The sequence below is a fragment of the Duganella levis genome (assembly GCF_009857605.1).
GTDB classification, from domain to species: Bacteria; Pseudomonadota; Gammaproteobacteria; order Burkholderiales; family Burkholderiaceae_D; genus Rugamonas; species Rugamonas levis.
On sequence record NZ_WWCT01000005.1, the window covers coordinates 55,598 to 112,900 of the forward strand.

The following is a 57,303-nucleotide window of genomic DNA, read 5'->3' on the forward strand; positions in this document are numbered from 1 at the left end:
ATTGAAGGACTTCGGCGACTTCCAGCCGGACAGCCCACCCGGCGCGGAAGAAGCCGGCGACCGCCAAGGTTCAACTGGCGGTGGCTGGAGCCGCGCCGGCCGCAACATCCACTTCGGCGTGCGCGAACACGCGATGGCGGCGATCAGCAACGGCCTTGCGGCACACGGCGGCACGCTGCCGTTCAACGCCACCTTCCTGGTGTTTGCCGACTATATGCGGCCGGCGATGCGTCTGTCGGCCATGATGGGATTGCAGGTGGTGTATGTGTTCACGCACGACAGCATCGCCCTTGGCGAAGACGGCGCCACGCACCAGCCGATCGAGCACCTTGCCAGCATGCGCGCCGTGCCCGGGCTGGTGGTGATCCGCCCGGCCGATGCCAACGAAACGGCTGCCGCGTGGCGCGTAGCGGTGCAATCGGCCGGCCAGCCGGTGGCGCTGGTGCTGACGCGCCAGCACCTTCCCACGCTGGACCGCGAGAAATTTGCGCCAGCCGACGGCCTGCAATGCGGCGCTTATGTATTGAGCGAAGCAGAAGGCGGCGACGCACAGATCGTGCTGATCGCCACCGGCTCGGAGGTGCATCTGGCGCTAGAGGCGCAAACCAAACTCCACGCGGACAATGTGCGCGCCCGCGTGGTGTCGATGCCGAGCTGGGAGCTGTTCGACCAGCAGCCGCAGGAATACCGCGACCAGGTGCTGCCACCGCAGCTGACCGCGCGCCTGTCGATTGAAGCCGGCGCCACGCAGGGCTGGCATCGCTATGTCGGCACGCGCGGCGACGTGCTGGGCATAGACCGTTTCGGCGCCTCGGCGCCGGGTGAACGCGTGCTGCGCGAGTATGGCTTCAGCGTGGAGAACGTGTGCCTGCTGGCTCACGCCGTCCTCGCCCGCAACGCCTGAATCACGTGATCGACGGAAGGCGGCCAAGCCGCCTTCCATCAAGCCTTGCTCTTCTCTTCGATAACGTCCATCAGCTTTTTCCACGACTTGCTGAACGACTCCGCGCCTTCGGTTTGCAACTGCGCGGCCAACGCATCGACGTCAATCCCGGCGTCGGCAAACTGCTTCAGCACTTTCTCCGCGTCGCCACCTTCCGGCGGCATACTGCCATTCACCACACCATGATCGACAAACGCCAGCAGTGTCTTCTCCGGCACGGTATTGATGGTGTTAGGCGCCGTCAGCGACTCCACGTACAAAATATCAGACGCCGCCGGATCCTTGGTACCAGTGCTAGCCCACAGCAAACGCTGCGCCAAAGCACCCGCCTCCGCCAGCTTGCGCCAACGCTGCGACGCAAGCAACTCACGATACGCAGCATAAGTCTGCCGCGCCACGGCGATCCCCAGCTTGTTCTTCAGCTCCTCCGGCACCTTGTCCTTGACGCCAGCATCCCAGCGACTGACAAACAGCGACGCTACCGACGCCACCTTCGGATCCAGCCCCGCATCAACGCGCCGCTCTATGCCGCGCAGATACGCCTCGGCAGCCGTCAGATACTGCTCGCGCGAAAACAGCAACGTCACATTAACCGGAATGCCTGCAAAAATCGCCTCCTCAATCGTCTTCACACCTTCTGCCGTGCCGGGAATCTTGATGAAGGCGTTCGGCCGCTGCAAGCGTTCATGCAAAGTGCGCGCCTCGCGCAGCGTGCCCTCAGCATCATGCACCAGCAGCGGCGACACTTCCATCGACACCCAGCCGTCGATGCCATGAGAGGCCTCGTGCATCGGCCGGAACAGATCGGCGGCCTGCTGTAAATCTTCGAGCGCCAGTTCGAGGAACAGCGGTTCTCCCTTCCCGCCGGCCGCGCTTTTGGTGCGGATTGCTTCATCGTAGAAATCGGCTCCCTGGATGGCCGCCTCGAAGATGCTCGGATTCGACGTCAAACCGCTGATCTCATACTCGTCGATATACTTCTTCAGCGTGCCGCTGGTCAGCAGGCCTCGCGTGATATTGTCCAGCCACAGGCCTTGGCCCAGCTGGCGTAAATGTAGTGCAGGATTCATGACACAGTCTCCTTTTGAAGGCCGGTAAAAGCCGGCAAGTCATAGCCCAGCAAATCGCCGATGCGATCGACCGCCAGATCCGGCGTCGTGTAACCGGCGACATCGTCGGCAAACGCGTAGTGGCCCTGACGCGGAAAAACGGTGGTAAGCCGGTCGGCCCAGCCCTTCTTCATCGCGGCCAGAATACGTACCTTATCGTCGATCATCACATAGTGGCGCGCGGGATAAGCCACCTCGATCTGCTCCAGCATGGTCTCCTTGTGGATGTAGATCAGCACATTGCCCTCCACCGCATCCCACAAGCCCGAATACTCCACTTTGCGCGGCTGGAACACCACGTCGCCATCCGACAGGATCACGACCTTGCCCCACTGGCGCAGGTGCTTGATGACGTCCAGCGCGCCGGGATACAGGCGGTCGGCAAAGCGGTAGTTCATCAGCCACCCCGCCATCAGCAACAGCTTGGGATCGTTCATGGCGTCGATGCGATAGCGCTGCAACGCGCCGAGGTAATCGGCATAACCGAGTTGCGCAAAAAGCTCCGTGTAAATGCTCCAGTAGCGATCGCGCGCCTCGGCGCCGAACTCCTTTTCCAGATGCTCGCGCAAATCGCTCTGGACACGGTCGTTGTCCATCAGCGTGTTGTCGCAATCAACCAGAAACACGATATCGTCAGCCATTACGCGGTTCCTGACTTATGCGGTTTCTCGGCGTGACCGCCAAAGCCGGCACGCATCGCCGACAGCACCTTGCCGGCGAATTCCGCATTGCCGCGCGAGCTGAATCGCTCGAACAGCGCGTTGCTCAACACCGGCACCGGCACGCCTTCGTCGATGGCGGCGGCGATGGTCCAGCGGCCTTCGCCGGAATCGGACACGCGGCCGGCATAGGCTTCCAGATGCGGATCCTGAAGCAGCGCGTCGGCCGTCAGGTCCAGCAGCCAGGAGCTGATCACGCTACCGCGTCGCCATAGTTCGCTGATCTCGCCCAGATCCAGATCGTACTGGTAGTGCTCCGGGTGGCGCAGTGGCGTGGTCTCGGCATCGACTTCCTGTTCCTGCTTTCCGATATTCGCGTGGCGCAGGATGTTCAGCCCTTCCGCATACGCGGCCATAATGCCGTACTCAATGCCGTTGTGGACCATCTTGACGAAGTGGCCGGCACCATTCGGGCCGCAATGCAGGAAGCCCTGTTCTGCGCTGCTGCCAGGCTTGTCGCGGCCGGGCGTGGGCGTGGCCGCATCGTGGCCCGGCGCCAGCGTGGAGAAAATGGGCTCCAGATGCTTGACCACTTCCGGCTCGCCGCCGATCATCAGGCAGTAGCCGCGCGTCAGGCCGTGCGTGCCGCCGCTGGTGCCGACGTCGACGTAGTGCAGCTTCTGTTCCTTCAGCTGCGCGCTGCGGCGAATATCGTCGTGGTAGTGCGAATTACCGCCGTCGATAATGATGTCACCCGGCGATAGCAGCGGCTTCAAAATATCCAGCGTGGAGTCGACCGCGCCGGCCGGCACCATCAGCCACAGCACGCGCGGCGTTTCCAGCTTGGATACCAGGTCCTCCAGCGACGAAGCGCCGGTGACGCCGTCACGCAGCACCGCGTTGACGGTCTCCGCGTGGCGCGCGTAAGCGACACTGTGGTGACCCGCCGCCGCCAGGCGCCATACCATATTGGCGCCCATGCGCCCCAGTCCTATCATTCCGATCTGCATAAAGATCCTTCGCGTTGTACAGGTTCGATGGGCGAGCAGGACTCAAGCCTGCACGCGCTAACGCCAGCTTAGGCTTCGGTAAAAATGAATTCGGTTAGATGGAGCACATAGCGGCGCCACCAGACTAGCAGATTTGTTTCTGGATTGTGTCAGCGAGGAAGTCGTCGAAGGCCGACAGCAGGCGCGCGACGTCTTGAGCGGTGGTAGACGGACAGACCAGCAGCATATTGTGGAATGGCGTAATCAACAGTCCGCGATTGAGCAGGTAGAGGTGAATTGCCTGTTCCAGTTCGAAATCCATGACGGCGTGCGCTTCGCTGCCGTTACGCGGCGGCTGGTCGGTGAACTGGAATTCAGTGCGGGCGCCGATTTGCGTGACGCACCATGGCAGGCCGTGGCGCGCGATCACATCGCGCAGTCCTTGCGCCAGCTGCGCCGCCAGCGCGAACATATGATGGTAAGCCGGCTCTGTCATCACCTGTTCCAGATTGGCGCGCATCGCGGCCATGGCGAACATATTGGCGCTCAACGTGGTACCGATGCCCGAATGGCCGGGCGGCGCGCTGCGCTTGGCTTGCTCCACGCGGCGCGCCAGTTCCTCCGTAAAGCCATACGCAGCGCAGGGAATGCCGCCGCCGATTGGCTTGCCGATCACCAGCGCGTCCGGCATCATGCCATGCGCGCGGACGTAGCCTCCGGGGCCGCTGCTGATGGTGTGGGTTTCATCAATCACCAGCAGCGCGCCATGGCGCTTGATCAGCTGCTGCGCAGCCTCCCAGTAATCCGGCTGCGGCAGCACCATGCCGACGTTGGTCATCACCGGTTCCGCCAGCAAACAGGCGATATCGCCTTGTTGCAAAGCCGCCTCCAGCGCCGGCAGGTCGTTGAACTCCACCACCACCGTGTGATCCGTCAGCGCGTGCACTTGACCGAGCAGGCTGTCGCGCTGCGTCGGCACGCCGTCAACCAGATCGACAAAGACATCATCCACCGTGCCGTGATAACAGCCATTGAAGACCAGCACCTTGCTGCGTCCCGTCGCCGCGCGCAGCCAGCGCAGCACGAAGCGGTTGGCGTCCGACGCGGATAAGGCGAACTGCCAGCATGGCAGACCAAAGCGCCGCGCCAATTCGGCCGCCACCGGTCCGGCGTCTTCAGATGGCAGCATGGCGGTGTAGCCGCGCTTCGCCTGGCGCGCGATGGCCTGCGCCACCGGCTGCGGCGCGTGGCCGAACATGGCGCCGGTATCGCCCAGGCAGAAGTCCACGTACTCGTGGCCATCCGCATCGCGGAAGCGCGCACCACTGGCTTCACGCACCGTCAACGGGAATGGCGTGGACCAGTCATTCATCCAGTGCATCGGCACGCCAAACAGCAAATTTTTTCCAGCCTCCGCCGCCAGCCGCGCCGACTCGGGATTGCGCGCGATGTAGCTGTCGCGCTCCGCCGCAACCAACGCCTGCATGCGCTGCCGGTTCACACCCGCGCTCATACCAGCAGCATCAGATGCTCGCGCTCCCACGAGCTGATAACGCGGCTGTAGGTGGCGAACTCCAGTTCCTTCACCTCGCAGAACGCCTGCACAAACAGCTCGCCCAGCATTTCGCCCAACGGTTTGCATTCGCGCAGCCGCACGATGGCATCTTCCAGATTGCGCGGCAACTGGTCGTGCACCTGTTCCGCGCTGCCCGACGTTGGCGCAGAAGGTTTGAGACCTTGCGTCATGCCGAGATAACCGCAGGCCAGCGTGGCCGCCATCGCCAGATATGGATTCACATCCACGCCCGGCACGCGATTTTCCACGCGGCGGTTGAGCGGCGCGGAATTCGGCACGCGAATGCCGCAGGTGCGGTTGTCATAGCCCCAGTGCACATTGGTCGGCGCCGACATGAAGCGCGACAGGCGGCGATACGAATTCACATGCGGCGCAAACAGCAGCGTGGCCGGCGCGATGTACGTCTCCAGCCCCGCGATATAGTGGAAGAACAAATCGCTGGCATCGCCATTCTTGCGCGAAAAGATATTTTCGCCAGTGGTCGTATCCAGCACGCTCTGATGGATGTGCATAGCGCTGCCCGGCTCCGTTTCCATCGGTTTGGCCATGAAGGTGGCAAAGATCCCATGCCGCAGCGCCGTCTCGCGCACCGCGCGCTTGAACAGGAACACGCGGTCGGCCAGCTCCAGCGCCTCGCCATGCGTGAAGTTGATTTCCATCTGCCCCGCGCCGGCTTCGTGGATCAGGGTCTCCACGCCCAGGTCATGCTGCTTGCAGAAGGTCGATAGCTCCAGAAAAAAGGGATCGAAGTCGTTGACCGCATCGATGGAATACGACTGCCGGCCGGACTCTATTTTCCCACTGCGGCCCAGCGGTGGCGCCAGCGGCTCGTGCGGATTGCTGCTGCGGGCAACCAGATAGAACTCCATCTCCGGTGCCACCACCGGCTGCCAACCCTGCTCCTCATACATTCGCAGCACCTTGCGCAGCACGGCACGCGGCGACAGGCCGACCGGCGTGCCGTCGAAATCCTGGCAATCGTGAATCACCAGCGCGACGTTTTCAGCCGCCCACGGCACCTGCCGCAACGTGGCCAGATCGGGCACACAGATCATATCGGGATCGGTGGCGCCGACATACGGCAGGTTGTTGGGCTGCTCGCCGTTGACGGTATTCAGCAGGACGCTCTTGGGCAGACGCATCTCGCCTTCGTTGAGGAACAAGTCCTTGGGCAGGATTTTGCCGCGCGCGATGCCGGTCATATCCGCGATCACGCATTCCACCTCGTGGATATTGCGTTCGCGGAGGAAGTCTCTCATGGCCTGGCTCATCGTCGCTCTCCTGCTCAGAAGCGGTTCAGGTAGCGCGCGGTTTCCCATGCGCTGACGTGTTGACTGTATTCGATCCACTCGGCGCTTTTCAGCGCGCAGAATTCGCTGACGATGGTGCTGCCCAGCGCTTCGGCCAGCACGGTGTCCGCCTTCAGCGCGGCAGCGGCATCGCCCAGGTTTTGCGGCAGCATACGCAAGCCAAGCGTGGCTCGCTCAGCATCGCCCATCTCGTACACGTCCTGGTTGACCGGATCGCCCGCGTCCAACGCCCGTTCGATGCCGTCCAGGCCCGCCGCAATCACGCCGGCCAGCGCAAGGTAAGGATTGGCCGCACTATCCGGCAACCGCCATTCGATCCGCTGATGCACGGTGCGCGCCACCACCGTGCGGTTATTGTCGCCGTAGCCGATAAACGCCGGCGCCCAGCTGGTGCCGGACTGCGACTGCCCGCACATCAGACGCTTGTACGAATTGACGGTTGGCGCGCACAGCGCAGTCAACGCTGGTGCGTGGTGCAGCAAGCCGGCGAGGAAGTGATACGCCAGCGGCGACAAGCCCAATGCACGGCCGCCCGGTTCCGCGTGATCGGCCGGACCGTGCGCAAACAGGGCGTTGCCATCGGAATCCGCCAGCGACAGATGAAAATGAAGTCCGCTGCCAGGCCGATCGGCAAACGGCTTGGGCATCATCGAGAACAGCATGCCCTCTTCCTCCGCGATGTGGTGTGCGGCCATCTTGAACAGCATGAAGTTATCCGCCGCGCGCAGCGCATCGGCGTGGTGGTAGTTGACCTCGAACTGCCCGGTGGCGTCTTCGTGGTCGATCTGATAGACACCCAGGCCGCATTCGTTCAGCGAAGTGGTAAGCTTGTCGAGGAAGGACCGGCGGCGCAGCAGGCTTTTCGTATCGTAGGATGGCTTCTCCAGCGCGTCGCTGGTTTCGGCGTCGTAACCGTTCGGGCCTTTTTGCAGCAGGAAGAATTCCGGCTCCAGGCCGGCGTTCAAGGTCCAGCCACGGGCCGCCAGCCGCGCCACCTGATGGCGTAGCACCTGGCGCGGACAGGCATCGAACGGCTTGCCGGCAACGTGACCATCCAGCACCACGCGCGCATAGCCTGGCATCCAAGGCATCGGCTGCAACGTGGTCAAATCGGCGCGGCCATAATATTCCGAACGCGGCCCGTTGCGCGGCAAGCCAGTGCCCCAGATCGACGCCCCGGAAAAGCCGGCGCCCGGCGACACGACATCGCCCAGATGCGCCAGCGGCACCAGCTTGCCCTTGGCCGCGCCGTGTATGTCGGTGAACTGCGCGAAGACGTAGCGCACGCCCTGCGCGCGCAGTTCCTCTATCCGATCTGTATCCATGTGGTTTTCAGTTCCGTGTATTTGTCGAATGCATGCAGCGACTTGTCGCGGCCATTGCCGGACTGCTTGTAGCCGCCGAACGGCACGGTGATGTCATCGCCGTCATACTGGTTGACGTGCACGGTTCCGGCGCGCAGCGCGCGCGCGGTCTGGATTGCCTTGCTCAGGTCCGACGTCCACACGGCGGCATGCAGGCCGTATGGCGTGGCGTTGGCCTGCCGCACCGCATCCTGCACGTCGGTAAAGCTCAGCACCGACAGCACCGGCCCGAAGATTTCCTCGCGCGCGATCACCATGCTGCTATCTACCTGATCGAACAGCGTTGGCTCGATGTAGTAGCCGCCCGTATCAGTGCGAGCCTGCTTGCCGCCCGTGAGCAGCCGTGCGCCACCTGCGTGGCCGGCTTCGATGTAGCCCATCACCGTCTTCAGCTGCGTAGCATCGACAATCGCGCCCATGACCGTATTCTCGTCCAGCGGATCGCCTGGCTGGTAAGCGGGCATCTTGGCCAGCGCCTTCTCCAGGAAGCGTTCCTTGATCGACTCTTCGACGAACAAACGCGAAGGCGCATTGCAGCTCTCGCCCTGGTTGAAGAAGATAGAGCCGATGGCCGCGTCTACCGCCGCATCCAGGTCCGGACAATCGGCGCAGACGATGTTGGCCGACTTGCCGCCCAATTCAGTCCACGCCCGCTTCAGGTTCGACTGTCCCGCCATCTGCATGATCTGTTTTCCCACGCGCGTGGAGCCGGTGAAGCCGATGCAGTCCACGTCCATGTGCAGCGCCAGCGCGGCGCCGGCTTCCGCGCCAAAGCCCGGCAGCACATTGAACACGCCCGACGGCACGCCTGCTTCCAGCGCCAACTCCGCCAGCCGCAGCGCCGTCAGCGGCGACTTCTCGGACGGCTTGAGCACCACGCTATTCCCTGCCGCCAGCGCCGGCGCGATCTTCCACGACGCCATCAGCATCGGATAATTCCACGGCACGATGGCCGCCACCACGCCGACCGGCTCACGCGTAATCAGCGCCAGACTATTGGCCGCCGTCGGCGCAATTTCGTCGTAGACCTTGTCGATTGCTTCGCCATACCAGCGGATGCAATTGGCCGCGCCGCCCACGTCCACCGACTGGCTGTACTTGATCGGCTTGCCCATATCGAGCGTCTCCAGCAGCGCCAGTTCTTCGACGTTCTGCTGCATCAGGTCCGCAAAGCGGATCAGCACCCGCTTGCGCTGCGCCGGCGACTTGCCGGCCCAGCGGCGATCGTCGAACGCCGCGCGCGCTGCTGCCACGGCGATGTCCACATCCACGCCATCGCAACGCGCCACCATGCCCAGCGTGCGGCCATCGATGGGCGACAGGTTCTCGAACTGCTGTCCCGATTTCGCCCACACCCGCTCACCGCCGATGAAGGCACGGCCATCCGCTTGCAGCGCGGCCGCCTTGTCATGCCATTTACCCATTGTCGTCTCCTTAGAGCCAGCCGCGTTCCTTTACATCGGCATACGTCAGATCGAGGCAGTGACGGATCAGCGCCAGCATCTCATCGATCTGCGCCTTGGTCAGCACCAGCGGCGGCGCGATGATCATGCGGTCGCCGACGGCGCGCATGATCATCCCGTTATTGAACATATAGCCGCGGCACACCATGCCCACAGCCAGCGATTCGTCGAAGGCCACGTTGTCGTGCACCGTAGTGCCCTTGCTGCGCACCAGATTCAAGCCGGCGACAAAGCCGCAGCTATCGGCATAGCCCACCAGTGGATGATCCGCCAGCGCCGCAAAGCCCTTCTTCAAATAAGGGCCAGTATCATCGGCCACGCGCTCGATCAGTTTTTCATCTTCAATGATGCGGATGTTTTCCAGCGCCGCCGCGCAAGCCACCGGATGGCCGGAGTACGTGAAGCCGTGATTGAACTCGCCGCCCTGCTCAATCAGCACCTTGGCCACGCGGTCGCCCACCAGCACGCCGCCCAGCGGCACATAGCCCGACGTCACGCCCTTGGCGAAAGTGATCAGGTCCGGCTTGATGCCAAACAGCTCGGACGCAAACCAGCGGCCCAGCCGCCCGAAGCCGCAGATCACTTCATCAGCAATCAGCAGGATGCCGTACTTGTCGCAGATGCGCTGGATCTCCGGCCAGTAGGTGGCCGGCGGAATGATCACGCCACCCGCACCCTGTATCGGCTCACCGATAAACGCCGCCACCTTGTCCGGCCCCACTTCCAGTATCTTCTTCTCCAGCCAGGACGCCGCCTCGATGCCGAATTCGTCCTCCGTCATGCCCTTGCCGGATTCCAGATAACTCGGCTGGCCGATATGCACGATGCCCGGTATCGGCAAGCCGCCCTGCTCGTGCATACCCGACATCCCGCCCAGCGACGCACCGGCCATGGTGCTGCCGTGGTAGGCGTTATGGCGGCTGATGATGGTGTGGCGCTCCTTGTGTCCCAATACATCCCAGTAGCGGCGCACCATGCGCACATTGGTGTCGTTGCCTTCCGAGCCGGAGCCAGTGAAGTACACATGACTGAACTGCGGCGGCGAAATCTGCGCCAGCTTGGTGGCCAGCTGCACCGCCGGCACATTGGTGGTGTTGAAGAAGCTGTTATAGAAAGGCAGCGTCTCCATCTGCTGGTACACGGCTTTCGAAATGCTGGTTCGGCCATAGCCCACGTTCACGCACCACAGGCCAGACATGCCGTCGATGATCTTGTTGCCCTCCGAATCCCACAGGTAGATGCCGTCGCCGCGCACCATCACGCGCGCGCCTTTTTCGCCGAGCGCCTTGTGGTCGGTGAAGGGATGCATATAGTGTGCCGCATCCAGCTTCTGGATTTCGGCGGTATTGTAGTCGCTCATATGGCCTCCGGTTAAACGTGCAGCAGCAGGTGCTCGCGCTCCCACGGGCTGATGACGGTCATGAATTCCTGATGTTCCAGATCCTTGATGGCGGCGTAGACATCGATGAAGCGTTCACCCAGCACGCTGCGCAATCGGTCTTCGCCACGCAGCAGTTGCAGCGCTTCCGGCAGGCCTTGCGGCAGCTCGACTTTCAGGTCGTAGGCGCTGTCGGTGGTCATCGGCGTCGGGTCCAGCTGGTCGACCATGCCGAGGTAGCCGCACGCCAGCGTGACCGCCAGCGCCAAGTATGGATTGGCGTCGGCGCCGATGATGCGGTTCTCCACGCGGCGATCCTGCACACCGGATTCCGGCACGCGGAAGCCCACGGTGCGGTTGTCCATGCCCCACTGGATATTGATCGGTGCAGCCGTGTGGCGGACGATGCGGCGGTAGGAATTCACATACGGCGCCACGATCGCCATCGCCGACGGCATATAGCGTTGCAGGCCGCCGATGTAATGCTTGAACAGCGGCGAGGCCGAGCCATCTTCCGCACTGAAGATATTCTTGCCAGTGTTGGCATCCACCACGCTCTGGTGCACATGCATCGCCGATCCGGGTTCGCCGGCCATCGGCTTGGCCATGAAGGTGGCGTACATATCGTGCTTGAGCGCCGCCTCGCGCAAGGTGCGCTTGAAGAAGAATACCTTGTCCGCAAGACCCAGCGGCTCGCCGTGAAGGAAGTTGATCTCCATCTGGCCGGCGCCGATTTCGTGAATCAGCGTGTCCACATCGAGGCCCATCAAATCGCAGTAATCGTAGATATCTTCAAACAGCGGATCGAATTCGTTGACGGCGTCGATGCTGTAGACCTGGCGGCTGGTCTCGGCGCGGCCGCTGCGGCCGATTGGCGGCTTCAATGGCAGGTCCGGATCGCTGTTTTTGGCGGTCAGGTAGAACTCCAGTTCCGGCGCCACCACTGGCTTCCAGCCTTTGTCCGCATACAGTTTGAGCACGCGGCGCAGCACGGAGCGCGGCGCGAAATCGACCAGGCGGCCATCGGCGAAATAGCAGTCATGGATCACCTGCGCGGTAGGATCGGTAGCCCACGGCACCATGGTGATGGTGGTCGGATCGGCCTTGAGGACCATATCGCGGTCGGTGCTGGAGATGGCGCGGTCGTAGCCCGCGTCTTCGGTTGGATAATTGCCGGTGACGGTCATGCCCAGCACCGCTTCCGGAATGCGCATGCCGCGCTCCTGGGTGAATTTTCCGCGCGGGAGAATCTTCCCACGCGCCACGCCGGTCAGGTCGGGCACCAGGCATTCAATTTCTGTGACCCGCTTCTCGTTGAGCCACAGGTCCATGTCGGTATAGCTAAAGTTTTCGCGAATTGCCATTTGCTTCTCTCGTTATAGTTATCGGGTGGCCTTGTAGGCGCGGCAGGCGTCGCCAAAGGCTCTGAATAATTTGACGGAGTCCGGATTATCGGAAAAGCGCCACTCTGGATGCCACTGTACCGCGAGCGTAAATCCCTTGGCGTCCGCTACGCGATACGCTTCCACCAGGCCGTCGTCGGCATGCGCCTCCACCGCCAGGCCAGACGCCAATTGGTTGATGCCCTGGCCGTGCAGCGAATTGACCATGATCTCGCTGGCGCCGTTGAGGATCTGCGCCATGCGTCCTCCGGGGTCTAGCAGCACGCGGTGCGACGGCGCGTATTGCTGGTCCAGCGTATCGTCCTTGCGTTCGCGATGGTCGGCCATGCCGGGTACCGCATGCACCGCCTGATGCAGCGATCCGCCCAGGGCCACGTTCACTTCCTGGAAGCCGCGGCAGATCGCCAGCAGTGGTATGCCGCGCTTGATGGCGGCGCGTATCAGCGGCAGCGTCGTGGCGTCGCGCGCTGCATCCAGCGGCAGCGATGGGTCGAGCACCGCTTCTCCATACAGGGCGGCGTCGATATTGGAGGGAGAGCCGGTCAGCATTACGCCGTCGGCCAGCGCCAGCAACGCTTCAAAGTCGGTGGCCGCGCCGAGCGCCGGCACGATCAGCGGCGTGCAGCGCGCACCGTCTGCCACGGCGGCCACGTACTTGAGCTGCGCGGTGTGATAAGCATGAGCGCCAATCCGGTTGACGCACGCGGGAACCAAAACGACAGGGCTACGCATAGAAGCTTTCATCTATCTGATTTAATTAAATGATATGCCTATTTTGGTATTATTGTGAGCGCCACTTTTTGATATTTGATAGAACCACTTTTTGATGTCCCCAACTTCCGACCTGCTGGCCGCCGCACTGGCGCAATCCGGCTTTCATCCCCGTCTTCCTCAGCAGCGCAGGTTGTACGAAGCCGCCAAGGCAGCGATCCACCAGCAGCGCCTTGGCGCCGGCGGCAAACTGCCGTCCAGCCGTGATCTGGCGCGGGATCTGGGCATGGCGCGCAATACGGTGATCGCCGCGTTTGAGCAGCTGGCGGCGGAAGGCTATGTGGTCAGCTCGCGCGGCAGCGGCACGTATGTGGCGGATTTGCAGGCGCATAGCGCGTCGATGCGTGGTGTTGGGGCGACGCCACAGGGCCGCTCAACAGCGCCGGCGGCCACGCCCAGCGCGCGCCTGTCGCGGCGCGGGCAGGAACTGACCAGCTACGCGGCCGGCCCGCAGTTCGAGATCCAGCCGTTTGCGCCGGGAGATCCTGACTTCTCGTCATTTCCCTTCAAGCTGTGGCAGCGGCTACAAAACCGCGTGTGGCGCGAGGCGCGCAACGACCTGCTGGACTACGGCCAGTCCGGCGGCCACCTGCCGCTGCGCCAGGCCATCACCGAATACCTGCGCATATCGCGCTCCGTCAAAGTGGAAGTGGAACAGGTGATGATCACCGCCGGCACGCAGCAATCGCTGGACCTGTGCGCCCAGTTGCTGGCCGATGTCGGCGACACCGCCTGGATTGAAGACCCGTGCTACTGGGGCGCGCGCCGCGTATTCCAGGCGCGTGAACTGAAGCTGCGGCCCATCACCGTCGATAGCGACGGCATCGCCATCGCCGCCGCCGACCTGGCCACCAAGCCACGCCTGATCTACGTCACGCCATCGCACCAATACCCAACCGGCGCGGTGATGAGTCTCGCCCGTCGCCGCGAACTATTGGATGTCGCGGTACGCAAGGACGCGTGGATATTGGAGGATGACTACGACAGCGAATTCCGCTACACCGGCCGTCCGCTGGCCGCGCTGCAAGGCCTGGATCACGACGACCGCGTGCTTTACATGGGTACCTTCTCCAAGGTGCTCTACCCCGGCATCAAGGTCGGCTACCTGGTGGTGCCGCCGGCGCTGATCCCGGCCTTCCGCAGCGCGCTGTACGACTTGCAGCGTCCCGGCCAACTGACGGTGCAGGCCACGCTGGCGGACTTCATCACGCTCGGCCACTTCACCGCCCACGTGCGCAAGATCCGCCAGACTTACGGCGCGCGGCGCGAACTGCTGCGCCACATGCTGGCGCAAAAGCTGCCGCGCAGCGTCACCATCTCGCGCGAGGAATCGGGCCTGCATCTGGTGATCGAACTGCCGGACCAGGTGGACGACATGGCGCTGGCGCAGCAGGCGGCGATGCAAGGCATTTCGGTCAAGGCGCTATCGACGTATTACCTCAAGCCGCCGATACGGCGCGGCCTACTGGTCGGCTACGCCTACTGCACGCCAGAGCAGATCACCGACTACGGCCGCCTGCTTGGGACCATCATCGCGGCGGAGGCGGCGGCATGAAGAATATGCCGTGGCGCGATTTTATCGCCTTGGTCGCCAGCATCGGCGTGGTCGGCCTTGGCCTGGGCGCGACGATTCCGCTCACCGCGCTGACGCTGGACCAGCGCGGCGCCGGCATGGACGTCATCGGCATCATCACCGCCATCAGCGCGGTCGGCATCCTGGCGGCGGCGCCGTTTGTCTCGCGCTGGGTGGCCGGGCATGGCCCGCGCGGCTGCATGATAGTCGCGATCCTGCTGGCGGCTCTATCTACCGCATTAATGGAAACCACCGACAACCTGCTGGCCTGGGGCTTGCTGCGCTTTGTGTTCGGCGCTTGCATGGGCGTGCTGTTCACCATCGGCGAAGCGTGGGTGAACAACCTGGCGCCTTCGAATTCACGCGGCAAGGTGGTGGCGATCTACACCACCGCCTTCACGCTGTTCCAGCTGATCGGCCCTGCGCTGGTGGCGGCACTGGCGGGCAAGGTCGCACTGCCGTTTGCGTCCTGCGGCGCGCTGTTCCTGCTTGCGCTGCCCGGCATGCTGCTGATCGATGGCGGCGCGCACGGCCACGAGGATGAAGCGCCGGTGGCCTGGCAGCGCATCCTGCCGCGCATGTGGATGATCGCCATCGGCGCAGCCTTCTTCGCCATGTTCGACACGGTGGCACTTAGCCTGCTGCCGGTGTACGCCATGCGCCACGGCATAGCGACCGAACTGGCGGTGCTGTCGGCAACGGTGGTGCTGGTGGGCGACACCGCGCTGCAATTCGCCTTCGGCTGGCTGGCCGACCATGTGGGACGGCGCAAGGTGCACGTGGGCTGTGGCGTGGCGGTGTGCGTGCTGCTGCCGATACTGCCGTTTGCGGCGGGCACGTCATGGCTGTGGTGGACGGTGCTGCTGGTGCTGGGCGCGGTGGCTGGCGCGATCTACATGCTGTCGCTGGTGGCGTGTGGTGAACGGTTTGAAGGCCAGTCGCTGGTCGCGGCCAGCGCGGTGGTCAACGCCAGCTGGGGCATCACCAGCGCCGGTGGACCTTTGGTGACGGGAGTCTTAATGCAAACGGCCGGCGTGAATGCACTGCCGGCCGTTCTATGGGTAGGCGCCGCGATCTTCATCGCCAGCGCATTTTTGGACAGGACCGGGGACAGGAATTAACCTTTGGCCGCTGCCGCCAGCTGCTTCGAACGCAGGCGTTCGGCGCGGGCGATGTACAGGCTGGAGGCAATGACGCCGATCGATACCACCAGAATAGTCAGCGCCGCCACCGCATTCACGCGCGGATCGAGGCCAAGGCGCGCGCGCGAGAAGATCACGATCGGCATGGTCGATGAGCCAGGGCCGGACAGGAAAGCCGACAGCACCACGTCATCCAGCGACAGCGTAAACGTCAGCAGCCACGCGGAACCCAGGGCCTGCTTGATGTTCGGCAGCGTCACCAGGAAGAACACCTGGAACGGGCGGCAGCCCAGATCCATCGCCGCTTCTTCCAGCGACTTGTTCATCTCCTGCAAACGCGATTGCACCACCACCGTCGCATAGGCCATGCCCAGCAAGGTGTGGCCCAGCCAGATCGTCACCAGTCCGCGCTCCGGGAAGCCGAACATCTTCTGCACCGACACCAGCATCAGCAGCAGCGACAGGCCGATGATCACCTCCGGCATCACCAGCGGCGCGCTCACCATGCCGGTGAATAGCGTGCGGCCCTTGAAGCGCTGGTAGCGGTCCAGCACAAACGCAGCAAAGGTGCCAAGGATGACCGAGCCGCAGGCCGTAAGCAGCGCAATGCGCAGCGACAGCCCGAAGCCGCTGATGATCTCCGTGTCGCTGGCGAGCGCCGCATACCATTGCAGCGAGAAGCCGCTCCACACCATATCCTGGCGCGAGCTGTTAAACGAAAACACCACCAGCACCACGATGGGGATATACAGGAACAGGTAGCCCATCGACAGCCAGCCACGCCCGAACCAACGATGCAGGAACTGGGTCATTTGCGCGCCTCCTGGTCTGCCTTGTATTTATTGAAGATCGCCATCGGCACCAGAATGAACAGGATCACCACCACCGTCACGGCGGACGCCAGCGGCCAATCGTTATTGGTAAAGAATTCGTCCCACAGCTGGCGGCCAATCATCAGCGTCTCCGGGCCGCCCAGCAGCTCGGGAATCACGTACTCGCCCACCGCTGGGATGAACACCAGCATGGTGCCGGCAATGATGCCGGACTTCGACAGCGGCACGGTGATGCGCCAGAAGGTCTGCCATGGCGTCGCGCCCAGGTCGGCCGCCGCTTCCAGGAAGCGCACGTCCATCTTCACCAGGTTGGCGTACAGCGGCAGGATCATGAATGGCAGATACGCGTACACCATGCCGATGATCAGCGAGAACTGGGTGTTCATCAGGTGCAGCGGCTCCGAGATGACGCCGAGATTCAGCAGGAAGCTGTTGAGTATCCCGTTGTTGGCCAGGATGCCCTTCCACGCGTAGATGCGCAGCAGGAAGGAGGTCCAGAACGGCATCATCACCAGCATCAGCAGCACCGGACGCGCGGCCGGCTTGGCGCGCGCCATGAAGTAGGCGAACGGATAGCCGATGAAGAGGCACAGCGCCGCCGTGATCGCGGCGAACTTGAGCGAGTTCAGATACGTCAGCGCATACAGCTCGTCCTGCGCGATGAACAGGTAGTTGGCGATCTTGATCTTCAGCGTCAGCACGCCGTCAGCCATTGTCATCAGGGTGCCGAACGGGCTGCCGTCGCCGCTGTCCAGATCCGCGAAGCTGATGCGCAGCACGATCAGGAACGGAATCAGGAAAGCAAAGGTCAGGTACAGGAACGGCACGGCGATCACCGTCGCGCGTCCCGGATTCTTGAACAGGTTCTTGAGGTAGTTCATGCCCATCTGCCTTAGCTGGTCAGCACGACGACGTCGGCGCCGTCCCACCATGCGTAGACGCGCTGGTCGCGCTTGAGCGCCGCATCGTCATGGCGCGCCGCGTTGGTGCGCGAGACCTTCACCACCATGCCGCCGTCCAGCGTGATGTGGTAGCTGGTTTCGTTACCGAAGTAGGAAACGCCGGTGATCACGCCCTGCACGCAGTTGTAGCCATGTTCGGCCGCCGTGGCACGCTGCTCCAGCGTCGGCGCCTCGGCCTGCACGGCGATCTTTTCCGGCCGCACGGCGACCGAGACCGGCATTCCCATGGTGCCGGTAATGCCGTGGGTGATGTAATGCTTGCCCTCCGGCGTATCGATAATCACGTGGTCCGGCTCATCTTCCGTCACGCTGCCGTTGAACAGATTGACGCTGCCGATAAAGTCGGCGACGAAGCGGCAGTTCGGCGTTTCGTAAATATCGGCCGGCGCGCCGACCTGCAGGATGCGGCCCGCGCTCATGACGGCGATGCGGGTGGCCATGCTCATGGCTTCGTCCTGGTCGTGGGTGACCATCACGCAGGTCACGCCCACTTCCTCGATGATGCTGACCAGTTCCATCTGCGTGCGTTCGCGCAGCTTCTTATCCAGCGCGCCAAGCGGCTCGTCCAGCAGCAGCAACTGCGGACGCTTGGCCAGCGACCGCGCCAGCGCCACGCGCTGCTGCTGTCCGCCGGACAGCTGGTGCGGCTTGCGTTTGGCGTAATCAGTCAATTGGACCAGCGCCAGCATCTTCTCGACGCGCGCGGCGATTTCGTCCTTCGGCAGGCCGTCGCGGCGCAGGCCGAAGGCGATGTTGTCCCATACCGACAGGTGCGGGAACAGCGCGTACGACTGGAACATCATATTGATCGGGCGCTGGTACGGCGGCACGCTGACGATGTCCTGGCCCGCCAGCGTGATGCTGCCGGTGGTCGGCGTTTCAAAGCCGGCCAGCATGCGCAACAGGGTGGACTTGCCGCAGCCCGAGCTGCCCAGCAGTGCGAAGATTTCGCCCTTGTTGATCGCCACCGATACGTCATTGACGGCACGGACGCCATCGAATTCCTTAACCAGGTTGCGGATCAGGAGGAAAGGTTCAGCAGCTCGCTCTATGGTCATGTTATTAAAAGGGTAAAATAATATTTGCCAAACCGGTGATTATAAAGGTAGTGATCAAACGTGGAGCAACAAGTGTTCCCGCTCCCACGGCGAGATCACCGTCATGAATTCCTGATGTTCCAGCTCCTTGATGGCCGCGTAGACATCGATGAAGCGCTCGCCCAGTACTTCGCGCAGCCGGTCTTCCCGGTGCAACAGCTGCAGCGCCTCCGGCAGGCCTTGCGGCAGTTCGTAGAAGTGGTCGTAGGCGCTGCCGGTGTACATCGGCGTCGGCTCCAGCTGGTCGACCAGGCCAAGATAGCCGCAGGCCAGCGTCACGGCCATGGCCAGATAAGGATTAGCATCGGCGCCGATGATGCGGTTCTCGACCCGCCGCTGCTCGACGCCAGAAATCGGAATGCGGAAACCCACGGTGCGGTTGTCCATGCCCCACTGGACGTTGATCGGCGCCGCCGTGTGGCGCACGATGCGCCGGTACGAATTGACATACGGTGCCAGGATCGCCATCGCCGACGGCGTATAGCGCTGCAAGCCGCCGATGTAGTGGCGGAACTGCGGCGACGGCGAGCCATCCGCGAGACTGAAGATATTGCGGCCGGTGGCGGCGTCACTCACGCTCTGGTGCACATGCATCGCCGATCCGGGTTCGCCAGCCATCGGCTTGGCCATGAAGGTGGCGTACATATGGTGCTTCAGCGCCGCTTCGCGCAAGGTGCGCTTGAAGTAGAACACGTTGTCGGCCAGCGCCATGGCGTCGCCGTGCTGGAAGTTGAGACCCATCTGGCCGGCGCCGGTTTCGTGGATCAGCGTATCGACGTCGAGATTCATCAGCGCGCAGTAGTCGTAGATATCCTCGAACAGCGGATCGAATTCGTTGACGGCGTCAATGCTGTAGACCTGGCGCGTGGTTTCGGCGCGGCCGCTTCGGCCCACCGGCGCGCGCAACGGCAGGTCGGGATCGATGTTCTTCTCGGTGAGGTAGAACTCCAGCTCCGGCCCCACCACCGGCTTCCAGCCCTTGTCCGCATACAGTTTAAGCACGCGGCGCAGCACGGAGCGCGGCGCGAAATCCACCAGCGTGCCGTCGGCGAAGTAGCAATCGTGGATCACCTGCGCGGTAGGGTCGATGGCCCAGGGGACGGTGGTGATGCTGCCGGGGTCCGCGCGCAGGATCATGTCGCGGTCGGTGTTGGAGATGGCGCGGTCATAGGCCGCGTTCTCGGTCGGGTAGTTGCCGGTGACGGTCATGCCCAGCACCGCCTCGGGAATCCGCATGCCGCGGTCCTGCGTGAATTTGGCGCGCGGCAGGATCTTCCCGCGCGCTACACCCGTCAAGTCGGGCACCAGGCATTCAATTTCGGTGACCCGGTTATCGTTGAGCCACTGGTCCATATCAGCATCGGAGAAGTTTTCACGGATAGACATGCGCGCACTCCATTTTGCTGTCGACAGGTCTAGCTTACCATAATCACAACCTTATTTCTTCTGCCTCCACGCGTGTCTGCACCAGGATCTTCTTGATCTCCGGGACGCAGGAACCGCAATTGCCGCCGGCTTTCAGGCAAGCCGTCACTTCCGGCACGGTCTTCAGGTCTTTCTCGATGATGGCATTGCAGATGGTGTTGCGGCCGACGCCGAAGCATGAGCACACGGTGGGCCCGGTATCCGCCCCCTTCTCCACCGGCATGCCGACCAGCAGGCCGACACGATCGATCTCGCTGAGCTGCTCCTTGGCGAACAGGCTGGCCAGCCACGCGCGCGACGGCATGTCCTGGCGCGGCGACAGGAAGATACACTGCGCGATGCGGTCGTCCACCACGTGCACTGCGCGGTACACGCCGGCGGTCTTGTCTTCGTATTCCAGCCAGTCGGCATCCAGATCCTCCACGCCCAGCAGCGCGCGCGCCCATGCGGCATGGTCCTTGATGGTGTTGCGGCCGGCCAGCTCGTAGCGCGCAAACTCGCGGCCCTGGATGCGGGTCCAGTGGGCGATGCTGTCGAGGTTCACCTCATCGCGGCTCAGGATGAAGCCATGCCAGTTGACGCGGAACTGCTCGACGCGCACCGGCGTGTGCTTGAATTCAGGCTCGCCGGACACCGGATCGACCACCGGATTGACTACAGCACCCACGCGCGCATCGGATGCGGTCTGGCCGCTCCAGTGGATCGGAATGAACACGCTGCCGCGCGGGATGCCGCCACCATGCTGCACCCGCGCCACCATCGCGCCCCATTCGGACGTCACGCGCGCCAGTTCGCCCTCTTTCACGCCGCTGAGCAGCGCATCTTGCGGATGCATGTCGACGAAAGATTCGGCAATGTGATCGGCCAGCGTGGCGGATTTGCCGGTGCGGGTCATGGTATGCCACTGGTCGCGCACGCGGCCGGTGTTAAGCGACAGCGGATAGTCTTCGCTGACGGCGTGGCGCGGCAGGCGCGGCGCAGTGGCGATGAAGCGCGCCTTGCCGTCGGCATGGGCGAACACGCCATCCTTGAACAGGCGGACTTCCGTCTGCAACTCACCGGCGGCGTTGCGGCGAACCGGCCACTGCACCGGTTCCAGGTCATCGTACTCGCGCTGATTGAGGCCGGCCAGGCCGGACATATCGAACGCGCGCGGCACGTCGCCGATGGCGTTGCGGAAGCCGCTCAGGCGCGCATGTTCATCGAACACGCCGTGCTGGCCGCAGAAATCGAAACCGGTGTAGCCCATGCGCTGCGCGAACAGCGACAGGATCTGCCAGTCCGGCAGCGCCTCGCCCGGCGCTTGCAGAAAGGCGCGCTGGCGCGAAATGCGGCGCTCGGAGTTGGTGACGGTGCCGTCCTTCTCGCCCCAGCCCAGTGCCGGCAGCAGCACGTCGGCGTAGGCGGTGGTGTCGGTGTCCTGCATGATGTCGGACGAGATCACCAGTTCGCACTTATCCAGCGCGCGGCGCACCTGGTCGGCATCCGGCATGCTGACCACGGGATTGGTGGCGATCACCCACACCGACTTGACCTTGCCCTCTTCAATCGCCTTGAACAGGTCCACCGCTTTCAAGCCGCCCTTGTCGGCGATGGCCGGCGATTCCCAGAAGGTCTGCACCACGTCGCGGTGCTCGGCGCGTTCCAGGTCCATGTGCGCGGCCAGCATATTGGCCAGGCCGCCCACTTCGCGGCCACCCATGGCGTTGGGCTGGCCGGTGATCGAGAACGGTCCCATGCCCGGCTTGCCGATACGGCCGCCGATCAGGTGGCAGTTGATGATGGCGTTGGCCTTGTCGGTGCCGGCCGACGACTGATTGACGCCCATCGAGTAAGCGGTGATGGTCTTGGCGGTGGCGGCAAACAGTTCGTAGAACTCCAGCAGCAGCGGCAGTTCGATGCGGCAGATTTTCGCCACCACGGCGGGATCGGCGCAATCGGCGTTGGCCACGTCCAGCGCGGCGTCGAAGCCGTTGGTATGCTCGCCGATGAAGCGCGGATCGACCGCGCCGATGCGCGACAGATAACTCAGCAAGCCATTGAACAGCCACACATCGGTGCCCGCCTTGACCGGCAGGTGCAGGTCGGCCAGCTCGCAGGTGGCAGTGCGGCGCGGATCGATCACCACCAGCTTCATCTCGGGCCGCGCTTCCTTGGCCTTCAGGATGCGCTGGAACAGGATCGGATGGCACCACGCGGTGTTGGACCCCACCAGCACCACCATGTCGGCCAGTTCCAGGTCGTCGTAGCAGACCGGTACCAGGTCTTCGCCGAACGCGCGCTTATAGCCCGCCACGGCGGACGACATGCACAGGCGCGAGTTGGTGTCGATGTTGGCGCTGCCGACGTAACCCTTCATCAGCTTATTGGCGACGTAGTAGTCTTCCGTCAGCAGTTGGCCGGAGACGTACAGCGCCACCGCATCCGGCCCATGCTCGGCGATGATGTCCTTCCACGCATCGGCGACTTTGCCCAGTGCGTCGTCCCACGACACGCGCCGCAGGCCATCGGCCTCGCGCACCTGTGGGTACAGCAGACGGCCTTCCAGCCCGACAGTCTCGCCCAGCGTGGAACCTTTCACGCACAGGCGCCCCTTGTTCGCCGGGTGCAGCTTGTCGCCGGCGATAGCGAACGTGCCATCGTCCCGGGGTGTGGCCTGCACGCCGCAGCCCACGCCGCAGTATGCGCAAGTAGTACGGATGGCCAAATGGTCGGTGGACAGGTTCAAAGCGATTCCTTCAGGCGGCCCGGCTGGACAAGGCTTCGCCAAATAACAGGGTTTGACGGATAGGCGTGATATCGCTGCGGTTCTGGATCAGGTTGAAATACCACGGACCGTCCTTGACGTCGCCATACAGCACGGCGCCGGTGACGCGGCCGTCCTTGATCACAAGCCGCTTGTAAACGCCGCGGCGCGCATCGCGCAGTACCAGGTCTTCGCTGCCTTCGCCGCCGATAAAATCACCCACCGAATACAGATCGACGCCAGTCACCTTCAGGCGCGTCGGCGAGGTTTTCTGCACATAGCGGCGCACGCCGGCGCCGGCCAGATGCGCGCCACAGACGCGGGCCTGGTCCCAGATCGGCGCCACCAGGCCGAAGGTGGCGCTGCGGTGCTGCACGCATTCGCCAACGGCATAGACGCGCGGGTCGTAGGTTTGCAGCGTATCGTCCACCACGATGGCGCGTTCGCAGTGCAGGCCCGCCGCCTTGGCCAGTTCGATATTCGGACGCACGCCGGCGGTCATCACCACCAGGTCCGCCGGGATCTCGGAGCCGTCCTTGAAGCGTACACCGGTCACGCGGTCCGGGCCGAGAATCGAGTCGGTCTGCGCACCCATCATGAATTTCAGGCCCTTCGCTTCCAGCGCTTTTTGCAACAGCGAGGCAGCGGGTTTGTCGAGCTGCTGGTTCATCAGCGCGTCGGTCACGTGGACCACGGTCACGTTCATGCCCTGGCGTTGCAGGCCGTTGGCCGCTTCCAGCCCAAGCAGGCCGCCGCCGATCACCACCGCGTTGCGATGATTGCGCGCCATGGCCAGCATGTTCTCCACGTCCTGGATATCGCGGAAGGCCAGCACACCGTTCAGCTGGTGGCCCGGCACCGGAATGATGAAGGGCTTGGAGCCGGTGGCGATCAGCAGGCGGTCGTAGCGCACTTCCAGCCCGGACTTGGCGCGCACGATGCGCTGGCGGCGGTCGATATGCTCGACCGGATCGCCGGCATGCAGCGTAATCCCATGCTGCACATACCACTCGCGGGTGTTGAGCATGATGTCTTCCATGCTCTTCTCGCCCGCCAGCACCGGCGACAGCAGGATGCGGTTGTAGTTACCATGCGGCTCGGCGCCGAACACGGTGATGTCGTACATATCCGGCGCCAACTTGTACAGCTCCTCGACCGTGCGCATGCCGGCCATGCCGTTGCCGATGACGACCAGTGCGGGTTTCACAGGCCGACCCAGACTTTGCCGTCGGCGATACGGGCAGGATAGGTGCCCACCGAATGCTCCGGCGCTTCCACGCACTCGCCGGTTTGCAGGTCGAAGTGCTGCTTGTAGATCGGCGAGGCGACCACGATACGCTCGCCCAGCGAACCGACCAGGCCACGCGACAGCACCGACGCTTCCGAATTCGGATCATAGTTATCGATGGCGAACACGCGCGGGCCGCCATCGTCGACGTGGAACACGGCGACCTGCGCGTCGTTCAGCAACGCGCACACGCCGGTGTTGGGGACGATGTCGTCCAGGTTGCAGACGGCGATCCAGTTATCGGTTTGAATATCACGATGCATTATCTTCTCCTCAAACGACTGCGATAGGGATCACGCGCTTGCGCTCTTCCACGGTGGCCGGACGAATCTGGCCGCGCTCCTGCATGAACAACACGTTCTCGTCGCCCTTGTCGCTGTTGACGAAGTGGCGGAAGCGTTTGCGGGTCTCAGGATTTTCCACGGCCTCTTTCCACTCGCACGCGTAGGTATTGACTACGTGCTGCATGTCGGCTTCCAGTTCGGCGCCGATGCCCAGCTTGTCCTGCACCACCACCTGCTTCAGGTAATCCAGGCCGCCCTCCAGATTCTCGCGCCAGGTGCTGGTGCGTTGCAGGCGGTCGCCGGTGCGGCTGTAGAACATCAGGAAGCGGTCGATGTATTTGATCAGCGTTTCCTTGTCCAGTTCCGTCGCCAGTAGCTCGGCGTGGCGCGGCTTCATGCCGCCGTTGCCGGCCACGTAAAGGTTCCAGCCTTTTTCGGTGGCGATGATGCCGACGTCCTTGCCCTGCGCTTCCGCGCATTCGCGGGTGCAGCCGGACACGCCGAACTTGATCTTGTGCGGCGTGCGCAAACCCTTGTAGCGGTTTTCCAGTTCAATCGCCAGGCCGATGGAATCATCGACGCCGTAACGGCACCAGGTCGAACCGACGCAGGACTTCACCGTGCGCAGCGACTTGCCGTAGGCGTGGCCGGACTCGAAGCCGGCAGCGATCAGTTCTTCCCAGATCAGCGGCAGCTGCTCGACGCGTGCGCCAAACAGGTCGACCCGTGCACCGCCGGTGATCTTGGTGTACAGGCCATACTTCTTGGCCACCATGCCGACTGCGATCAGGCCATCGGCGGTCACTTCACCGGCCGGCATGCGCGGCACCACCGAGTAGGTGCCGTCCTTCTGGATATTGCCGAGGAAGTAGTCGTTGGTGTCCTGCAAGCTGGCGTGTTCCTTCTTCAGCACGAAGTCGTTGTACACCGTGGCCAGGATGCTGGCCGCCAGCGGTTTGCAAACGTCGCAACCCAGGCCTTTGCCATGCTTGTGCAGCAGGTCGTTGAAGGTCTTGACCTGGCCGACTTTAATCAGGTGGAACAGCTCCTGGCGCGAGTAGGCAAAGTGTTCGCACACATGGTTGTTCACTTCCATGCCCTGCTTCTTCATCTCGGCCTTCATCACCTGCGTCACCAGCGGCACGCAGCCGCCGCACGCGGTGCCGGCGGTGGTGCAGGATTTCAGCGCGCCGATGGTGGTGGCGCCGTCGGCCACGGCAGCGCACAGCTGGCCCTTGGAGATGTTATTGCAGGAGCAGATCTGCGCGCTGTCCGGCAGCGCGTCCACGCCCAGCGCCGGCCTGGCCGCGCCGTCCGACTGCGGCAGGATCAGGAACTCCGGCGACTCCGGCAGCTCGATCTTGTTCAACATCATTTGCAGCAGCGTGCCGTATTCGGCGGCGTCGCCCACCATCACGCCGCCCAGCAGGTACTTGCCGCAGCTGGACACCACGATCTTCTTGTAGATCTGCTTGCGCTCATCGATGAACTGATACGAGTGGCTGCCCTCTTCCTTGCCGTGCGGGTCGCCGATCGAGGCCACGTCCACGCCCATCAGCTTCAACTTGGTGCTCATGTCGGCTCCGGCGAATTCCGCCGCTTCGCCCAGCATATGCTTGGCAGCGACGCGCGCCATCTCGTAGCCCGGCGCCACCAGGCCGAAGATCAAGCCGCCCCACAGCGCGCATTCGCCAATCGCGTAGACGTCAGGATCGGAAGTGACGCAGTTGTTATTGATCTCGATGCCGCCGCGCGGACCGATTGCCAGGCCGGCTTCCTTGGCCAGCATATCGCGTGGACGGATACCGGCCGAGAACACGATCATGTCCACGTCCAGATGGCCGCCATCGGCGAACTCCATGCGGTGCGTGCCGTCGACGCCATCGACAATGGCGGTGGTGTTCTTGCCCGTGTGGACAGTCACGCCCAGCTCTTCGATTTTACGGCGCAGCACACGGCCGCCGTGATCGTCCACCTGCACCGCCATCAGGCGCGGCGAGAATTCCACGACGTGCGTTTCAAGCTTCATATCGCGCAAGGCTTTCGCGCATTCGAGGCCCAGCAGGCCGCCGCCGATCACCACGCCGGTCCTGGCGCGCTGGCCGCATTCCAGCATCGCTTCCAGGTCTTCGATGGTGCGGTAGACGAAGCAGTCCTTGCGCTCCTTGCCCGGCAGCGGCGGTACGAACGGGAATGAGCCGGTGGCGATCACCAGTTTGTCGTAGGCTAGAACCTCGCCCTGGGCGGTGGTGACGGTTTTGCCTTCGGTGTCGATGGCGGTGGCGCGGGTGTTCAGTCGCAGCACCATGTCGTCGCGTTCAAAGAAGCCGGGCTTCACCAGCGACAGGTCATCCGCCGATTTACCGGAGAAAAATTCGGAAAGGTGCACACGGTCGTAGGCGGCGCGCGGCTCTTCGCACAACACCGTCACCTGCAAGTTGGCGGCGCCACTGGTGGCCAGGCTTTCCAGGAATTTGTGGCCAACCATGCCATGGCCGATAACGATAATTTTCATGATGCGATTCCTTTAAGCGGTAGCGACGGCGGTTTCTTGTACGGTGGCGCTGCTGAAGCGCGCAGCTAGTGCACACAGGGCGGAGATGGCGACCAGCACGCCCAGGATGCTCAGGGTCTGCTGCACGTCGCCGGTGCCTTTCATCAGGAAGCCGGCAGCGACCGCACCGACATTGCCGCCTGCGCCGATGATGCCGGCCACGCCGCCGAGGGCGCGCTTGTCGATGAACGGCACCACGGCGTAGGTCGCGCCGCAAGCCATGTGGGTGAACAGGCCAAAGAACAGCATCGCCGCCACTGCCAGCATGGGGTTGCCGGCGTGAGCGAACATCAGCAGGCCGGCGCCTTCGCCCAGCATCAGCACGAACAGCAACGTGACGCGGTTATTCAGGTTGCCGCCGGCGGCGAATTTGTCCGACACCCAGCCGCCCAGCGCGCGGGCGAACAGCGCCAGCAAGCCAAAGCTGCCGGCCGCCATGCCAGCTTGCGCCAGCGTCAGTTGGAAGTGGTCGACGTAGTAGATAGCGGCGATGTTGTGGATGAAGATCTCGATGCCGAAGCAGGCGCCATAGGTGATGAACAGCAGCCATACGCGGTAGTTAGACGCGGCCAGCTTGAACGAGTCCCAGCCGCCTTTCTTTCCGCCCTCAATGGTGACGCCGGCGGCGCGCAGCTCGCTGAAGTTCCCTTGCGGGCAGTCCTGCGTGTAGCGGTAGTAGACAAAGGCCATGACGATCATCAGTACGCCCGGCACGATCAGCGCGGCGCGCCAGCCGAAGCCTTCGCTCACGCCCAGCATGACCATGGCCGTCATCAACAGCGGCATGGCTGCTTGCGCGACGCCGCCGCCAGCATTACCCCAGCCTGCGGCGGCCGCATTAGCGGTGCCCACCACCTTCGGCGCGAACATCACCGAGGTATGGTACTGCGTGATGACGAAGCTGGCGCCGGCCGCGCCGATGGCGAGGCGGAAGAACAAAAAGCTCTCGTAGCTCTGCGCGAAAGCGACACCGATCACCGGGATGGAACCCAGCAGCAGCAAGCCGGTATAGGCTTTGCGCGGGCCGAAGTGGTCGCACAGCGGGCCGACGATCAGCCGCACAAGGATGGTGACGGCAACGGCGGCGATATTGATATTGGCGATCTGCCCTGGCGTCAGGCCGAATTCCCCTTTAATCACCGGCATCAGCGGCGCGCAGGCAAACCACGCGAAGAAGCAGACGAAGAACGCCATCCAGGTCAAGTGGAACGCCCGCATCTGAGGCGTTGAAAACGAAAAGAGCTTGATGCTGGTAGCTTTGCTGGCCATGTTTTATCCCGTTCAGAAAACAAAAAGGCGTCCGCGCAACCGGGCCTCAAAGACCGGGTTGGGCGGACGCCGTTGTCCTGCCAGTCCGTCCTTGGACCAGCTATGTATTCATGTACTTCAGGGAGATCGCCGTTGATCCCTTGCGCTTACAGTCGCAAGAGTCGTGCCAGAGGCTGGAGGCCGCATCTACAGAGGGAATGCGTGTACGGAGGATGAGGGCCGCCATGGGGCGGCGCTATGTTGCGGTGCACCGCGCACACTATCGGTGCGCATTCACGGTGCGTGCTTCAGATGTCGGGGACGGGGTTGGCGCCGCTGACCAGGTCATATTCCTTGCCATTGAAGTGGTAGCGGGCGCTGGTCTTGGTGTTGCTCTTGACGTGTTCAACGAAATCGCCGTTTTTCTCTTCCGTCACCGTGTACCGTTTGTCGCCGAAGTTAACCACGATATCGTTATATCCGCTCTGCTGCGCTTCGGCGGCGAAGCTGATAGCCCCGGCCACATTCCAGCATTCGTCCACGGCCGGCCCGCAAGCGCCTTCGTTGGTGGAAGCTTCGTTGAAGCCGCCGAGACTACGCACATTGGCGCCCAGTTCAAAAATATCGGCGTGGGTGATGGCATAGCCTTGCCACACGCCGCCATTGGAAACAATGAATCCCAGCTTGCCCGGCGCCAGCGTCACCCATTTCACGCTGCCGATAAAGCCTTCCGACCCCAGTGCCGCGACACTTTGTTGGCGCTGCCGCACCACCCAATGGTCACCTTCGCGCTGCAACAGGTAGACATTCAACACGCCGGAGTCGGCATGGCTCGCCATGTTCGAGCCATCGTCGGCAGCGACTGCACCGTTGACAATCAGGACGACGCGACCATCGGGCAGCTGCGTGTTGGCGACGGATGTCATCACATGGGGAATCTCGCTGCCATCGACAACCAGGGTGGCGAGGGCTTTCTTGTCCGCCGCCTTGTAGGCATCGCCAAACACGGCCTGCATCAGCTCTGCGCTGTTGATTTTGGCAGCGGCAGGCGGCTGCGGCGCGACCGGCGCTGCGGGCTTGGGCGGTTCGACAGGCTTTTCCTCACGATTGCAAGCGGCCAGGCCTGCGGCCACAAACAAGGTCAATACGAGATTTTTCATCGGGGTGGTGATTTTGCAAATAGATCAACATTGTCACATAAATCCCCGAAACAGATGCGCAAACGTGCGGCTGACTGTCAGCACCTCGCTGCTGCCTTTGACAAGAACGTTGAGACGTTCGTTTTCGGCTCGCTCGACCGCTGCGATGGCATGGGCGTTGACGATGGTGCCACGGTGGATTTGCCAGAACAGCTCCGGGTCCAGCCCTTCCAGCAGGTCTTTCAAGGCCACGCGGATCACTGCTTCGCCGTCCGCCAGCACCACGCGGGTGTATTTCGTGTCCGATTGCAGGAACAGCACGTCGCTGACATTAATCAGGCGAATCTGCCTGCCAACGCTGGCCTTCAGCCATTTGAGGCGCTGCGGCGCGGGCCGGGCGAGTTCATTCAGCACCGGCGCCAGCGCCAGCGCAGCGGGAGCCTGCACGCGATGCCGCAGGCGGTCTACCGTGCGCTCCAGCGCCGTCAACTCCACTGGCTTGAGCAGATAGTCCACCGCGCCGCGCTGGAAGGCTTCAAGCGCGTGCTGGTCATAGGCCGTTACAAACACGATGTGGGAGCGCTCGGCGATGCGGCGCGCCACTTCCAGTCCGGTCAGGCCCGGCATCTGGATGTCGAGGAAGACCACATCCGGCGTGTGTTCAAGCCATGCGTCCCAGGCGTCGTTACCGTTTTCCGCCACCGAGACGACGCGTCCCTGCGGCCAGGCCTGCGCCAGTTGTGCCAGCAGCCGTTCACGCATGAGCGGCTCGTCTTCGGCAATCAGAATGGATGGTTTATCGTTCATGGGGAAGATAGAGTCGGGCGACCACGCCGCCTGACGTATTCTCTTCGATCGTCAGGCGCGCATTGTCGCCATAGGTCAGCGCCAGCCGGTCATGGATATGTTGCAGGCCGACGCCCTGCCCGACCGTCTCGCCGAAGCCGGCGCCGGTGTCGGCCACCTTCACCACCACGTGGTGCTCCTGCTTTTCGGCGGTGATGTCGATGCGTCCACCGGCCGGCTGGCGCTCTATCCCGTGCTTGACGGCGTTTTCCACCAGCGTTAGCAGCAGTGCGGTCGGCAGTGGGAAGTCCGCCAGTTCGGGTGGATAGTGGATGGCGAACTGCAGGCGCTGGCCCAACCGCACCTGCATGATGCGCAGGTAGGCGTCGCAGATCGCACTGTCGTCGGCGATGCTGATGGTGTCGGCGCGCAGACTGGTCATGGTCGCGCGCAGGAAGGTGATCAGCTGCGCGGTCAGGTCGGCGGCCAGCGGCGCCTTGTCCTCTGCCAGTTGCTGGACGGCGCCGAGGGTATTGAACAGGAAGTGCGGCTCGATTTGCGCCTTCATCAGGCGCAGTTCCGCTTCCAGTTGCTGGCGGTTGGCTCGTTCGCGCTCCAGGTTCAGGCGGTCGCCGGTCAGCAGGATGGCCGACTTCATGATGTGGCTTTGCGCCAGCAGCAATGCCATCAGCGACAGGCCAACCATTACGCCTAGCGGGATATTCCACTGCACTTCCGGCGGCGCCGGTTCGTCGGCGTGGATGCCGGCACTGAAGCCGTTGACGAAGTCCTGCGCGGCGTCGGCGCAGATGATGATCAGGTAGCCGATGACGGCGCCGAGCAGCAGCATCACGGCGAGGCGCGCGACCGGCCGCGCAGCGTTGGAAGGATCACGGTCCGGCAACGGAACGCCGAACAACCAGCAGGCAGCGTTAAACAGTTTCGGTTTCATGGCGAACGTAGTTTTTGTTGATCACATGCGAAGCCTACGCCCCGCAACGCGGCCTGACAGCATACATGAGACGAACGACGGTTTGGTATCCACCAACGACGATTGCGCGCTATACTTAGTTGCCAAATACTTAAATGGATGTTGGATGGATCAGCCGGACTACAGCAAATACTCGGAACCAGAACTCCGCCAGATTCGCAAACATATCGACGCCGACCGCTACCCGGAACGCGTCGCAGAAATCGAAGCCCGCCTCGCCACACTGGCCGCCGCGCCGCGCGAGATTCCTGCCATTGAAGAAGGACCGGCGCTGCCGGCCACTGTCGCCGGCGTTTGGCGCCGCATCGGCGCCTTCCTCATCGATTCGCTGATACTCGCCCTGATTGGCGCGATTATCGGCGCCTGCCTGCGCGACCAGTTGATGGCGCTTGGACTGTGGGGCCGCATCGTGGGATTTGTCATCGCCACCTGCTACTTCGGCGTACCGCAAAGCCGTATCGGCGGCGGCCAGTCGCTGGGCATGAGAATCCTTGGACTGCGGGTTATCCGGCCCGACGGCGCGGCGCTGGGCCTGGGCGCCTCGCTCCTGCGCGCTGCCATTTTCTGCCTGGCCTATTTCCTGAGTAACTTGCCTGCCGCCTTCACCTCGCTCAATGAATGGATCGCTTCCGGCTTATCGATGCTGCTATTCGGCGTGACCTTCTGCGTGTTCTATCTTCTGCTCTTCAATCGCAGGACGCGGCAATCGCTGCACGACCTGGCCGTGGGCGCGTTCGTCGTCCGAACGACACGTGGGCCGCTGGCGCTGCCGGCAGCGCATATCTGGCGTGGCCATGCCGCCGTCGTCGCGGCATCGCTGGCGGCCTTCTGCGCAGCGGGCGTGTGGATGGCGCGACCAGGGGCAACCGACACTGCGCTCGGCGGCATGCTGCGTGTTCAGCACGTGGTGATGGAACTCCCCGGCGTGACCGGCGCCACCGTCATGGTCAGCGCCAACCTGGGTGACGGCGGCGGCTTCAATCTCCTCAACATCAATGCCATCGTCGACACTTCAACACCGGACCGCGAAGCACTGGCAAGGCGCATCGCCAAACTCGCGCTGGAAAACTACGCCAATGCCAAGCAAATGAAAACTGTTACCGTGACACTCACTTCCGGCTTCGACATCGGCATTGCGAAGTTCTGGCAAAGCCAAAACTACACCCATACGCCGCAGGAGTGGCGCGTGGCGGGACTGCCGTGATGCGCCGCCGCCTCCTGGCAGCCGGCGCCGCACTGCTGGCCACCTCCACCTCAGCTTTTTCCGCGCGCGTGCTGGATGAAGCGCCAATCACCATCGATGGCCAGCCGCGCCGCTACTATCATCTTCACGATACAGAGGCCGCCAGCAAGGCCACGCCGATACTGCTGATCAGCGGTTCGGGATGCAAGGACTTCGGCAGCCGCGTGCCGTTCTTCTTCGAGCGCTATCCGGCGCCGGTGGATGTCTACTTCCTGGAGAAGACCGGCATCAATAAAGGCGATAACAGCGAGACCTGCTCCGTCGCTTACAACTCGATGGATTATCTGGAACGCCGCGTCAGCGATAACCTGGCCTTCATCGACAGCCTGCCCGCGCTGAAGGCACTGCCTGCGCGCAGCCTGGCAGTGTTGGGCTTTTCGGAAGGCGGCACAGTGGCGCCGCTGGTGGCCTTGCGCAGTCCGAAAATCGGCTGGCTTGCAACCGGAGGCAGCGGCGGCCTGCCGCAAAGCGAAGGCTTTCTGATCTTTGCCGATCGCGGTGTGGCGCCGTATGCGAATCCGCTTTCGCGCGCACTGTTCCTGAAAACCTTCGCTGCCATTAAGGCCGATCCGGACAGCCTGGAAAAAGAATTCATGGGTCACGCCTACCTTTACTGGAGTTCGCACCTGTTCTACGATCCGCTGCCCACCTATCGCCAGCTGGACATTCCGATCACCGCGGCGATGGGCGAGAAGGACGAGAGTGAAGCGATCGAATCCGGCCGCGCCTTGCGCGACGACTTTGCCAAACATCCGGACAAGGACTTCACCTTCATCGAATACCCCAACGCCAGCCACACGCTACAAGCGCCGGACCAGCCGCACCTGCAAGACTATGTCGCCAGCCTGGCCGCTTGGTTCAAGCGGCAGCGGCCAGCGCCGCGTTGACCATTTCGTCGATCTCGCCGGTGATGTTGGACAGCACGCCGGCCACCACGGAGAACTCCTTGCCGGCCTGTCCTGCGCGCGCCGCCACAATGCGCGCGTTGAACGCCACCATGCGCGCCTGGCGGTTGATGGTTTCGATATCCGTAATCACGCCGCGCAGTTGCTTGCGCACCTGCCGCGCATTCTGCTTGGCCTGTTCTTCATAGATGCCGGTGATCGCATTCAGGATCGCCAGCGTCGGCGTGGTGATGCGCACCAGTTCCGCCAGCAGTTCCGCCGCCTGCGATGATTCCTGTGCAATCGCCTTCAAGGTGCGTTCACCCAGATCGGCAAAGGCGACGATCTGCTTGTCGCCATCCATCTTGCCGAAGTAAGCCTCGCGCAGCTCCGGGCAGAACACGCCCGGCAAGCCGTCCGCATCGCTCAGCAGCGACTTGTGCGCGCCGCGAAACAGCGACAATGCTTCCCGCGCCGTTGCGTCACTGCCCTCCTGCCCCTGCGACGCCAGCAACGCATACAGCACGATGCGCTGTGACGTGAAGCGGCGCCGCCCGGACAGGTTGATCAAGGCACTGAATACCTCACCACTCAACGCTTTGCTGGCGACGCTCTCCATCATGCGGCTTCCTTCGCAGGATGCGCCTGTTTGCGATACAGGAATTCCAACACCGCGGTGCGGTATTCCATGTACTTCGCATCCGCCGCCAGGGCCACGCGGTCGCGCGGACGATCCAGCTGCACGTTGACGATTTCGCCGATGGTGGCGGCCGGGCCGTTGGTCATCATGACGATGCGGTCGGACAGCAACACCGCCTCATCAACATCGTGGGTCACCATCACCACGGTGGACTTGGTGGCGGCGACGATCTTCAGCAGCTCGTCCTGCAAGTGCGCGCGGGTCAGCGCATCCAGCGCGCCGAACGGTTCGTCCATCAGCAGCACTTTCGGTTCCATCGCCAGCGCGCGGGCGATGCCGACGCGCTGCTTCATGCCGCCCGAGATTTCATGCGGCCGCTTGGTCTCGGCATGCGTCAGGCCCACCAGCGCCAGTGCAGCCATGGTGCGTTCGCGCAGCTGCGCTTTCGATTCCGCCTTGCCAAACACCCGTTCCACGCCGAGATACACATTCTCATAGCACGTCAGCCATGGCAACAGCGAGTGATTCTGGAACACCACCGAACGCTCCGGCGACGGCCCGGCGATTTCGCGGTTGGCGCACAACAGTACGCCGTCACTCGGTTGCAGCAGGCCGGCGATCAGGTTGAGCAAGGTCGACTTCCCACAGCCCGAGTGGCCGATCAGCGTAATGAATTCGCCCTTGGCCACTTTGAGGTCGATCTCGCGCAACGCATGGAACACGCCCTTCCTGGTGTGGAAAACCATCTCCACGCCTTCGATATCGATGAATCGTGATTCGTCCATGATCGCGCTCCTTAGTTGGATACTTGTTCGTAGGTGAAGGCACGGGCCAGCGCCATCAGCGCCTGCTCCAGCAGCAGCCCCACCAGGCCAATCGATACGATGGCGATAATGATGTGCGGGACATTCAGGTTGTTCCACTCGTCCCACAGCCAGAAGCCGATGCCCACGCCGCCGGTCAGCATTTCGGCCGCGACGATCACCAGCCACGCGGTGCCGATCGACAGCCGCACGCCGGTCAGAATGTATGGCAGCGCCGATGGCAGCAGGATCTTGGTCAGCACCTTCCACTCCGACAGGTTGAGCACCCTCGCCACGTTCATGTAATCCTGCGGCACGCGCTGCACGCCGACGGCGGTGTTGATGATCATCGGCCAGATCGAGCAGATGAAGATCGACCAGATCGCCGCCGGGTTAGCGGATTTGAACACCAGCAGCCCAATCGGCAACCACGCCAGCGGCGACACCGGTTTCAGCAAACTGATAATCGGTCCGAACATGCTGCCGACGAATTGCACGCGGCCGATCAGGAAGCCGAGCGGAATGCCGACCAGCGCCGCCAGGCCGAAGCCCACGCCCACGCGCTGCAAGGACGCCAGCAGGTTCCAGCCGATGCCCTGGTCATTCGGGCTAGTGCGGTAGAACGGATCGGAGAACAGCTTGACCGCTTCCGCCAGCGTGGCGGCCGGCGTCGGGAAGGTGGCGTTGTTCACGGTGATCAGCTGCCATACGGCGACCAGCAAGGCCGCCCCCACCAGCGGCGCGACGATTTTCATGACGATGGCGGAGACCTGCCGGCGCGCGCGCGCCGTGCCGTTGGCGGCCAGCGGGCGACGTGGACGGCGGGCGGGCGCGGCAGCGGTGGCATCGGCGGTAGCAACGGCCGCAACTGCAGGCGCCGGGTTATCCGGTTCTAGCATAGCGTTCATCAGATGCTCCTGTTATCAGGCTTTGATCTTGAACGAGGCGGCGAACGCTTTCGGGTTCTTGCCGTCCCACACTGAACCGTCCATCAGTTTCGAGGTACGCAGAGGGCTCTTAGGTACAGGCGTTTTGGTCATGGTGGCCGCATCCTTGTACAAGTCGATCTGGTTGACCGAGGTCGCCACGGCCAGGTAATCCGGATCGTCCTTCAGCAGGCCCCAGCGGCGGTGCTGCGTCATAAACCACATGCCGTCCGACAGGTACGGGAAGTTGACCGCGCCGTCGTTGTAGAACTTCATGTGATTCGGATCGTCCCAGGTCTTGCCCAGGCCATTCTGGTAACGGCCCATGATGCGCTGGTCGATCGCATCCTTGCTGGTGTTGACGTAGGATTTATCGGCGATCACCTCGGCCATCTTGTTCTTGTTGGCCAGCGACGCATCGATCCATTTGCCTGCATCCAGAATCGCCGCCATCATGGCGCGGCAGGTGTTCGGATACTTCTTGGCGAATTCCAGCGTGGAGCCCAGCACCTTCTCCGGGTGGTCCTTCCAGATATCCTGCGTGGTGGTGGCGGTGATGCCCACGCCGTCCATGATGGCGCGATGGCCCCACGGTTCGCCGACGCAGAAGCCGTCCATATTCCCGACCCGCATATTGGCCACCATCTGCGGCGGCGGTACGGTGATGACCTTGGCGTCCTTCATCGGATTGATGCCGTTGGCGGCCAGCCAGTAGTACAGCCACATGGCGTGGGTGCCGGTCGGGAAGGTCTGCGCGAAGGTGTACTCGCGCTTATCGGTCTGCATCAGCTTTGCCAGCGATGGACCATCGACGCCGCCCTTATCGGCGATTTTCTTCGATAGCGTGATCGCCTGGCCGTTGTTATTGAGGCCCATCAGCACCGCCATGTCCTTCTTCTGGCCGCCGATACCCATCTGCACGCCGTAAAGGAGACCATACAGAACATGGGCTGCATCCAGATCGCCATTCGACAGCTTGTCGCGCACGCCGGCCCACGAGGCCTCTTTACTCAGCACGAATTTGACGCCGTATTTTTTATCGAAGCCCAGCACCGACGCCATCACCACGGAGGCGCAATCGGTCAGCGGAATGAAGCCGATCTTGACTTCTTCTTTCTCCGGCTTGTCCGACCCTGCGGCCCATACGCCCCCCGTTGCCAATCCCAACATGCTTCCTCCCGCTACCAGACCTGCACCATGAATAATTTTCCTGCGTGTGACGTCGACCTCGACGTCGTTTGCTGCGAGCTCAGTATGCTTCATGGCTATCCCTTCTGGTAGTCGTCTATAACTATTGGGCCAAAAAAAACGCCTACCCTCACGAACGAATTCATGATCTGGTAGACGTCATTGTCTGGTGGGCCCTACCGCCGTTGGCAAGGCACATCGTGCGCAGCATTGCGCTTACTTACAGCAATGCAATGTCCGTGCCAGCGGGGCTACAGAGGGGGAAGAGGAATAGACGGGCAAAAAAAATGCACCGAAAATGCGCGCTGCATCATTTTGGGGGGCATTTTTAGCCCAAGAGATCTTCGACGTCGAGGATGCGCTGCGCCACTTCGGACAGCTTGAGGTTTTTGCTCATGGCCATGGAGCGCAGCTTCTGATAGGCCTGCTCCTCGGTGAAGCGCTGGCGCTCCATCAGCAGGCCCTTGGCCTTTTCGATGACTTTGCGCTCGGCCAGCTTGCTCTTGGTATCGGACAGTTCATCCAGCAGCTTCTGCTCGCGCTTGAACTGCGCCAGCGCCACTTGCAGCACCGGCTTGATGCGCTCGCCCTGCAAGCCGGCGACGATGTAGGCCGACACGCCTGCTTCCACTGCGGCCTCCATGCTTTCCGGGTCCTGGTCTTCGGTGAACATGACGATCGGGCGGCGCTCGTCGCGGGTGGCGATGACGATATGCTCCAGCACATCGCGCGCATCCGATTCGGCATCGACGATGATCATGTCCGGCTGGAGTTGCGCGATGCGCTCGGGCAAGTACATATCCGGCGGCAGCGAGGCGACAATGTCGTAGCCCGCCTCCAGCAAACCGATGCGCAGCACGCGCGCACGCTCGGCCTGCGCATGCAACGCTTCGTCGCCTTCGTCATGAATGACGGTGTTGACGACAACGATGCGCAATTTCGGCATGGCCGGCTGGGTTTTGGTGGTCATGCGCAGATTCTAAGTCAGAACCGACTGATTCTGCCAGCCTTGCTTTTAGCGTTGCATGCCCCAGCGCCGCACGGTGAAGGTTTCCAGTGGACGGAATACCACGTTTTCCACCAGCAGGCCGATGAGGATGACGGCGGCCAGGCCGGCAAAGACTTTGTCAGTGTAGAGCTCGCTGCGGTTCTGGAAGATGTACCAGCCCAGGCCACCTTGCCCACCGGTGGTGCCGAATACCAGCTCTGCGGCGATCAGCGTGCGCCAGGCGAAGGCCCAGCCGATCTTCAGGCCGGACAGGATGGACGGCAGCGCCGCCGGCACCAGGATGTGCAGCACCAGCCGCAGTCCGTGCAAGCCGTAGTTGCGGCCGGCCATGCGCAGCGTCTCCGGCACCGCCTGGAAGCCGGCATAGGCGCCCAGCGCCAGCGGCCACAGGACCGCGTGGACGATGACGAACAGCAGGCTGGCCTTGCCCAGGCCGAACCACAACAGCGCCAGCGGCAGCAGGGCAATCGCCGGCAGCGGGTTGAACATGGCGGTCAGCGTTTCCAGCAGGTCGCGACCGATGCGGGTGGAGGCGGCCAGCGCGGTCAGCACGAAGGCGGCCACGATGCCGGCCAGGTAGCCTTGCACCAGTACCGCCAGCGAGATGCGGATGCGGTCCAGCAGCTCACCATTGACGATGCCGTCAACAAAGGCGCGCGCGGTTTGCAGGAAGGTCGGCAGCAGCAGGTCGTTGTCGGTCCAGCGGGCTGCGGCTTCCCATAGGATGGCCAGCAGGATCAGGATCAGCGTCTTGCGCAGCCAGGCTTGCTGCCAGGCGCGTTGGGCCAGTGGCGGCAGCGGATCGGCGGCGCGCAGCGTAGGCGCGGCGACGCTGTACTCGCGCTCCTGTCGGATTGGTGGATCGAGGACGAGGCTCATAGACCGTCATTCCGGCGCACGCCGGAATCCATAGAACGCTTAACGGCACGCTCAGCATGGTCACCGGCGTGCGCCGGTGAGACGGCAACGGCGGTGGCGGCCTCGCCGAACAGCAGCCCGTGAATGCGCTGCGTGGCCGCCTGAAACTCCAGGCTGCCGGCGCTGGCCAGATCAAACTGGTGACTATTCAACTCCGCCCTCACCTGCCCGGGATGCGGCGACAGCAACAGGATGCGATTCCCCACCACCAGCGCCTCCTCAATCGAATGCGTGACGAACAACAGCGTAAAGCGCAGCTCCTCCCACAAGCGCCCCAATTCCTCCTGCATCTTGCGCCGCGTGAGCGCGTCGAGCGCGGCGAACGGCTCGTCCATCAGCAGCACCTCCGGCTGCATCGCCAGCGCGCGCGCAATCGCCACGCGCTGCTTCATACCGCCGGACAGCGTGTGCGGATGCGCATCCTCAAAGCCGCTCAAGCCCACCTTGCCAATCCAGTGCATGGCCCGCTCGGCCGCTTCGTGACGGCTCACGCGCTTGGTCATCAGCAGCGGGAACATTACGTTCTCTTTCACCGTCTTCCACGGCGGCAGCTGGTCAAACTCCTGGAACACCACAATGCGGTCCGGCCCTGGTCCGCGCACCGGCGCGCCGTTGATGGCGATGCTGCCGGCCGCCGGCGCAATGAAGCCCGCCGCCGCCTTCAGCAACGACGACTTGCCGCAGCCCGAAGGCCCCAGCAGCACAAAGCGGTCGCCGCGATACACGTCGAAGCTGACATCGTGCGTAGCGCGCGTGCCGCCATATTCCAGGCTCACGCCTTCGGCGCGCAGCAGCGGCGCGATGCCCCCGGTCGGGCTGACGATTTGCAGGCTCATGATCCGTGCACAATCACAGGATCTTCAAAGAAGTAATCGCGCCAGCTGGCCGGCTGCTTCTTGATCGCGCCCACGCGGTACAGGAACTGCGCAAGGCCGTAGGTGTTCTGCGGCGCCACGCTGAAGTTCACCTGCGGATTCTTGATGATCTTTAAAATCAGCTCGCGATCCACCTTGCTCTTGCTTATGCGCAGATAGGTATCGGCCGCGCCTTCCGGATTCTTGGCCACATACTGCGCCGCTTCCGCCAGCGCGGCGGTGAAGGCGCGGTAGGTCTTCGGATTCTCGTTGCGGAATTTCTCGGTGGCGTACAACACGGTGGCGGAACTCGGACCACCCAGCACATCGTAGGAATTCAGCACGATGTGCGCATTCGGATTGCCGGCCAGTTCCTGCTCCTGGAACGGCGGATTGCCGAAGTGGCCGTTGATCTCCGTGCCGCCCGCGATCACGGCGGTGGCGGCATCCGGATGCGGCAAGGTCTGCGTGAATTTATCCAGCCGCGCAAACTCCTTGTCGCCCCACTGCTTGGCCGCCGCATATTGCAGGATGCGCGACTGCACCGACACCGTCACCGCCGGCAGCGCAATGCGGTCCTTTTCGGTCAGGTCGGTGATGCTCTTCACCTTGGGATTGGTGCTCACCAGGTAGTAAGGGAAGCTGCCCAGCGACGCCACGCCCTTCACGTTCTGGCGGCCATTGGTGCGGTCCCAGATGGTCAGCAGCGGACCGACGCCGGCGCCGGCGATATCAATGGCGCCCGACAGCAGCGCATCATTCACCGCCGAACCGCCGGACAGCTGCAGGCGCTCCACCGTGATATCGACGCCGAGCTTCTTGCCCTGCTTCTCGATCAGCTGCTGGTCCTGCGCCACGTTCAGCAGCAGGTAGACCACGCCGAACTGCTCGGCGATGCGGATGCGGCCTTCGGCATACGCGGGTGCAGCGAAGGCGAAGCTTAGCGCCAAAGTGGCGGCGGTCAGTTTGAACATGGTGATCCTCGGTGGATTAAAAAGGCACGTCGCCTTCAATGGTGGTGCGATACAGCTTGCGGCGCAGATGCGCGGGCGTGCCGGCCGCCAGGTGCATCAGCGAGCGGTTATCCCAGAACACCATGTCATGCGGCGCCCAGCGATGACGGTACACGTGCTCCGGCCTGACGCTGTGCGCGAACAACTCATCGAGCAGCGCGCGGCTTTCGTCATCCGGCAGGCCGACGATGCGGGTGGTGAAATGCTCGCTCACGAACAGCGCCTTGCGGCCGGTTTCGGGATGCGTGCGCACCACCGGATGGACTACCGGCTTGACCTCGTCGATCTGCGCCTGCGTCAGCGCCGGGCGGAAGGGACTGCGGCGGCGCAGTTCTTCGTACTGGGTGAGATAGCTGTGCTCAGCGCGCGCGCCGTGCACGGCGTTGCGCAAGGCGGCCGGCAGCGTGTCATAGGCCAGATGCATATTGGCGAACAGCGTATCGCCGCCTTCGTCCGGCAACTCCTGCGCGTGCAACATCGAGCCGAGGCTCGGCGTCTCCTTGTACGACAGGTCGGAATGCCAGAAGTGGCCGGCGTCGCCCAGGCCGATCGGCTGGCCGTCCTCGATGATGTTGGAGATGATCAGCACTTCCGGGTGCGAAGGCAGTTGGAAATTGCGCAGCACATGGATTTGCAGCGGCCCGAAACGGCGGCTGAAATCGACTTGCTGCTGCGGCGTGATGCGCTGGTCGCGGAACACCAGCAGATGGTGATCCAGATGCGCCTTGTGAATGCGCTGGAACTCGCGCGGCGGCAGCGGGCGGTTCAGGTCCAGCCCAAGAATCTCGGCGCCCAGCGGCGCATCAAACAACTCAACCTGAAAAGCATCTTGCAGAACGGCAGCCATGGCGCACACCCGAGGAAATATGTGCGATACAGTCTATGCCGCCGTCCTTATTTAGAAAACGAAGCTTATCCGATATCGTTATGCGTCTTTCGCATCCAGGTGCGGCGAATCGCGGCGTTGGCCGGATCGGACACGAAACGCGCCACAGCGGCGGCCACCAGCGCCGTCAGCAGGATAAACACCAGGAACCACGGCAAGGTAGCCGCGTAGCCCAGCTGCGGCTTGTCGACCACGTTGCGCAGCGCCGCCAGCACGATGATGTGGAACAGGTAAATCTCATAGCTGTGGCGGCCCAGCCACTGCAACACGCCCGGCTTGCCGCGCGCTTCGCCGGCGCCGAGTATGCAGCCGGCGGTGGCCAGCGCCACCAGCGTGAAGCCAAAGACTTCATGTCCATGAATGCCGCGCACGTAGAGTGCCGCCAGCACCAGCCCTGACAGCCACCTCAACACCAGCGCCTGCCGCGCCGTGGCTTGCCAGCGCTGCATCAGCAAGGCAGTGACGCAGCCGATGGCGATCGCATCGAAGCAGGCCAGATAGCCGTACATGAAATAGATTTCGTTGTCGGTATGCTGGCTGCGGTACACCGGCCCGGCCACGATGGCGACGGCGCACAGCAGCAGGATCGGCAAGCGCTTGCGCAGCAGCAGGCAGGACACCGGCAGCAGCAGATAAAACATTTCCTCTACCGACAAGGACCAGTAGACGTTCAGGCAATAGTTGAAATAGCCGGCGCTCTGCATCAGCTGGTTATGCCAGAAGGTCAGGATCGAGCCGACCGCAATCAGGAAATAGCTGTGCGGCAGCGCGTCGTTGTCGAAGAAAGGGATATCCAGCAGGCCCAGCGCGACGATGATCGCCAGCGCCAACAGCAGGCAAGGGAGGATGCGGGCGGCACGATACACGTAGAACTCGCGCAGCTTGATGTGCGCCAGGTCGCCCCAGCGCCGCAGCGACATCGACACGATCAGGTAACCGGACAGGGTGAAAAAGATCGTCACGCCGAAATTGCCCTGATAGGCGGCGCGCCGCAACCACGCCGGCAGCAAGCCGATCGGGCTGTTTTTCAGATCGTAGGCCAGCGCAAAATGCAGCACCAGCACGCATAAAATCGCCACACCGCGCAAGGCGTCAATGTGCTGATTCCTGCTGTTTGAACGTGTTTCCAGAACGTCTCCCGATTATGCGACACAAGCCACGATTATGTGACAAGTGTCGCATAACGGTCAAGCATCAGCTCGCTGAGGCGGTGTCGTACTTGGCCAGACGCTGCTGCACGGCCGGCGCCAGCTGGTCGCGGGCGCTGACAGCGATGCCCATGTCTTGCAGCTTGCCGTCGTTGATGCCGTACACCCAGCCATGCACGGTCAGCTCCTGGCCGCGGTCCCAAGCGTCCTGCACGATGGTGGTGGCGCAGACGTTGGACACCTGCTCCACCACGTTCAGCTCGACCAGGCGCTCCGAGCGCTTTTGCTCGTTGACCACGGTGCCCATGTAGCGCTCGTGCTTCTGATGCACGTCGTGCACATGGCGCAGCCAGTTGTCGACCAGGCCGACGCGGGTGCCCATCATGGCCGCATGCACGCCCTTGCAGCCGTAGTGGCCGACGATGATCACGTGCTTGACCTTCAGCACATCAATCGCGAATTGCAGCACCGACAGCGCGTTCAGGTCGGAGTGCACCACCACGTTGGCGATATTGCGGTGCACGAAGACGTCGCCCGGCAACAGGCCCAGCAGTTCGTTCGCCGGTACGCGGCTGTCGGAACAACCGATCCACAGGTACTCCGGTGCGGCTTGATTGGCCAGCCGGCTGAAGAATTCGGGGTCGCGTGCGACTTCCGACTCCGCCCAGCGACGGTTGTTCTCAAGCAGGCCGCGCAAAGGGGACGTACTGTTTTTCAGACTTTCCATGATTTCCTCTCGTACATAAGAAGACCGCCGGTCTGCCCAAAATAGGCAGCGCGGCGGTCCGATATTACCAAGCCGGTGTGACCATCAAGTTACTCAAAGAAGTCCTTGACCTTGTCACGCCAGGTTTTCGTCTGCGGGCTGTGCTTGTTGCCGCCCTCGGTGGTCGACTTTTCAAAGTCACGCAGCAGGTCTTTCTGCTTGTCGGTCAGCTTGACCGGCGTTTCCACCGCTACGTGGCAGAACAGATCGCCCGCGAAGCCGGAACGCACGCCCTTGATGCCCTTGCCTTTGAGGCGGAAGGTTTTACCCGACTGGGTGCCTTCCGGGATCGTAAACGATACTTTACCAGACAGCGTCGGCACTTCGATTTCTCCGCCCAAGGCCGCCTTGGCGAACGAGATCGGCATTTCGCAATGCAGGTCGTCGCCTTCGCGCTGGAACACCTGGTGCGGCTTGATGTGGATTTCCACGTACAAGTCGCCCGATGGTCCGCCATTGGTACCCGGTTCGCCGTTGCCGGACGAACGGATGCGCATGCCGTTGTCGATGCCGACCGGGATCTTCACTTCCAGCGTCTTGTTACGCTTGATGCGGCCCTGGCCCGAGCAGGCGGCGCATGGTTCCGGAATGATCTTGCCGGTGCCATGGCATTTCGGGCAGGTCTGCTGGATGCTGAAGAAGCCCTGCTGCATGCGCACCTGGCCATGGCCGGCGCACGTCGAGCAGGTCACCGGCGAGGTGCCTGGCTTGGCGCCGGAACCGTTACAGGTGTCGCACTTGTCCCACGACGGCACGCGGATGGTGGTGTCGAAGCCGTGCGCTGCCTGTTCCAGCGTAATTTCCAGGTTGTAGCGCAGATCGGCGCCACGGTACACCTGCGGACCCTGGCTGCGGCCGCGGCCGCCGCCACCGAAGATGTCGCCGAAGATATCGCCAAAGGCATCGCCGAAACCGCCGGCGCCGCCGCCGAAGCCGCCGCCGCCCGCATTCGGATCGACGCCGGCATGACCATAGCGGTCATACGCCTCGCGCTTTTCCGGATTGGTCAGCATCTCGTACGCTTCTTTGACTTCCTTGAATTTCTCTTCCGCGTCTTTGCTATCCGGATTGCGGTCCGGGTGGTATTTCATAGCCAGCTTGCGGTAGGCCTTCTTGATCTCGTCTTCGGTAGCGCTTTTAGCCACACCGAGTATTTCGTAGAAATCACGCTTTGCCATAGTGTCGGGATCCTGCTTCTATTCTGTACTGATTTATGCGAAAAAGCCGAGCCGGCGGCGGTGCCACACGACTCGGCGTAGTCACCCCGCCTGCGCGGGAATGACGATTACTTGCTGTCTTTGACTTCTTTGAAGTCGGCGTCCACCACGTCGTCCTGTGGTTTGGCCTGTTCAGCACCGGCGCCTGCGCCTGGCGCTGCACCTTCACCGCCGGCGGCTTGCTGCGCTTGCATGTCGGCGTACATCTTCTCGCCCAGCTTCTGCGACGCGGTCGACAGCGAGGCCACCTTGGCGTCGATCTCGGCCTTGTCGCCCGATTTGATCGAGGCTTCCAGGTCGGTGATCGCCGCTTCGATCTTCTCTTTTTCGCCGGCTTCCAGCTTGTCGCCGTATTCGGTCAGCGATTTACGGGTCGAGTGTACCAGTGCGTCGGCCTGGTTGCGCGACTCAGCCAGTTCTTTCACTTTCTTGTCTTCTTCAGCGTTGACTTCAGCGTCTTTCACCATTTTCTGGATTTCCGCTTCGGTCAGACCGGAGTTGGCCTTGATCGTGATCTTGTTCTCTTTGCCGGTGGCCTTGTCTTTGGCGCCGACGTGCAGAATGCCGTTGGCGTCGATGTCGAAGGTCACTTCGATCTGTGGCGTGCCGCGCGATGCTGGCGGGATGCCTTCCAGATTGAACTCGCCCAGGCCTTTGTTGCCGGCCGCGATTTCGCGCTCACCTTGGTAAACCTTGATGGTCACCGCAGGCTGGTTGTCGTCGGCGGTCGAGAACACTTGCGAGAACTTGGTAGGAATCGTGGTGTTCTTGTGAATCATCTTGGTCATCACGCCGCCCAGGGTTTCGATACCCAGCGACAGCGGCGTTACGTCCAGCAGCAGCAAGTCTTTGCGTTCGCCCGACAGTACCGAACCTTGGATGGCGGCGCCAACTGCAACGGCTTCGTCCGGATTCACGTCTTTACGTGGCTCCTTGCCGAAGAACTCTTTAACTTTTTCCTGCACCTTAGGCATACGGGTCATACCGCCGACCAGGATGATGTCGTCGATGTCGGTGACTTTAACGCCCGCATCTTTGATCGCGGTTTTGCATGGCTCGATGGTAGCGATGATCAGCTCTTCCACCAGCGATTCCAGCTTGGCGCGGGTCATTTTCAGGGTCAGGTGGACCGGCGCGCCGTTCGCCATGGCGATGTACGGCTCGTTGATTTCGGTCTGCTGCGACGACGACAGTTCGATCTTCGCGCGCTCGGCCGAAGCCTTGATGCGTTGCAGGGCGATCGGATCTTTTTTCAGGTCTAGGCCGTTGATCTTCTTGAACTCTTCGATGATGTAATCGATGATGCGCTGGTCGAAGTCTTCGCCGCCCAGGAAAGTGTCGCCGTTGGTCGACAGCACTTCGAACTGCTTCTCGCCATCAACGTCAGCGATTTCAATGATCGACACGTCGAAAGTACCGCCGCCCAAGTCATACACGGCGATCTTGCGGTCGCCCTTTTCGGTCTTGTCCAGGCCGAAAGCCAGCGCCGCAGCGGTTGGTTCGTTGATGATGCGTTTGACGTCCAGACCAGCGATACGGCCGGCGTCTTTGGTGGCCTGACGCTGCGAGTCGTTGAAGTACGCAGGTACGGTGATGACGGCCTCGGTGACTTCTTCACCCAGGTAGTCTTCTGCGGTTTTCTTCATCTTGCGCAGCACTTCCGCCGAGATTTGTGGCGGCGCCAGTTTTTTGTCGCGCACGCTGATCCAGGCATCGCCGTTGTCGGCTTTGGTGATGGCGTAAGGCATCAGACCGATGTCTTTCTGCACTTCCTTCTCGTCGAATTTACGACCGATCAGGCGTTTGACCGCGTACAGCGTGTTCTTTGGATTGGTCACGGCCTGGCGTTTTGCCGGCGCACCAACCAGGATTTCACCATCTTCTTGGTAAGCAATGATCGATGGCGTCGTACGCGCGCCTTCGGCGTTTTCGATTACCTTTGGCTGACCATTTTCCATGACGGAAACGCAGGAATTCGTGGTTCCCAGATCGATACCGATAATTCTACCCATGATTTTCTTCCTTATTTGCTAGAGTTCAGATGGTACTAATATGTGGAAAAGCTCTGTGATTTCAAGAGCTTAAATTTTATTTGGCTTGCGCTGCGGTGACGATGGCCGGACGCAGCAGGCGGTCGGCGATCATATAACCTTTTTGCAGCACGGTAACAACGGTATTGGCTTCCTGGTCGGCAGGCACCACGGCGACGGCCTGGTGCTTGTTCGGGTCCAGCTTCTCGCCCTGCACCGGTTCGATGGCGATCAGGCGGTTGCGTTCGAAGGCGGCGGACAGTTGCTTCAGCGTCATTTCCACGCCTTCTTTCAACGATTCCAGCGTTGGCGCTTCGACTTTCAGTGCCATTTCCAGGCTGTCCTTGACCGGTACCAAGGCCTCGGCAAAGCTTTCGACGGCAAATTTATGCGCCTTGGACACGTCTTCCTGGGCACGGCGGCGGATGTTTTCACCATCGGCTTTGGCGCGCATGAAGGCGTCATGCATTTCAGCCAGCTTGGCTTCGGTGTCGGCCAGTTGCTGTTCCAGCGACGGCAGGCCGCCCTCTGGAGTCGATGGCGGGGCCGACGCAGCGGCTGCTGCCGCCTCTGGATTAGGGGGTACGGCTTGATTTTCCTGATCTTGCATCTAGAGACTCCTACGATCGTATTTGTTTGACATGACTTGTATTACCGCTGTGGCAGTAAATGGGGCAATAACCTACAACTTCAAGGGTTTATTTTCCCTGCCATTTCGACAACGTTAAGTTTGCATCAGGCGGCTATTTTAACAGGCTGGCACTCGTCACCCGCAAGTGCTGATTGTCGGGTGACGGCGGGATGGCGGAAGGAATGTTGCTTTTCAGTCGGCAGCGCCAAGCTGCACAGCGGCGGCACGGGCGACTTCCGCATCTTTTTTCAGTAGCTCGCGCTCGGCCGGCGCCAGCTTGGTCGGCCAGCCGATGATGTGCTGCTCGGCGATTTCCGCCAGCGCGGCGATCCAGGCCGGCGAGTCGTTCAGGCAGGGGATGTAGTGGAACTCTTTGCCGCCGTTCGATTCGAAGTCATGCCGCACTTCCATCGAGATTTCTTCCAGCGTTTCCAGGCAGTCGCTGATGAAGCCGGGACAGATCACGTCCAGCCGCTTGACGCCGTCGCGCGCCAGCTGCGCCACGGTCGGCGCGGTGTACGGCTGCAGCCACTCGGCCTTGCCGAAGCGCGACTGGAAAGTGACGATGTACTGGTCCGGCGTCAGCTTGAGGGCGGCGGCCAGCAGGCGCGCGGTCTTCAGGCATTCGCAGTGGTAGGGGTCGCCCAGCATCAGCGTGCGCTTCGGCACGCCGTGGAAGCTCATCACCAGCTTTTCCGGCTGGCCGTGCTGGTCCCAGTGGTTCAGCACCGACTGCTGCAAGGCGCGGATATAGCCTTCGTGGTCGTGGTAGTTGCGGATGAAGCGCAGCTCCGGGATGTTGCGCACGCTGCCGTAGTGCTGGAACACGGCGTCGTAGATCGAGCCGGTGGTGGTGCCGGAATATTGCGGATAGGCGGGCAGCACCAGGATGCGGTCGGCGCCGTCGGCTTTCAGTTTGGTCAGCACTTCCGGCAGCGAAGGCGAGCCGTAGCGCATGGCCATGGCCACCGTCAGGTCTTCGTGGCCGCGCTCGCCGAGAGCGGCGCGCAGGCCGAGCGCCTGGGCGGCGGTGTTGGTGCGCAGCGGCGAACCTTCGCGGGTCCAGATGGTGGCGTATTTCTTGGCCGACTGGCCGGAACGGAATGGCAGGATGATCAGGTTGAGGATGAACCACCAGACCGCCTTGGGAATCTCGACCACGCGCGGGTCGGACAGGAATTCTTTCAGGTAGCGGCGCACGGCGGAGCGGGTCGGCTCATCCGGCGTGCCCAGGTTGACCAGGACGATGGCGCTGCGGCCGGTGGTGCCATGCTTGTGCGGAGGTTCTTTTTGGAAGGTCATGAATGGCTTAAGGTTGAGTACCGTCAGCCCGTATCTTAATGTATAAGCTTGGCAACCGCGACGGCAACGCCGCTCATGACCGTGGTAATCGCGAACGCGGTGACAATAAACCACTTGATCAGCCGGGTTTCCAGCCCGGCGAGGTCGGCCTTGGTGGCCAAGTGCGTCAACTGCGCGTCAATCACATCCAGCCGCGCCTCGATCCGCGAAAGCCGCTGCTTGACCTCTTCGGCAAAGAATTCCAGCTTGCCAACCCGTTCTTCGATCTCCACCATCGCCTCCTTTAGTGGATAAGCTTGGCAACCGCGACGGCAACACCGCTCATGACGGTGGTAATCGCGAACGCGGTGACAATAAACCACTTGATCAGCCGGGTTTCGAGTCCCGCGAGGTCGGCCTTGGTGGCCATGTGCGCTTCCATCGCGTCAAGGCGCGTTTCGATGCGAACCAGTCGTACTTTCGCGTCCTCAGCGAAAGCTTCCAGCCGGTCCACTCTGAGTTCCAGATCCATCACTGCCTCCTTGTAAAGGGCAATGATCAATCTTAGCGCGTTTAGCCGGCGCTGGACTGAGCTATATCAAGAGGCCAGCAGCTCGCGGGCGTGCTTGCGGGTGGTGGCGGTGATTTCCAGTCCACCCAGCATGCGGGCGATTTCCTCCACCCGCGACTTGGAATCCAGCACGTCGATACGCGAGGCGGTCTTGCCGTTGTCGAGCGTGCCCTTGGCCACCTGAAAATGCTGGCCGGCCTGGCTGGCTACCTGCGGCAAGTGCGTCACGCACAGCACCTGGCGCTCCTGGCCCAGACGCCGCAGCAAACGCCCCACCACTTCCGCCACGCCGCCGCCGATGCCGCTATCCACCTCGTCGAAGATCAAGGTCGGCACCGTGGTCGCGTTGGACGTAATCACCGAAATCGCCAGCGAAATCCGCGCCAGCTCACCGCCCGACGCCACCTTGGCCAGCGAGCGCGCCGCCACGCCGGCATGGCCGGCCACCAGGAATTCCACCTGCTCCAGCCCATACACCGCCGGCTCGGCCGCATGCAGCGCCACTTCGAAACGGCCGCCGGTCATATTCAATTCCTGCATCGCCCGCGTGACCGCCTCGCCCAACGCCGCAGCGGCTTTGGCGCGCGTGGCCGACAGTTTCTGCGCCTCGGCCATGTAAGCAGCCTTTAGCTTTTCTTCCTGCTTGCGCAAGCCTTCCAGATCGCTGGCGTCGGCCAGCTGCAACAGCCGTCCGGCCAGCTTGGTATGCTCCTCCGGCAGTTGCTCTTCCGGCACGCGGAACTTGCGCGCCGCCGAATGGATCGCATCCATGCGCGCTTCCACCGTGCGCAGGCGCGACGGATCGAGATCCACCCGGTCCAGATAATCGTTGAGCGCATACACCGCTTCCTGCAACTGGATGCGCGCTGGCTCGATCAGGTCGACAATCGGCTGCAGGCCGCTGTCGATATCGGCCAGCTTGCCCAACTTCTGGTTCAGCGACGACAGCTGCGACAGGATCGGATGATCCTCGGCTTCCGAAATCACTTCCAGCGCCTCCTGCGCGCCTTCCAGCAAACTGGCGGCGTGCGACAGCCGGCTCTGCTCATTGCTGACCTCCAGCCACTCGCCCGGCTTGACCGCCAGCTTTTCCAGCTCGTTGACCTGCCACTCCAGCCGCTCGCGCTCATACAGCACATTGGCGGCATTGGTCTCGAATTCCTCCAGCTGCCTGGCCAGCGCGCGCCAGGCGCGATACGCCGCCGCCACCGCGCGCGCTTCGCTGTCGGCGCCGGCCTGGCCGTCCAGCAGCACGCGCTGCGCCTCGGTCTTCATCAGCGACTGGTGTGCGTGCTGGCCGTGGATGTCGACCAGCATGTCGCCCAGCTCGCGCAGTTGCGCCGCCGTCGCCGCGATGCCGTTGATGTAAGCCTTGCTGCGGCCGGCGTTGTCGATCACGCGGCGCAGCAGCGCCCCGCCCTCTTCCATCGCGAATTCATTGGCGGCCAGCCAGTCGCGCGCCTGCGCGCTGACGGCGAAATCGGCCGTAATGTCGGCCTTGGCCGCCCCTTCGCGCACCACGCTGGCGTCGCCGCGGCCGCCCAGCGCCAGCGTCAATGCATCGATCAGGATCGATTTGCCGGCCCCGGTCTCGCCGGTGAACACCGTAAAGCCGGCGGAGAATTCCAGTTCGATCGACTCAACGATCACGAAATCACGGATGGACAGGGTACGCAGCATGGAGACCGTTAGTGTGGCGTTAGTGTAGTTAAACGAGTTTGCCCTCACCGGACGGATACTCATTCCAGTGCAGCTTTTCGCGCAAGGTGTTGTAGTAGCTCCAGCCTTCCGGATGCAGGAAGGTGATCGCATGCGGCGAGCGCCGGATCACGATCTGGTCCTGCGCTTGCAGGCTGGCGAAGGTTTGCATGTCGAAGTTGACGCTGATATCGCGTCCGCGCACGATTTCCACCACAATCTGGCTCGACTCCGGCAGCACGATCGGCCGGTTGGACAGCGCATGCGGCGCAATCGGCACCAGCACGATGCCGCCCAGCGACGGATGCAGCAGCGGCCCGCCGGCCGACAAGGCGTAGGCGGTGGAGCCGGTTGGGGTGGAGATGATCAGGCCGTCAGAGCGCTGGTTGTACATGAACTGGCCGTCGACATCGACGCGCAGTTCGGCCATGCCAGCGCCGGTGCCGCGCATCACCACCACGTCGTTGACCGCCATGCCGACATGGATCGACTCGCCGGCGCGCAGCACATGGCCTTCCAGCAGCGTGCGGCGCTCGGCCTGGTAGCTGCCGCTGAGGATGCGCGCCAGCACGTCCAGCATGCCTTCGAGGGGAATGTCGGTCATGAAGCCGAGCCGGCCCTGATTGATGCCGATCAGCGGCACATTGAACGGCGCCAGCTGGCGCGCAATGCCCAGCATGGTGCCGTCGCCGCCCATGACGATGGCGGCGTCGCAGCCGGCGCCGATGCCGGCCGCGTCCATCACCGGCACTTCGTTAAATTGCGGCCCAAGGTGGGCGGCGGTCTGTTCTTCAAACACCACCTTGTAGCCGCCCCGGCGCAGGAAATCGACCACGCTGGACACCGACTCGGCGATGCCGTCGGTATTCGGGCGCACAGCCAGTGCGATAGTGTGAAAAACGGCGTGCGTGGCGGTCATAAAAATCTCGGCTTTAGGCTAGGGCAGGAACACGCAGGAGGGTAACCCATATCGCCTGCTTCGGCTATCACCGCTAGCGTCGCCACTGTACATTTAAACAGTATTTAATGCAAGCATCACACTCAGTGGGCTGTCATCGCTCCCAACGCCCCCGCCAGACCGAGCGCCACTGCTACCGAAATCGAATAGAAGAACATCAGCACCGACCAGCGCACCAGCGTGCCGGCGCGGCTGCTGTGATACACGCGCCGCATCGCCCACGGCAGGTAGCCCAGCAACCAGCACCACAGCGCAAAGTCGACCACGCCGACCTTGATCACCAGCATCAGGCTGAAGATCAGGAAGGCAAAGGCATTGGTGTGCAAGGCGAACAGCACGTGCTCGCCAAAGCGGCGGCCTGAGCCGATGTAGAGGATTTTCAGGTACAGCGCAAACACCGGCATCAGGCAGAAAATCGCATACGGCGCATAGTGGTAGAAGCCGGCCTGCAACGCGGCCTTCTGCTGCTCGCGCGACATCGCGTTCAGCCCTTGCCACTTGTGGCGCAGCGTCTGCCAGCCCTTCTCGTCCAGCCATTGGTCGACCTCATCGCGCGCCTTCGAGTGGGCTGCGGATTCATGCTCGCCCGGCTCGCTGACGCTGGCCGGGGTGGCCGGCGCCGGTTTGGCCGCCTCTTTGGCCGCCGCTCTGGCCGCAATGCGCGCCGCTACCCTGGCGGCCTTGTCACGCGCGCGCGACTCGACGTCCTCGTCCTTTTCCATCGCGGCGATGGCGGCCTCGGCGGCGGCGGCGCTGTCGTCCTTGGCCGGGATGCTCACCGTCAGCTTGTCGAGCTCGCCGGTCTGCTTGGCCGCCTGTTCGACGACGGCCGCTGGCGCGGCGGTTGGCTCATCCGCTTCGTCCGCACCATTCTCAATGCCATGGCCGCCGAACTTCAGCAGCGCAAAGAACAGCAGGCTGAACGACAGATACAGGCGCAGCGGCTGCACAAAGCGCACCCGGCGGCCACGGATGTATTCATTGGTCAGCATGCCCGGCCGGAACAGCAGGCGCACCAGCGATCCCCACAGCTTGCCTTCGAGCGCGACGTAGTGGCCCACGAACTCGTTCAGGAACTCGCGCGTGCTGGCGTGGTGCAGCACCGCTTCCTGGCCGCAGTTGGAACAGTAGTGGCCGCTCAGCGGGGTTTCGCAATTGGCGCAGTTTTCCGGCGTGACAGCAGTGCTCATCCAAGTATCCGATCAAGAAATATGGTCTAAATGATAAACGACTTCCAGCATTAGTTGTCGAAATTCAAGGTGGCGACTGACGCAAAACCAACTGATTATGATGGCCTTATGACAATGCCACGGAGAACGCCATGAAAGATCAGCACATCAACACCGACGCCAAAACCAAAAACGACGGCGTCGAACGCATGCCGCACGAACGCGACGAATCCCCGGACGGCCACGGCAATAAGCAGCACAGCATCATCCAGCAGGCCGCCAAGGACATCGACAGCGGCATGGTCGACACCGACCGGCACAACCAGCCAGGCGTGCAAAAACCGCGCCCGGACGCCAAAGCGCAGCCGCAAGCCAATACCAAACAAGATTAACCAGGAGTTGCCACCCATGCGCCCGTCCTTCGCCGCCCTCCCCTTGCTGGCCCCGCTGCTGGCCCTTGCACCATTGTGGGCCGCCGCCCAGAGCTATCCGGCCGGCTTCGGCCCCAGTCCGGCGCTGCCCGAACCGGACCGCAAGCTGATCCCGACCGTCAACATCGCGCCGGCCTCGTCGTGGGCGGCGCAGGAACAGCCGACCGCGCCGGCCGGCTTCAGCGTGACACCCTATGCGCGCGGACTCGACCATCCACGCTGGGTCTACGTGCTGCCCAATGGCGACGTGCTGGTGGCGGAGACTAACGCCCCCGCCAAACCGGACGACGGCAAAGGCATCAAGGGTATGGTGATGAAGCAGGTGCAGAAGAAAGCCGGCGCCGCCACCGAATCGGCCAACCGCATCACGCTGCTGCGCGGGCTGGACGCCAAGGGCGTGGCGCAGACCCGCACCGTCTTCCTCAAGGGCCTGAACTCGCCGTTCGGCATGGCGCTGGTCGGCAAGGACCTGTATGTGGCCGACACCGACGCCGTGCTGCGCTTCCCCTACCAGGAAGGCGCCACCACCATCACAACGGCCGGCGCCAAGGTGATGGACCTGCCGGCCGGCACCATCAACCACCACTGGACCAAGAACCTGATCGCCAGCCCGGACGGCAAATACCTGTATGTCACGGTCGGCTCCAACAGCAACGTGGCCGAGAACGGCATCGACGTGGAAAGCGGCCGCGCCGCCATCTGGCAACTGGAGATCGCCACCAGCAAATCGAAGCTGTTCGCCACCGGCCTGCGCAACGCCAACGGCATGGGCTGGGAACCGCAGACCAAGACCCTGTGGACCACCGTCAACGAACGCGACGAACTGGGCAACGACCTCGTGCCCGACTACATGACCTCGGTGAAGGAGGGCGGCTTCTACGGCTGGCCGTACAGCTACTTCGGCCAGCATGTGGACACGCGGGTGTCGCCGCAAAAGCCGGAACTGGTGGCCAAGGCCATTGCGCCGGACTACGCGCTGGGCGGCCACACCGCCTCGCTGGGACTGACGTTCTATGAAGGCACGGCTTTCCCGCAAGCGTATCGCGGCGGCGTCTTCATCGGCCAGCACGGTTCGTGGAACCGCAAACCGCTGAGCGGCTACAAGGTGGTGTTCATCCCGTTCAGCAACGGCAAGCCGTCCGGCCCGCCGCAGGATTTCCTGGCCGGCTTCCTCGACAAGGATGAGAAAGCGCGCGGCCGTCCGGTCGGTGTGGCGGTCGACAAGCAAGGTGCGCTGCTGGTGGCGGATGACGTCGGCAACGTGATCTGGCGCGTGGCGCCGGGGGCGGCCCCGACAGCGCAAACCGCCAGCCGCTGATAAAATCCGTACTCGGCTTTTATCTACAAGGATTTACCATGCGCATTTTGCACACCATGCTGCGGGTCGGCGACCTGCAGCGTTCCATCGATTTCTACACCACCGTTCTCGGCATGAAGCTGCTGCGCACCAGCGACAACCCGGAATACCAATACACGCTGGCCTTCCTCGGCTACGGCTCCAACCCGGACCACGCCGAGCTGGAACTGACCTACAACTACGGCACCACCAGCTATGACCTGGGCAACGCCTACGGCCACATCGCGATTTCGGCCGAAGACATCTACAGCACCGCCGCTGCGGTGAAAGCCAACGGCGGCAGCGTCACCCGCGAACCGGGTCCGGTCAAAGGCGGCACCACCGTGATCGCCTTCGTCACCGACCCGGACGGCTACAAAATCGAACTGATCGAACGCAGCTTCGACGGCCAGGGCGGCGGCCTGTAAGCGTTACACCGCGGCCGTACCCAGCGCGGTGCAGGCCGCAATCACCAGCAGGCTGACGGGGTCCTTGCTTACATACAGCAACGGATCTTCGTTGACCTCACCCCGGAACGACAGCATCCACAAGCGTCCCAGCCACAACATGGCCAGCGGCACAATGCCGAACAGCCAGGCCGGATGATGGTAGAGCTTGAGCACGTTCTCCGAATTAAAGTACAACATGAAAATCACTACCGACACGATGGCACTGTTGATGCCCAGCATGCCGATCGGCTGGCGGTCGGCCGTGGTATAGCCGCGCCCCGAGGTTTTCTGCTTGCCGGCGCGGTCCAGGTTGAACAACTCACTATGCCGCTTCAGCAGCGCCAGCGATAGAAACAGGAAGAAAGAAAACGCCAGCAGCCAGAACGACGGTTCGATGCCGGTGGCGGCGCAGCCGCCCAATACGCGCAGCGTGTGCAGCAGCGCCAGCATCACGGTGTCCACCATCATCAGGCGTTTCAGGTAGACCGAGTAGGTGACGGTGGCCGCGAAATAGATGGCCACTGCCAGCAGCAACAGCCAGCCATAATGGGCACACAGGCCAAGAGCAATCAGCGCCAGCAATCCGCTGGCCACGCGCGCCAGTCCGGCCGGCAACGCACCGCTGGCCACCGGACGGTGGCGCTTGCCAGGATGGCGGCGATCGTCCTCAGCATCCAGCACGTCGTTCAGCAGGTAGGCGCTGGAGGCGCACAGGCAAAACGCCACGAAGGCGACCAGCGACTGTAGCACGGTGTGCACGCTGATGGCGTGGCCGGCCAGCATCGGCACGAACACCAGCAGGTTTTTCAGCCAGTGGCGCGGCCGCAGGGCTTTCCACAAGGCGCGTATGACGGACGGACGCTGCAGCTGTTGCGGGCCAGTCGTCATCATTCTTGCACGCGAGTCTGGCGGCGCGTCAGCCACGCGGCGCTGTAGATAGCGGCAAACGGCACCAGCATCGGGTACAAGCCCCAGACGGCGCGACCCTCGACCCGCACGCACAGCGCGGCGTACAGCGGCGGCAACGCCATCAGCACCAGCAGCGATTTCAGCGGTTTTAGTTGCACCAGCGCTTGCAGTGCCGGGGCAGCCGTGGCCCGCGTCAGCATGCCCAGCAATGCCAGAGGCAGCACCAGACCGATGGCGCTGGCGATCGACGCCAGCGAGCGCACATCCTTCAGCGCGGCAATCAACGTTTGCACGCTGGGCGCCCAGACATAACTCGGCAGGCCGGGAATCAGCCACCAGCGCACCGCCACCATCCAGGCGCCGGCCACCGCCAATGCCAGCAGCCCGGCTGGAATGCTGATGCGGCGCGTCGCCAGCAACCACACCAGCAGCAGGATGTTCTCTTCACGAACGGCAGACGCGGTCACGCCGACCAGCGCCGCCAGCCATGGCTGGCCACTCACCACCGCCAGCACAAAGGCGGTGCGGGCGCAGATCGAGGCCGGGTCGGTTAGCAGATACGGCGCATACCAGTAAGTCGGCACGGCCAGTATCATCAGCAGGCCGGCAATCACGGCGGCCTTGCGCGAAGCGCCCACGCGCAACACGGTCAGCGCCATCATGATGGCCGTGGCGCTGATGCACAGCCAGTTCAGCAGCGCGAAGCTGTTACGGGTGTCGCCAGGGATCGCTGCGGCGACCGCCGGCGCCAGCAGACGGTAAGGGAATGGTGCGCGCAATGCGCTGGCCGGCACTTCGCCGCGCAGATAGCGCGCGGTATCAAAGTAGGCTTGCGAGTCTTCGACCGTGCCGCCCCAGCGCCACATCATGACCAGGAGCGCCAGCACGGCAAAGCTGCCGGCCAGCGCTATCCATTGCTTAGGATTCAATTTCACTGGAGTTGCCATTTGAGTTTACTTATTTATTAATATTAATAAGCGCGCATGGTACCTCCGCTGGAAATATTAGTCTAGGACAACACTCGACGGATGCAGCAAGTCGGCGATGCCGATGCGCTCGGCGAACTCTGCGCGCACCCGCTCGGCCACTTCGGTCACTGCCGTGGCGCCGTCGTCGACAAAGTCGGTGATCGAGCGAAACGGCCGGGTGCCGTGCGGCAGGCCGACGATGTAGGCGATGTCGGCCGCCACCGCCGCCGGATCGGCTTCCGGCGGCATCAGCGCGTTCAGCCGCGCGCCAACCTGATCCATCAATCCTTCATAGCGGGCGTCGTAGGCGGCGCTGGTCGCGGCGTCGGCCGGGTGGCCGGCGT

The 57,303-nt window shown here is 62.8% G+C and carries 53 protein-coding genes (2 of these 53 only partly in view); 8 read left to right on the forward strand and 45 right to left on the reverse strand.

The window, feature by feature from the left end:
- A protein-coding gene (tkt, locus tag GTP69_RS08340) for a transketolase (protein ID WP_161054442.1) crosses the window boundary here: on the forward strand, positions 1-904 show its 3' end. 1,172 nt of this gene lie to the left of the window's left edge; only the last 904 of its 2,076 coding nucleotides appear in the window; its start codon lies beyond the left edge, outside the window; its stop codon occupies positions 902-904.
- 38 nt (positions 905-942) lie between these two features.
- On the opposite strand, the gene tal is transcribed toward tkt, so the two are convergent.
- From tal to GTP69_RS08390, 10 genes are all read right to left on the reverse strand, one after another.
- Positions 943-2,013, reverse strand: a complete 1,071-nt coding sequence (gene tal, locus GTP69_RS08345) for a transaldolase (protein ID WP_161054443.1) — start codon at positions 2,011-2,013, stop codon at positions 943-945.
- Entirely contained in the window at positions 2,010-2,693 is a 684-nt protein-coding gene (locus GTP69_RS08350; RefSeq protein ID WP_161054444.1) for an HAD family hydrolase, read from the reverse strand. The genes tal and GTP69_RS08350 overlap by 4 nt, the downstream gene beginning before the upstream one ends.
- Positions 2,693-3,721 carry a phosphogluconate dehydrogenase (NAD(+)-dependent, decarboxylating) gene (gnd, locus tag GTP69_RS08355; RefSeq protein WP_161054445.1) on the reverse strand — a complete coding sequence of 343 codons (1,029 nt, stop codon included), beginning with the start codon at positions 3,719-3,721 and terminating at the stop codon, positions 2,693-2,695. Before gnd ends, GTP69_RS08350 begins: the two co-directional genes overlap by 1 nt.
- 124 nt (positions 3,722-3,845) lie before the next feature.
- Positions 3,846-5,213 (reverse strand): aspartate aminotransferase family protein, encoded by a 1,368-nt coding sequence (locus tag GTP69_RS08360; RefSeq protein ID WP_161054446.1) that lies wholly within the window; start codon positions 5,211-5,213, stop codon positions 3,846-3,848.
- Positions 5,210-6,547, reverse strand: coding sequence for a glutamine synthetase family protein (locus GTP69_RS08365; protein ID WP_161054447.1), 1,338 nt, complete (start codon positions 6,545-6,547; stop codon positions 5,210-5,212). The genes GTP69_RS08360 and GTP69_RS08365 overlap by 4 nt, the downstream gene beginning before the upstream one ends.
- Positions 6,548-6,561: 14 nt before the next feature.
- Complete coding sequence (gene glnT, locus GTP69_RS08370; protein WP_161054448.1) at positions 6,562-7,911, reverse strand: type III glutamate--ammonia ligase; 1,350 nt, start codon at positions 7,909-7,911, stop codon at positions 6,562-6,564.
- Positions 7,893-9,374 carry an aldehyde dehydrogenase gene (locus GTP69_RS08375; RefSeq protein ID WP_161054449.1) on the reverse strand — a complete coding sequence of 494 codons (1,482 nt, stop codon included), beginning with the start codon at positions 9,372-9,374 and terminating at the stop codon, positions 7,893-7,895. Before GTP69_RS08375 ends, glnT begins: the two co-directional genes overlap by 19 nt.
- A gap of 10 nt (positions 9,375-9,384) precedes the next feature.
- Positions 9,385-10,773: an aspartate aminotransferase family protein gene (locus GTP69_RS08380; RefSeq protein WP_161054450.1), complete on the reverse strand. Its 1,389-nt coding sequence runs from the start codon at positions 10,771-10,773 to the stop codon at positions 9,385-9,387.
- 11 nt (positions 10,774-10,784) lie between these two features.
- Positions 10,785-12,155, reverse strand: a complete 1,371-nt coding sequence (locus GTP69_RS08385) for a glutamine synthetase family protein (RefSeq protein WP_161054451.1) — start codon at positions 12,153-12,155, stop codon at positions 10,785-10,787.
- 18 nt (positions 12,156-12,173) lie between these two features.
- Positions 12,174-12,926, reverse strand: a complete 753-nt coding sequence (locus GTP69_RS08390) for a gamma-glutamyl-gamma-aminobutyrate hydrolase family protein (protein WP_161054452.1) — start codon at positions 12,924-12,926, stop codon at positions 12,174-12,176.
- Between the two features lie 94 nt (positions 12,927-13,020).
- Between GTP69_RS08390 and pdxR the strand changes: the two genes are divergently transcribed.
- On the forward strand, positions 13,021-14,520 hold the full coding sequence (gene pdxR, locus GTP69_RS08395) for a MocR-like pyridoxine biosynthesis transcription factor PdxR (protein WP_161054453.1): 1,500 nt from the start codon (positions 13,021-13,023) through the stop codon (positions 14,518-14,520).
- Positions 14,517-15,659 (forward strand): MFS transporter, encoded by a 1,143-nt coding sequence (locus GTP69_RS08400; protein ID WP_161054454.1) that lies wholly within the window; start codon positions 14,517-14,519, stop codon positions 15,657-15,659. Before pdxR ends, GTP69_RS08400 begins: the two co-directional genes overlap by 4 nt.
- Here GTP69_RS08400 and GTP69_RS08405 read toward each other — a convergent pair.
- From GTP69_RS08405 to GTP69_RS08460, 12 genes are all read right to left on the reverse strand, one after another.
- Positions 15,656-16,492, reverse strand: coding sequence for an ABC transporter permease (locus GTP69_RS08405; RefSeq protein ID WP_161054455.1), 837 nt, complete (start codon positions 16,490-16,492; stop codon positions 15,656-15,658). The genes GTP69_RS08400 and GTP69_RS08405 overlap by 4 nt on opposite strands.
- The gene (locus GTP69_RS08410) at positions 16,489-17,394 is read right to left on the reverse strand and encodes an ABC transporter permease subunit (RefSeq protein WP_161054456.1); all 906 of its coding nucleotides are present in this window, start codon (positions 17,392-17,394) and stop codon (positions 16,489-16,491) included. Before GTP69_RS08410 ends, GTP69_RS08405 begins: the two co-directional genes overlap by 4 nt.
- Before the next feature lie 11 nt (positions 17,395-17,405).
- Positions 17,406-18,533, reverse strand: a complete 1,128-nt coding sequence (locus GTP69_RS08415; protein ID WP_161054457.1) for an ABC transporter ATP-binding protein — start codon at positions 18,531-18,533, stop codon at positions 17,406-17,408.
- Between the two features lie 54 nt (positions 18,534-18,587).
- On the reverse strand, positions 18,588-19,958 hold the full coding sequence (locus tag GTP69_RS08420; protein WP_161054458.1) for a glutamine synthetase family protein: 1,371 nt from the start codon (positions 19,956-19,958) through the stop codon (positions 18,588-18,590).
- 43 nt (positions 19,959-20,001) lie between these two features.
- Positions 20,002-22,725: a nitrate reductase gene (locus GTP69_RS08425; RefSeq protein ID WP_161054459.1), complete on the reverse strand. Its 2,724-nt coding sequence runs from the start codon at positions 22,723-22,725 to the stop codon at positions 20,002-20,004.
- Positions 22,726-22,735: 10 nt separating this feature from the next.
- On the reverse strand, positions 22,736-23,950 hold the full coding sequence (locus GTP69_RS08430) for an NAD(P)/FAD-dependent oxidoreductase (protein ID WP_161054460.1): 1,215 nt from the start codon (positions 23,948-23,950) through the stop codon (positions 22,736-22,738).
- Entirely contained in the window at positions 23,947-24,294 is a 348-nt protein-coding gene (gene nirD, locus GTP69_RS08435; protein WP_110845394.1) for a nitrite reductase small subunit NirD, read from the reverse strand. Before nirD ends, GTP69_RS08430 begins: the two co-directional genes overlap by 4 nt.
- Before the next feature lie 10 nt (positions 24,295-24,304).
- On the reverse strand, positions 24,305-26,830 hold the full coding sequence (gene nirB / locus GTP69_RS08440; RefSeq protein WP_161054461.1) for a nitrite reductase large subunit NirB: 2,526 nt from the start codon (positions 26,828-26,830) through the stop codon (positions 24,305-24,307).
- A 12-nt stretch (positions 26,831-26,842) separates the two neighbouring features.
- Positions 26,843-28,138, reverse strand: coding sequence for an MFS transporter (locus GTP69_RS08445; RefSeq protein WP_161054462.1), 1,296 nt, complete (start codon positions 28,136-28,138; stop codon positions 26,843-26,845).
- Positions 28,139-28,425: 287 nt separating this feature from the next.
- Complete coding sequence (locus tag GTP69_RS08450) at positions 28,426-29,277, reverse strand: hypothetical protein (protein WP_161054463.1); 852 nt, start codon at positions 29,275-29,277, stop codon at positions 28,426-28,428.
- Between the two features lie 33 nt (positions 29,278-29,310).
- A complete protein-coding gene (locus GTP69_RS08455; RefSeq protein ID WP_161054464.1) occupies positions 29,311-30,063 on the reverse strand; it encodes a LytR/AlgR family response regulator transcription factor in 753 nt (250 codons plus the stop codon).
- Positions 30,053-30,994 (reverse strand): sensor histidine kinase, encoded by a 942-nt coding sequence (locus GTP69_RS08460; RefSeq protein WP_161054465.1) that lies wholly within the window; start codon positions 30,992-30,994, stop codon positions 30,053-30,055. The genes GTP69_RS08455 and GTP69_RS08460 overlap by 11 nt, the downstream gene beginning before the upstream one ends.
- A 145-nt stretch (positions 30,995-31,139) precedes the next feature.
- On the opposite strand from GTP69_RS08460, the gene GTP69_RS08465 reads away from it, so the two are divergent.
- Together GTP69_RS08465 and GTP69_RS08470 are read left to right on the forward strand one after the other, a co-directional pair.
- Positions 31,140-32,237, forward strand: coding sequence for an RDD family protein (locus GTP69_RS08465; protein ID WP_161054466.1), 1,098 nt, complete (start codon positions 31,140-31,142; stop codon positions 32,235-32,237).
- Entirely contained in the window at positions 32,237-33,163 is a 927-nt protein-coding gene (locus tag GTP69_RS08470) for an alpha/beta hydrolase family protein (RefSeq protein WP_161054467.1), read from the forward strand. The genes GTP69_RS08465 and GTP69_RS08470 overlap by 1 nt, the downstream gene beginning before the upstream one ends.
- Here the strand turns inward: GTP69_RS08470 and GTP69_RS08475 are convergent.
- The 20 genes from GTP69_RS08475 to GTP69_RS08570 form a co-directional block, all read right to left on the reverse strand.
- Entirely contained in the window at positions 33,135-33,782 is a 648-nt protein-coding gene (locus tag GTP69_RS08475) for a methyl-accepting chemotaxis protein (protein ID WP_161054468.1), read from the reverse strand. The two genes, GTP69_RS08470 and GTP69_RS08475, sit on opposite strands and share 29 nt — an antisense overlap.
- The gene (locus GTP69_RS08480; protein WP_161054469.1) at positions 33,779-34,585 is read right to left on the reverse strand and encodes an ABC transporter ATP-binding protein; all 807 of its coding nucleotides are present in this window, start codon (positions 34,583-34,585) and stop codon (positions 33,779-33,781) included. The genes GTP69_RS08475 and GTP69_RS08480 overlap by 4 nt, the downstream gene beginning before the upstream one ends.
- Before the next feature lie 11 nt (positions 34,586-34,596).
- On the reverse strand, positions 34,597-35,511 hold the full coding sequence (gene ntrB / locus GTP69_RS08485) for a nitrate ABC transporter permease (protein ID WP_161054470.1): 915 nt from the start codon (positions 35,509-35,511) through the stop codon (positions 34,597-34,599).
- A 15-nt stretch (positions 35,512-35,526) separates the two neighbouring features.
- Positions 35,527-36,792 carry a CmpA/NrtA family ABC transporter substrate-binding protein gene (locus tag GTP69_RS08490; RefSeq protein WP_229260857.1) on the reverse strand — a complete coding sequence of 422 codons (1,266 nt, stop codon included), beginning with the start codon at positions 36,790-36,792 and terminating at the stop codon, positions 35,527-35,529.
- A gap of 253 nt (positions 36,793-37,045) precedes the next feature.
- Positions 37,046-37,663: an ANTAR domain-containing response regulator gene (locus tag GTP69_RS08495; RefSeq protein ID WP_161054657.1), complete on the reverse strand. Its 618-nt coding sequence runs from the start codon at positions 37,661-37,663 to the stop codon at positions 37,046-37,048.
- Between the two features lie 69 nt (positions 37,664-37,732).
- The gene (locus GTP69_RS08500) at positions 37,733-38,605 is read right to left on the reverse strand and encodes an ABC transporter permease (RefSeq protein ID WP_161054472.1); all 873 of its coding nucleotides are present in this window, start codon (positions 38,603-38,605) and stop codon (positions 37,733-37,735) included.
- Positions 38,602-39,480 (reverse strand): ABC transporter ATP-binding protein, encoded by an 879-nt coding sequence (locus tag GTP69_RS08505; protein ID WP_161054473.1) that lies wholly within the window; start codon positions 39,478-39,480, stop codon positions 38,602-38,604. The genes GTP69_RS08500 and GTP69_RS08505 overlap by 4 nt, the downstream gene beginning before the upstream one ends.
- Complete coding sequence (locus GTP69_RS08510; protein ID WP_161054474.1) at positions 39,477-40,472, reverse strand: ABC transporter substrate-binding protein; 996 nt, start codon at positions 40,470-40,472, stop codon at positions 39,477-39,479. The genes GTP69_RS08505 and GTP69_RS08510 overlap by 4 nt, the downstream gene beginning before the upstream one ends.
- 16 nt (positions 40,473-40,488) lie before the next feature.
- Positions 40,489-41,358 carry a TauD/TfdA dioxygenase family protein gene (locus GTP69_RS08515; RefSeq protein ID WP_161054475.1) on the reverse strand — a complete coding sequence of 290 codons (870 nt, stop codon included), beginning with the start codon at positions 41,356-41,358 and terminating at the stop codon, positions 40,489-40,491.
- Positions 41,359-41,423: 65 nt separating this feature from the next.
- Positions 41,424-42,485 (reverse strand): acyltransferase family protein, encoded by a 1,062-nt coding sequence (locus GTP69_RS08520; protein ID WP_267874575.1) that lies wholly within the window; start codon positions 42,483-42,485, stop codon positions 41,424-41,426.
- 106 nt (positions 42,486-42,591) lie between these two features.
- The gene (gene can, locus GTP69_RS08525; protein ID WP_161054476.1) at positions 42,592-43,272 is read right to left on the reverse strand and encodes a carbonate dehydratase; all 681 of its coding nucleotides are present in this window, start codon (positions 43,270-43,272) and stop codon (positions 42,592-42,594) included.
- Positions 43,273-43,361: 89 nt separating this feature from the next.
- Entirely contained in the window at positions 43,362-44,489 is a 1,128-nt protein-coding gene (gene dnaJ, locus GTP69_RS08530; protein WP_161054477.1) for a molecular chaperone DnaJ, read from the reverse strand.
- A gap of 107 nt (positions 44,490-44,596) precedes the next feature.
- Positions 44,597-46,540, reverse strand: a complete 1,944-nt coding sequence (gene dnaK, locus GTP69_RS08535; RefSeq protein ID WP_161054478.1) for a molecular chaperone DnaK — start codon at positions 46,538-46,540, stop codon at positions 44,597-44,599.
- 76 nt (positions 46,541-46,616) lie between these two features.
- Positions 46,617-47,168, reverse strand: coding sequence for a nucleotide exchange factor GrpE (grpE, locus tag GTP69_RS08540; protein WP_161054479.1), 552 nt, complete (start codon positions 47,166-47,168; stop codon positions 46,617-46,619).
- Positions 47,169-47,381: 213 nt separating this feature from the next.
- Positions 47,382-48,491 carry a ferrochelatase gene (hemH, locus tag GTP69_RS08545; RefSeq protein WP_161054480.1) on the reverse strand — a complete coding sequence of 370 codons (1,110 nt, stop codon included), beginning with the start codon at positions 48,489-48,491 and terminating at the stop codon, positions 47,382-47,384.
- 35 nt (positions 48,492-48,526) lie between these two features.
- On the reverse strand, positions 48,527-48,766 hold the full coding sequence (locus GTP69_RS08550) for a hypothetical protein (RefSeq protein ID WP_161054481.1): 240 nt from the start codon (positions 48,764-48,766) through the stop codon (positions 48,527-48,529).
- Positions 48,767-48,774: 8 nt separating this feature from the next.
- Positions 48,775-49,002, reverse strand: a complete 228-nt coding sequence (locus GTP69_RS08555) for a hypothetical protein (protein ID WP_110845690.1) — start codon at positions 49,000-49,002, stop codon at positions 48,775-48,777.
- A 66-nt stretch (positions 49,003-49,068) separates the two neighbouring features.
- Entirely contained in the window at positions 49,069-50,721 is a 1,653-nt protein-coding gene (gene recN / locus GTP69_RS08560; protein WP_161054482.1) for a DNA repair protein RecN, read from the reverse strand.
- 28 nt (positions 50,722-50,749) lie between these two features.
- The gene (locus tag GTP69_RS08565) at positions 50,750-51,658 is read right to left on the reverse strand and encodes an NAD kinase (RefSeq protein ID WP_161054483.1); all 909 of its coding nucleotides are present in this window, start codon (positions 51,656-51,658) and stop codon (positions 50,750-50,752) included.
- Positions 51,659-51,780: 122 nt separating this feature from the next.
- Positions 51,781-52,887, reverse strand: coding sequence for a DUF3667 domain-containing protein (locus GTP69_RS08570; protein ID WP_161054484.1), 1,107 nt, complete (start codon positions 52,885-52,887; stop codon positions 51,781-51,783).
- 131 nt (positions 52,888-53,018) lie between these two features.
- Between GTP69_RS08570 and GTP69_RS08575 the strand changes: the two genes are divergently transcribed.
- Genes GTP69_RS08575 through gloA form a run of 3 tightly spaced genes read left to right on the forward strand, consistent with a single transcriptional unit; the run spans position 53,019 to position 55,061 of the window.
- Positions 53,019-53,258: a hypothetical protein gene (locus GTP69_RS08575; protein ID WP_161054485.1), complete on the forward strand. Its 240-nt coding sequence runs from the start codon at positions 53,019-53,021 to the stop codon at positions 53,256-53,258.
- A gap of 16 nt (positions 53,259-53,274) precedes the next feature.
- On the forward strand, positions 53,275-54,615 hold the full coding sequence (locus tag GTP69_RS08580; RefSeq protein WP_161054486.1) for a PQQ-dependent sugar dehydrogenase: 1,341 nt from the start codon (positions 53,275-53,277) through the stop codon (positions 54,613-54,615).
- 38 nt (positions 54,616-54,653) lie between these two features.
- On the forward strand, positions 54,654-55,061 hold the full coding sequence (gene gloA / locus GTP69_RS08585) for a lactoylglutathione lyase (RefSeq protein ID WP_161054487.1): 408 nt from the start codon (positions 54,654-54,656) through the stop codon (positions 55,059-55,061).
- A 3-nt stretch (positions 55,062-55,064) separates the two neighbouring features.
- On the opposite strand, the gene GTP69_RS08590 is transcribed toward gloA, so the two are convergent.
- The 3 genes from GTP69_RS08590 to GTP69_RS08600 all read right to left on the reverse strand — a co-directional run.
- On the reverse strand, positions 55,065-55,973 hold the full coding sequence (locus GTP69_RS08590) for a UbiA family prenyltransferase (protein ID WP_161054488.1): 909 nt from the start codon (positions 55,971-55,973) through the stop codon (positions 55,065-55,067).
- Positions 55,970-56,926 (reverse strand): hypothetical protein, encoded by a 957-nt coding sequence (locus GTP69_RS08595; RefSeq protein WP_161054489.1) that lies wholly within the window; start codon positions 56,924-56,926, stop codon positions 55,970-55,972. The genes GTP69_RS08590 and GTP69_RS08595 overlap by 4 nt, the downstream gene beginning before the upstream one ends.
- Before the next feature lie 69 nt (positions 56,927-56,995).
- Positions 56,996-57,303: the 3' portion of an SDR family oxidoreductase gene (locus GTP69_RS08600; RefSeq protein WP_161054490.1), read on the reverse strand. The gene runs 598 nt beyond the window's last position; 308 of the gene's 906 nt are visible here — the last part of the coding sequence; the start codon falls outside the window, past its right edge; it ends in the stop codon at positions 56,996-56,998.

What these genes read in the sequence shown, in the direction of transcription:
- gnd (WP_161054445.1), bottom strand. Translation starts at nt 3,721, where the DNA reads ATGCAGATCGGAATGATAGGACTGGGGCGCATGGGCGCCAATATGGTA.
- GTP69_RS08570 (WP_161054484.1), bottom strand. Translation starts at nt 52,887, where the DNA reads ATGAGCACTGCTGTCACGCCGGAAAACTGCGCCAATTGCGAAACCCCG.
- GTP69_RS08450 (WP_161054463.1), bottom strand. Translation starts at nt 29,277, where the DNA reads ATGAAAAATCTCGTATTGACCTTGTTTGTGGCCGCAGGCCTGGCCGCT.
- GTP69_RS08390 (WP_161054452.1), bottom strand. Translation starts at nt 12,926, where the DNA reads ATGCGTAGCCCTGTCGTTTTGGTTCCCGCGTGCGTCAACCGGATTGGC.
- GTP69_RS08455 (WP_161054464.1), bottom strand. Translation starts at nt 30,063, where the DNA reads ATGAACGATAAACCATCCATTCTGATTGCCGAAGACGAGCCGCTCATG.
- dnaK (WP_161054478.1), bottom strand. Translation starts at nt 46,540, where the DNA reads ATGGGTAGAATTATCGGTATCGATCTGGGAACCACGAATTCCTGCGTT.
- grpE (WP_161054479.1), bottom strand. Translation starts at nt 47,168, where the DNA reads ATGCAAGATCAGGAAAATCAAGCCGTACCCCCTAATCCAGAGGCGGCA.
- nirB (WP_161054461.1), bottom strand. Translation starts at nt 26,830, where the DNA reads ATGAAAATTATCGTTATCGGCCATGGCATGGTTGGCCACAAATTCCTG.
- GTP69_RS08465 (WP_161054466.1), top strand. Translation starts at nt 31,140, where the DNA reads ATGGATCAGCCGGACTACAGCAAATACTCGGAACCAGAACTCCGCCAG.
- GTP69_RS08505 (WP_161054473.1), bottom strand. Translation starts at nt 39,480, where the DNA reads ATGAGCCTGCAAATCGTCAGCCCGACCGGGGGCATCGCGCCGCTGCTG.
- pdxR (WP_161054453.1), top strand. Translation starts at nt 13,021, where the DNA reads ATGTCCCCAACTTCCGACCTGCTGGCCGCCGCACTGGCGCAATCCGGC.
- GTP69_RS08420 (WP_161054458.1), bottom strand. Translation starts at nt 19,958, where the DNA reads ATGTCTATCCGTGAAAACTTCTCCGATGCTGATATGGACCAGTGGCTC.
- GTP69_RS08490 (WP_229260857.1), bottom strand. Translation starts at nt 36,792, where the DNA reads ATGAAGCATACTGAGCTCGCAGCAAACGACGTCGAGGTCGACGTCACA.
- gloA (WP_161054487.1), top strand. Translation starts at nt 54,654, where the DNA reads ATGCGCATTTTGCACACCATGCTGCGGGTCGGCGACCTGCAGCGTTCC.
- GTP69_RS08500 (WP_161054472.1), bottom strand. Translation starts at nt 38,605, where the DNA reads ATGAGCCTCGTCCTCGATCCACCAATCCGACAGGAGCGCGAGTACAGC.
- can (WP_161054476.1), bottom strand. Translation starts at nt 43,272, where the DNA reads ATGGAAAGTCTGAAAAACAGTACGTCCCCTTTGCGCGGCCTGCTTGAG.
- GTP69_RS08510 (WP_161054474.1), bottom strand. Translation starts at nt 40,472, where the DNA reads ATGTTCAAACTGACCGCCGCCACTTTGGCGCTAAGCTTCGCCTTCGCT.
- GTP69_RS08565 (WP_161054483.1), bottom strand. Translation starts at nt 51,658, where the DNA reads ATGACCGCCACGCACGCCGTTTTTCACACTATCGCACTGGCTGTGCGC.
- GTP69_RS08445 (WP_161054462.1), bottom strand. Translation starts at nt 28,138, where the DNA reads ATGGCCAGCAAAGCTACCAGCATCAAGCTCTTTTCGTTTTCAACGCCT.
- GTP69_RS08405 (WP_161054455.1), bottom strand. Translation starts at nt 16,492, where the DNA reads ATGACCCAGTTCCTGCATCGTTGGTTCGGGCGTGGCTGGCTGTCGATG.
- GTP69_RS08480 (WP_161054469.1), bottom strand. Translation starts at nt 34,585, where the DNA reads ATGGACGAATCACGATTCATCGATATCGAAGGCGTGGAGATGGTTTTC.
- GTP69_RS08470 (WP_161054467.1), top strand. Translation starts at nt 32,237, where the DNA reads ATGCGCCGCCGCCTCCTGGCAGCCGGCGCCGCACTGCTGGCCACCTCC.
- GTP69_RS08475 (WP_161054468.1), bottom strand. Translation starts at nt 33,782, where the DNA reads ATGATGGAGAGCGTCGCCAGCAAAGCGTTGAGTGGTGAGGTATTCAGT.
- GTP69_RS08360 (WP_161054446.1), bottom strand. Translation starts at nt 5,213, where the DNA reads ATGAGCGCGGGTGTGAACCGGCAGCGCATGCAGGCGTTGGTTGCGGCG.
- tal (WP_161054443.1), bottom strand. Translation starts at nt 2,013, where the DNA reads ATGAATCCTGCACTACATTTACGCCAGCTGGGCCAAGGCCTGTGGCTG.
- GTP69_RS08400 (WP_161054454.1), top strand. Translation starts at nt 14,517, where the DNA reads ATGAAGAATATGCCGTGGCGCGATTTTATCGCCTTGGTCGCCAGCATC.
- GTP69_RS08350 (WP_161054444.1), bottom strand. Translation starts at nt 2,693, where the DNA reads ATGGCTGACGATATCGTGTTTCTGGTTGATTGCGACAACACGCTGATG.
- ntrB (WP_161054470.1), bottom strand. Translation starts at nt 35,511, where the DNA reads ATGAACGCTATGCTAGAACCGGATAACCCGGCGCCTGCAGTTGCGGCC.
- GTP69_RS08495 (WP_161054657.1), bottom strand. Translation starts at nt 37,663, where the DNA reads ATGCCGAAATTGCGCATCGTTGTCGTCAACACCGTCATTCATGACGAA.
- GTP69_RS08385 (WP_161054451.1), bottom strand. Translation starts at nt 12,155, where the DNA reads ATGGCAATTCGCGAAAACTTTAGCTATACCGACATGGACCTGTGGCTC.
- GTP69_RS08365 (WP_161054447.1), bottom strand. Translation starts at nt 6,547, where the DNA reads ATGAGCCAGGCCATGAGAGACTTCCTCCGCGAACGCAATATCCACGAG.
- GTP69_RS08590 (WP_161054488.1), bottom strand. Translation starts at nt 55,973, where the DNA reads ATGATGACGACTGGCCCGCAACAGCTGCAGCGTCCGTCCGTCATACGC.
- GTP69_RS08580 (WP_161054486.1), top strand. Translation starts at nt 53,275, where the DNA reads ATGCGCCCGTCCTTCGCCGCCCTCCCCTTGCTGGCCCCGCTGCTGGCC.
- GTP69_RS08380 (WP_161054450.1), bottom strand. Translation starts at nt 10,773, where the DNA reads ATGAGCGACTACAATACCGCCGAAATCCAGAAGCTGGATGCGGCACAC.
- glnT (WP_161054448.1), bottom strand. Translation starts at nt 7,911, where the DNA reads ATGGATACAGATCGGATAGAGGAACTGCGCGCGCAGGGCGTGCGCTAC.
- recN (WP_161054482.1), bottom strand. Translation starts at nt 50,721, where the DNA reads ATGCTGCGTACCCTGTCCATCCGTGATTTCGTGATCGTTGAGTCGATC.
- GTP69_RS08555 (WP_110845690.1), bottom strand. Translation starts at nt 49,002, where the DNA reads ATGGATCTGGAACTCAGAGTGGACCGGCTGGAAGCTTTCGCTGAGGAC.
- GTP69_RS08550 (WP_161054481.1), bottom strand. Translation starts at nt 48,766, where the DNA reads ATGGTGGAGATCGAAGAACGGGTTGGCAAGCTGGAATTCTTTGCCGAA.
- GTP69_RS08575 (WP_161054485.1), top strand. Translation starts at nt 53,019, where the DNA reads ATGAAAGATCAGCACATCAACACCGACGCCAAAACCAAAAACGACGGC.
- GTP69_RS08415 (WP_161054457.1), bottom strand. Translation starts at nt 18,533, where the DNA reads ATGACCATAGAGCGAGCTGCTGAACCTTTCCTCCTGATCCGCAACCTG.
- GTP69_RS08515 (WP_161054475.1), bottom strand. Translation starts at nt 41,358, where the DNA reads ATGGCTGCCGTTCTGCAAGATGCTTTTCAGGTTGAGTTGTTTGATGCG.
- GTP69_RS08375 (WP_161054449.1), bottom strand. Translation starts at nt 9,374, where the DNA reads ATGGGTAAATGGCATGACAAGGCGGCCGCGCTGCAAGCGGATGGCCGT.
- nirD (WP_110845394.1), bottom strand. Translation starts at nt 24,294, where the DNA reads ATGCATCGTGATATTCAAACCGATAACTGGATCGCCGTCTGCAACCTG.
- dnaJ (WP_161054477.1), bottom strand. Translation starts at nt 44,489, where the DNA reads ATGGCAAAGCGTGATTTCTACGAAATACTCGGTGTGGCTAAAAGCGCT.
- GTP69_RS08410 (WP_161054456.1), bottom strand. Translation starts at nt 17,394, where the DNA reads ATGAACTACCTCAAGAACCTGTTCAAGAATCCGGGACGCGCGACGGTG.
- hemH (WP_161054480.1), bottom strand. Translation starts at nt 48,491, where the DNA reads ATGACCTTCCAAAAAGAACCTCCGCACAAGCATGGCACCACCGGCCGC.
- GTP69_RS08460 (WP_161054465.1), bottom strand. Translation starts at nt 30,994, where the DNA reads ATGAAACCGAAACTGTTTAACGCTGCCTGCTGGTTGTTCGGCGTTCCG.